The sequence below is a fragment of the Armatimonadota bacterium genome (assembly GCA_031459715.1).
Taxonomy (GTDB): Bacteria; Sysuimicrobiota; Sysuimicrobiia; order Sysuimicrobiales; family Humicultoraceae; genus Humicultor; species Humicultor tengchongensis.
Map to the genome: position 1 here is coordinate 1 of JAVKIA010000020.1, position 44,203 is coordinate 44,203.

39 protein-coding genes are annotated in these 44,203 nt (G+C 70.0%); 35 read left to right on the forward strand and 4 right to left on the reverse strand.

The annotated features are described in order from the left end of the window. Positions 1–413: 413 nt before the first annotated feature. The 30 genes from QN152_08585 (at position 414) to QN152_08730 (ending at position 34,004) form a co-directional block, all read left to right on the forward strand. On the forward strand, positions 414–1,106 hold the full coding sequence (locus QN152_08585; protein ID MDR7539566.1) for a hypothetical protein: 693 nt from the start codon (positions 414–416) through the stop codon (positions 1,104–1,106). Between the two features lie 315 nt (positions 1,107–1,421). Continuing rightward, a complete protein-coding gene (gene mraZ / locus QN152_08590) occupies positions 1,422–1,841 on the forward strand; it encodes a division/cell wall cluster transcriptional repressor MraZ (protein MDR7539567.1) in 420 nt (139 codons plus the stop codon). An 87-nt stretch (positions 1,842–1,928) separates the two neighbouring features. Further along, positions 1,929–2,885 (forward strand): 16S rRNA (cytosine(1402)-N(4))-methyltransferase RsmH, encoded by a 957-nt coding sequence (gene rsmH, locus QN152_08595; GenBank protein MDR7539568.1) that lies wholly within the window; start codon positions 1,929–1,931, stop codon positions 2,883–2,885. Positions 2,886–3,009: 124 nt separating this feature from the next. Continuing rightward, positions 3,010–3,471 carry a cell division protein FtsL gene (locus QN152_08600; GenBank protein MDR7539569.1) on the forward strand — a complete coding sequence of 154 codons (462 nt, stop codon included), beginning with the start codon at positions 3,010–3,012 and terminating at the stop codon, positions 3,469–3,471. Then, complete coding sequence (locus tag QN152_08605; protein ID MDR7539570.1) at positions 3,468–5,279, forward strand: penicillin-binding protein 2; 1,812 nt, start codon at positions 3,468–3,470, stop codon at positions 5,277–5,279. The genes QN152_08600 and QN152_08605 overlap by 4 nt, the downstream gene beginning before the upstream one ends. Next, positions 5,222–6,496 carry an MFS transporter gene (locus QN152_08610; protein MDR7539571.1) on the forward strand — a complete coding sequence of 425 codons (1,275 nt, stop codon included), beginning with the start codon at positions 5,222–5,224 and terminating at the stop codon, positions 6,494–6,496. Before QN152_08605 ends, QN152_08610 begins: the two co-directional genes overlap by 58 nt. A gap of 4 nt (positions 6,497–6,500) precedes the next feature. Beyond that, complete coding sequence (locus QN152_08615) at positions 6,501–7,451, forward strand: fumarylacetoacetate hydrolase family protein (protein ID MDR7539572.1); 951 nt, start codon at positions 6,501–6,503, stop codon at positions 7,449–7,451. Beyond that, on the forward strand, positions 7,448–8,965 hold the full coding sequence (locus QN152_08620; protein ID MDR7539573.1) for a UDP-N-acetylmuramoyl-L-alanyl-D-glutamate--2,6-diaminopimelate ligase: 1,518 nt from the start codon (positions 7,448–7,450) through the stop codon (positions 8,963–8,965). The genes QN152_08615 and QN152_08620 overlap by 4 nt, the downstream gene beginning before the upstream one ends. Further along, a complete protein-coding gene (gene murF / locus QN152_08625) occupies positions 8,962–10,377 on the forward strand; it encodes a UDP-N-acetylmuramoyl-tripeptide--D-alanyl-D-alanine ligase (protein MDR7539574.1) in 1,416 nt (471 codons plus the stop codon). The genes QN152_08620 and murF overlap by 4 nt, the downstream gene beginning before the upstream one ends. 5 nt (positions 10,378–10,382) lie before the next feature. Then, a complete protein-coding gene (mraY, locus tag QN152_08630) occupies positions 10,383–11,336 on the forward strand; it encodes a phospho-N-acetylmuramoyl-pentapeptide-transferase (protein ID MDR7539575.1) in 954 nt (317 codons plus the stop codon). 35 nt (positions 11,337–11,371) lie between these two features. Continuing rightward, on the forward strand, positions 11,372–12,835 hold the full coding sequence (murD, locus tag QN152_08635) for a UDP-N-acetylmuramoyl-L-alanine--D-glutamate ligase (GenBank protein ID MDR7539576.1): 1,464 nt from the start codon (positions 11,372–11,374) through the stop codon (positions 12,833–12,835). Between the two features lie 27 nt (positions 12,836–12,862). Beyond that, positions 12,863–14,008: a putative lipid II flippase FtsW gene (gene ftsW / locus QN152_08640; protein MDR7539577.1), complete on the forward strand. Its 1,146-nt coding sequence runs from the start codon at positions 12,863–12,865 to the stop codon at positions 14,006–14,008. Next, positions 14,009–15,211, forward strand: a complete 1,203-nt coding sequence (murG, locus tag QN152_08645) for an undecaprenyldiphospho-muramoylpentapeptide beta-N-acetylglucosaminyltransferase (protein ID MDR7539578.1) — start codon at positions 14,009–14,011, stop codon at positions 15,209–15,211. A gap of 37 nt (positions 15,212–15,248) precedes the next feature. Beyond that, positions 15,249–16,631, forward strand: coding sequence for a UDP-N-acetylmuramate--L-alanine ligase (gene murC / locus QN152_08650; GenBank protein MDR7539579.1), 1,383 nt, complete (start codon positions 15,249–15,251; stop codon positions 16,629–16,631). Further along, on the forward strand, positions 16,628–17,542 hold the full coding sequence (gene murB, locus QN152_08655; GenBank protein ID MDR7539580.1) for a UDP-N-acetylmuramate dehydrogenase: 915 nt from the start codon (positions 16,628–16,630) through the stop codon (positions 17,540–17,542). The genes murC and murB overlap by 4 nt, the downstream gene beginning before the upstream one ends. Before the next feature lie 19 nt (positions 17,543–17,561). Next, positions 17,562–18,245, forward strand: a complete 684-nt coding sequence (locus tag QN152_08660) for an FtsQ-type POTRA domain-containing protein (GenBank protein MDR7539581.1) — start codon at positions 17,562–17,564, stop codon at positions 18,243–18,245. 257 nt (positions 18,246–18,502) lie between these two features. Then, positions 18,503–19,744 carry a cell division protein FtsA gene (gene ftsA, locus QN152_08665; GenBank protein ID MDR7539582.1) on the forward strand — a complete coding sequence of 414 codons (1,242 nt, stop codon included), beginning with the start codon at positions 18,503–18,505 and terminating at the stop codon, positions 19,742–19,744. Between the two features lie 123 nt (positions 19,745–19,867). Beyond that, positions 19,868–20,923: a cell division protein FtsZ gene (ftsZ, locus tag QN152_08670; protein MDR7539583.1), complete on the forward strand. Its 1,056-nt coding sequence runs from the start codon at positions 19,868–19,870 to the stop codon at positions 20,921–20,923. Between the two features lie 101 nt (positions 20,924–21,024). Further along, complete coding sequence (locus tag QN152_08675) at positions 21,025–22,116, forward strand: site-2 protease family protein (GenBank protein MDR7539584.1); 1,092 nt, start codon at positions 21,025–21,027, stop codon at positions 22,114–22,116. Positions 22,117–22,144: 28 nt separating this feature from the next. Continuing rightward, positions 22,145–23,296: an ABC transporter permease subunit gene (locus tag QN152_08680; protein MDR7539585.1), complete on the forward strand. Its 1,152-nt coding sequence runs from the start codon at positions 22,145–22,147 to the stop codon at positions 23,294–23,296. 102 nt (positions 23,297–23,398) lie between these two features. Continuing rightward, positions 23,399–23,920: a transcriptional regulator NrdR gene (gene nrdR / locus QN152_08685; protein MDR7539586.1), complete on the forward strand. Its 522-nt coding sequence runs from the start codon at positions 23,399–23,401 to the stop codon at positions 23,918–23,920. A 23-nt stretch (positions 23,921–23,943) separates the two neighbouring features. Then, a complete protein-coding gene (locus QN152_08690; GenBank protein MDR7539587.1) occupies positions 23,944–26,406 on the forward strand; it encodes an adenosylcobalamin-dependent ribonucleoside-diphosphate reductase in 2,463 nt (820 codons plus the stop codon). 216 nt (positions 26,407–26,622) lie between these two features. Then, a complete protein-coding gene (locus tag QN152_08695) occupies positions 26,623–27,594 on the forward strand; it encodes a phosphate/phosphite/phosphonate ABC transporter substrate-binding protein (protein MDR7539588.1) in 972 nt (323 codons plus the stop codon). Between the two features lie 73 nt (positions 27,595–27,667). Then, positions 27,668–28,444 carry a phosphonate ABC transporter ATP-binding protein gene (phnC, locus tag QN152_08700; GenBank protein MDR7539589.1) on the forward strand — a complete coding sequence of 259 codons (777 nt, stop codon included), beginning with the start codon at positions 27,668–27,670 and terminating at the stop codon, positions 28,442–28,444. A 1-nt stretch (position 28,445) separates the two neighbouring features. Then, positions 28,446–29,609, forward strand: coding sequence for a phosphonate ABC transporter, permease protein PhnE (phnE, locus tag QN152_08705; GenBank protein ID MDR7539590.1), 1,164 nt, complete (start codon positions 28,446–28,448; stop codon positions 29,607–29,609). Next, entirely contained in the window at positions 29,599–30,396 is a 798-nt protein-coding gene (gene pgeF / locus QN152_08710; GenBank protein ID MDR7539591.1) for a peptidoglycan editing factor PgeF, read from the forward strand. Before phnE ends, pgeF begins: the two co-directional genes overlap by 11 nt. Before the next feature lie 33 nt (positions 30,397–30,429). Further along, positions 30,430–31,137, forward strand: a complete 708-nt coding sequence (locus QN152_08715; GenBank protein MDR7539592.1) for a YggS family pyridoxal phosphate-dependent enzyme — start codon at positions 30,430–30,432, stop codon at positions 31,135–31,137. A gap of 65 nt (positions 31,138–31,202) precedes the next feature. Further along, complete coding sequence (locus QN152_08720; protein ID MDR7539593.1) at positions 31,203–31,595, forward strand: cell division protein SepF; 393 nt, start codon at positions 31,203–31,205, stop codon at positions 31,593–31,595. Between the two features lie 14 nt (positions 31,596–31,609). Continuing rightward, the gene (gene mtnA / locus QN152_08725; GenBank protein MDR7539594.1) at positions 31,610–32,632 is read left to right on the forward strand and encodes an S-methyl-5-thioribose-1-phosphate isomerase; all 1,023 of its coding nucleotides are present in this window, start codon (positions 31,610–31,612) and stop codon (positions 32,630–32,632) included. A 13-nt stretch (positions 32,633–32,645) separates the two neighbouring features. Continuing rightward, the gene (locus tag QN152_08730) at positions 32,646–34,004 is read left to right on the forward strand and encodes a glycosyltransferase family 2 protein (protein MDR7539595.1); all 1,359 of its coding nucleotides are present in this window, start codon (positions 32,646–32,648) and stop codon (positions 34,002–34,004) included. Positions 34,005–34,023: 19 nt separating this feature from the next. On the opposite strand, the gene QN152_08735 is transcribed toward QN152_08730, so the two are convergent. Genes QN152_08735 through QN152_08745 form a run of 3 tightly spaced genes read right to left on the reverse strand, consistent with a single transcriptional unit; the run spans position 34,024 to position 37,503 of the window. Further along, positions 34,024–35,100: a glycosyltransferase gene (locus QN152_08735; protein ID MDR7539596.1), complete on the reverse strand. Its 1,077-nt coding sequence runs from the start codon at positions 35,098–35,100 to the stop codon at positions 34,024–34,026. 43 nt (positions 35,101–35,143) lie between these two features. After that, a complete protein-coding gene (gene thiI / locus QN152_08740) occupies positions 35,144–36,343 on the reverse strand; it encodes a tRNA uracil 4-sulfurtransferase ThiI (GenBank protein ID MDR7539597.1) in 1,200 nt (399 codons plus the stop codon). After that, positions 36,340–37,503 (reverse strand): cysteine desulfurase family protein, encoded by a 1,164-nt coding sequence (locus QN152_08745; GenBank protein ID MDR7539598.1) that lies wholly within the window; start codon positions 37,501–37,503, stop codon positions 36,340–36,342. Before QN152_08745 ends, thiI begins: the two co-directional genes overlap by 4 nt. A 170-nt stretch (positions 37,504–37,673) precedes the next feature. Between QN152_08745 and QN152_08750 the strand changes: the two genes are divergently transcribed. Next, entirely contained in the window at positions 37,674–38,783 is a 1,110-nt protein-coding gene (locus QN152_08750) for a hypothetical protein (GenBank protein ID MDR7539599.1), read from the forward strand. Between the two features lies 1 nt (position 38,784). Here QN152_08750 and QN152_08755 read toward each other — a convergent pair whose 3' ends face one another. Next, positions 38,785–40,089, reverse strand: coding sequence for a hypothetical protein (locus QN152_08755; GenBank protein MDR7539600.1), 1,305 nt, complete (start codon positions 40,087–40,089; stop codon positions 38,785–38,787). A gap of 435 nt (positions 40,090–40,524) precedes the next feature. Here QN152_08755 and QN152_08760 point away from each other — a divergent pair, with 435 nt between their 5' ends. The 4 genes from QN152_08760 to rfbD all read left to right on the forward strand — a co-directional run. Further along, on the forward strand, positions 40,525–41,859 hold the full coding sequence (locus QN152_08760; GenBank protein ID MDR7539601.1) for a hypothetical protein: 1,335 nt from the start codon (positions 40,525–40,527) through the stop codon (positions 41,857–41,859). Between the two features lie 20 nt (positions 41,860–41,879). Then, on the forward strand, positions 41,880–42,368 hold the full coding sequence (locus QN152_08765) for a dTDP-4-dehydrorhamnose 3,5-epimerase family protein (protein MDR7539602.1): 489 nt from the start codon (positions 41,880–41,882) through the stop codon (positions 42,366–42,368). After that, positions 42,365–43,393: an SDR family oxidoreductase gene (locus QN152_08770; protein MDR7539603.1), complete on the forward strand. Its 1,029-nt coding sequence runs from the start codon at positions 42,365–42,367 to the stop codon at positions 43,391–43,393. The genes QN152_08765 and QN152_08770 overlap by 4 nt, the downstream gene beginning before the upstream one ends. Before the next feature lie 21 nt (positions 43,394–43,414). Further along, positions 43,415–44,203, forward strand: a 789-nt coding sequence (rfbD, locus tag QN152_08775) for a dTDP-4-dehydrorhamnose reductase (protein MDR7539604.1), incomplete at its 3' end; no start/stop codon positions are given.

The following is a 44,203-nucleotide window of genomic DNA, read 5'->3' on the forward strand; positions in this document are numbered from 1 at the left end:
TTCTGGCTTCCTGCAGGCGCCGGGGGTACTGCGATGACAGAGCGGGCCTGCCATCTCTCGACTGGACGAGAGGGGGCCGAGCCTCTGCATCGCCCGTGGTAGGCCCCTCCGGATCCCTCAATACCATAACCGAACCCCGCTCCTTTGCCCCGCTGTTTCCTTCACCAGGCGTCGCGGTGAGAGGGTGCTGAGAGAGACGACGGTTATCCTTCCGGGCGACATCCTCAGGCAGAGAGGCTTCCACGCAGGTGCTCCGACGCCGGTCTGCAAGAGGGCAACAAGGCCCCCCGCGGGTGATTGCCGGTACGCTGTGGCTGCGCCAACCGCCTGCTCCCTCTGATGCCTGGGACCTGCTGGCCGTCCTTCGGTCGGCCGGTCCGGCCTATACCCCGATCTGGTTCAGGGCCACCGGGATGGCCACGGCCAGGGTAGTGGGGCGGCGGAGTGAGTCGCTGGTGGTGGAGTACCTGGCGCACGGCCATGAGATCGAGCTGCTGCGCCGGGCGGGCACCGTTCCCCGGCGCCTCCTCCACAGCGTCTTCGCGCACAGGCTGCCCTCCGTCCACCTCTACGGACCGGCACTGACCTCGCCGGCGGAGGCGCTGGCCTTTATCCACCTGGTGCGGGCGCTCAGCGATGTCCTGCACCCTCTGGCGGGCGTGTTCGATGAGCATGCCGGAGATGAGTGGAGTCACGCCAACGACAAAGGTGACGCGAACGTCGGAGGCCGCGCCAAGGCCAAAGACTACGGGAACGTTAGAGACCGCAAGAATAGCCCGGGTGCGCCCAGCCTCCCGGTGGACCGCAACTCTGCGGCCCACCCCGACCCGGGGGAGCGGCGGGTGCATGGCCTTCCCGCCTGGCTCACCCTGGTAGGAGGAGATCGGGTCACCGCGATCGGCGCCAGCCGCCTGCTCATGGCGCCGGTGTATCTGATTGACCCACTGGACGATGGGGGGCTCCTGATTGCCGCCACACCCTTGCCCCGGGAGGCGTGCGCAAACGCCGGCCGTCGGTCCGGGGCGCGGGCGCCGCTGCTCCCTGAGCAGGGGTGGTGGCCGGGGGCCCCCCTCCTCGGCGCGGAGGAGCTCCTCCCGGCCAGGTAGCGGCGTCCGGAGCCGCAGTCTGGGCGGCGGCCCCGGGGCCTGCTGCCGGTCGTCTCTCCTCGGTCGGACTCTTCTCCGCCGGCTCTCCGGTCCCTATTTTCCCCATTTTGTAGTCGCACGTGAGGTATCCCCCCACCGCTAGTGGTCAGCGCGTCGGCCGGTGGAGGGAGATGGCCGCCGGAGACCGGCGGGCGCAGATCCGCGCCGCATCGGGGTTTTCGCGCTCGATCCAAAAATTCGTGCGCCACCGGGAAGGACTTTGCGCCGAGGCGGAGAACGTGGGAGGTTAGTGGAGTAAAGTGGGGAATAGTGGGGATGCTCCGTGGCGAGTTCCGCTACACCCTGGACGAGAAGGGACGGGTCGTGCTCCCGCCTCCGTTCCGCCGCGAGCTGGGGGCGACGGTCATCGTCACGCGGGGGTTCGACCACTGCATCTGGGTGTACTCCAAGAAAGGGTGGGCGGGCGTAGAGAGGGTGCTGCGCGGGCTGCCACTGCGGGAGCGGGATTTTCAGCGCTTCCTCTTCGCCGCGGCGCGGGATGTGGAGGTGGACCGGCAGGGCCGGATCACCCTTCCGGAGACGCTGCGGGAGTATGCGGCGATCGACCGGGAAGTGGTGGTGACGGGCATGGGCACCCGCCTTGAGATCTGGAGCGAGGCGCGGTGGAAGGAGGTCGTGACCCGGATCCAGCGTCAGGCTGTGGAGATCGCGGAAAAGATCGACGTCAGCCTCTAGGCGCGGCCCGGGGCGGCACCCGGAGAGACGCGGTCCGGGGTGGGACCGCGGGGAATGCAGAAGGGCGGGGAGCAGGGGCAGAGGCGGATGGCCACGCACATCCCCGTCCTGCTGGAAGAGACGCTGGGCCTGCTGGCCCCCCGACCGGGCGGGACATATGTCGACGCCACGGTGGGGGCGGGCGGCCATGCCGAGGCCATCCTGGAGCGCATCGCTCCAGGAGGCCGGCTGATCGGGCTTGATCGCGACTCCGAGGCCCTGGCGGTGGCCCGGCAGCGGCTGGCGCGATTCGGCACTGCGGTGACGTTGGTGCACGCCAACTTCACCCGCCTACGTCAGGTCCTGGAGGAGCTGGGCTTGGAAGCGGTGGACGGAGTGGTCATGGACCTGGGGGTATCATCGCTGCAGCTCGGCGACCCGGCGCGGGGGTTCTCCTTCCAGGCGTCGGGTCCGCTGGACATGCGCATGGACCGCTCCGCAGGCGAGACGGCGGCGGAGCTGCTCAACCGGCTTCCGGAGGAGGAGGTGCGGCGGATCCTGCGGGAGTACGGAGAGGAACGGTGGGCGGGGCGTATCGCTCGGGCCATCGTCCGTGCCCGCCCGCTGCACACCACAACGGAGCTGGCGGACCTGGTGGCGCGGACCATCCCCCGCCGTCACCACCCGCGGAGGATTCACCCGGCCACGCGAACTTTCCTGGCGCTGCGCATCGCCGTAAATCACGAGCTGGACGACCTGAAGGACGCACTGCCAGACGTGGTGGAGGGCCTCAGGGAGGGAGGGCGACTCTGCGTAATCACCTTCCACTCCCTGGAAGACCGCACCGTAAAACACACCTTCCTGTGCCTCTCCCGTGAGTACCCCTCCGGACCTGGGCCCTCCACCCGCACGCTCTGCCGCAGGACGGTGGCGGCACCCCGGGTGCGCCTGCTGACGCGCCGCCCGGTGGTGCCCTCCGCGGAGGAAGTTGCACGCAATCCCCGCGCCCGGAGCGCCAAGCTGCGCGCCGTGGAGCGGGTCGGCCAGACGACGCACGGTTCATAGGTGAGGGCGGGTGCTCGGTCTTCGCGCCTCCATTCGCAGCATTGCATCAGACCTTCGGCCTGAGCACCTCCGGCAGCCGAGCGCCCGCCCGCTGTCCTCACACGCGTGCCCGGGCGGTGCAGCCATGATGGCTACGCAGCGCCGCGCCCGCGTCTACCCTGTGGTCGTGCCGGACCGGCGGCTGCGGGAGCGGCCCACCCCGCGCCGCCGGTTCCGGCGAAATCCGATGGCCGCAGCCATGGTGGTGGCGGCCCTGGCGATCCTTCCCGCGCTCCTCTACGTCTACCAGCGTACAGAGGCGGCGGCGACCGGTTACACCATCCTCCGACTCCAGCGCGAGCTCGCCCGTCTGGAGAGCGAGCACGCGCGCCTACAGGCCACCGTCTCCGTCCTGAGGTCGCCGCAGCGGATCGAGCGCATCGCCATGAGAGAGCTTGGCATGGTGCCGCCCCGCCAGCGCCAGCTCGCCGCCATCACCACGGCTCCGGCCGTCGTCGCCTCCCCGGCGCCGCCACGCTCCCTGGCTGAGCGCCTGGGAGCGTGGCTAGGGTTCGGCGAAGCCCAGGCACGCGAGCTGGAGCGATGACGCGACGCCCCACCGGGCGGTCGCGTCTGCGTCTGCAGCGCGCCCGGCCGCGTGCTGCCCCGTCCCCGCGACGTCCCCCTGTAACGGCCGCGCAGTTGCAGCAGGCCGTACGGCGTCGCATCCTGGTGCTCTTCGTCCTCCTCCTTTTCGCCCAGGGCCTGCTGCTTGGCCGCCTCATCTACATCCAGGGCACTCAGGCCGGGTACCTGCAGCGGCTGGCGCTCAACCAGCAGCTGGAAGCCTTTTCCCTGCCCAGCCAGCGTGGCCGGATCTTCGACCGTACCGGACGCCCCCTGGTGACCAACGTGGAAGCGGAGTCGGTCTTCGCCGTCCCCCGGGCCATCCCCGATGCGCGGGCCTTCGCCCGTCGTGTGGCGCCGCTGCTGCAGCTGGATCCGCAGGAGGTCGAGCGGAGGCTGGAACCCGGTCTGTACTTCGCGTGGCTGAGGCGCAAGGTCAGCCCCCAGATGGCAGCGGCGCTGCGCGCCCTGCGGCTGGAGGGACAGGTGGGGTTCCTGCGCGAGGAGCGGCGCGCCTATCCCAACGGTACGCTGGCCGCACACCTCCTGGGATTTGTCGGCGTGGACAATCAAGGGTTGGCCGGCGTGGAACTGGCCTACGATGCCACCCTGCGGGGACACCCGGGAAAGGTGGTGACGGGCCGGGATGCGGTGGGCCGACCTCTGGTGGAGACCCAGCGGCTGGCTGCACCCCCGATGGATGGGGCCGACCTGGTGCTGACCATTGACCAAGTGGTACAGCACATTGCCGAGCGGGAGCTGCAGAAGGGGGTGCAGGAAAGCGGCGCAGCGCGGGGCACGGTCCTGGCCATCGACCCGCGGACGGGGGAGGTGCTGGCGCTGGCGGCGGTGCCGTCCTTCGATCCGGGCGCCTTCCAGCGGGTCCCTCCCCAGCGCTGGGTCAACCGGCCTATCAGCGAGGTGTACGAGCCCGGGTCGACCTTCAAGGTGATCACGGTGGCCGCAGCCCTGGACGCGGGCCGGGTGACGCTGGCGGACCGGTTCGACTGTCCGCCCTTCCTGCAGGTGGGGGCGCACCGCATCCGTGACGTCCACCGGTCCTGCACCACGACCCAGACCCTGACCGACATCATCCGTCATTCATCCAACGTGGGGGCCGCTCAGGTGGCGGCCCGGCTGGGCAGGCAGACGTTTTACGACTACATCCGCCGCTTCGGCTTCGGCACGGCCACGGGCATTGACCTGCCCGGGGAAGCCCCCGGGATCATCCGCCCGCCCCAGGAGTGGCTGGGGCCGAGCCTGCAGACCATCGGCTTCGGGCAGGGGATCTCCGCCACGCCGCTGCAGCTGCTGGTGGCGGCCTCCGCGCTGGCCAACGGCGGCGTGCTGGTACGGCCGCACGTAGTACGCATGGTGCGTGACCGCGAGGGACGGTTGCTGCAGGCCGTAGGCACCCCTCCCGGACGTCGCGTCATCGCCGCGGAGGTGGCTGCGGCGGTGTTGAGAATGATGATCCGTGTGGTAGAGGACGGCACGGGGAAGCTGGCGGCCGTTCCGGGCTATGTGGTCGCGGGGAAGACGGGGACGGCGCAGATTCCGGCGCCGCAGGGCGGCTACTTCGCAGGCCGCTACATCAGCTCGTTCCTTGGGTTCGCTCCCGTTCCCCATCCCCGGCTGGCCGTCCTGGTGGTGCTGGAGGAGCCCCGGGGCGCCTACTTCGGGGGTGCCGTGGCCGCGCCGGTCTTCCGCGCCATCGTTGAGGCGGCGCTGTGGTACCTGCGCGTGCCGCCAAGCGCATCGGCGCCCCTCCCGCCGAGCGCGCCCTGACCGGGGCGTGCCGTGGTCGCGCGGCACCGGTCTATAATGGTCGGGTGAACCGGCCGCTGCTGGTCATCTTCCTGACCATCCTGGTCAACCTCATCGGCTTTGGCATCATCATCCCGCTGCTGCCCTTCTACAGCCAGGCGCTGGGCGCTTCGCCCCTGGTCATCGGGTTGCTGTTCGCCTCGTTCTCGCTGGCGCAACTGGTGGCCGGGCCCATCCTGGGGGACCTCTCCGACCGCTGGGGCCGCCGGCCGGTGCTGCTGCTCAGCCTGCTGGGGACAGCGGCCAGCTTCACCCTCCTGGCGGTGGCCCGCAGTGTCGCCGTGCTCTTCCTGGCGCGCATTGTCGACGGCCTCTCCGGGGGCAACATTTCCACCGCACGGGCCTATATCGGGGACATCACCCGAGAGGAGGACCGGGCGCGGGGGTTTGGGTTGATCGGCGCAGCCTTCGGGCTGGGGTTCATCCTGGGGCCGGCGCTGGCGGCAGGGCTGGGGCACATCGGTTACAGCGCCCCGGCGTGGGCTGCAGCGGCGCTGGCCCTTGGCGCGGCTGGCCTGGCCTGGCGCTGGCTTCCCGAGACGGTGCATCGGGTGGCGGCGGGTCGGGGCGCACCCTGGCGGGCCCTCCCCGGGCTGTTGCGCCATCCCCGCCTGGGTCCCCTCCTGTTCATCGATCTGACCTTCTGGTCCGCGCAGGCCATCTACCAGACGACTTTCGCCCTCTTCGGCGCCCGCCGGTTTGGCTTCGGCGTGCCCCAGACCGGAGCGCTGCTGGCCGGGGTGAGCGCACTCGGCGTGGTGGTGCAGGTGGGCTTCGTGGGTCCGGTGGTACGACTCCTGGGAGAGTGGCGGGCGCTGGCCCTGGGGCTCCTCCTGGCCGCTGTGGGCCTGGGTACCGCCGCGGCCAGTCACACGCTGGGAGTGCTCCTCCTGGGTCTGCTGCCCGCCGGAACGGGCATCGCTCTGGCGATCCCCTCGCTCACCAGCCTGCTCAGCCGCACCGCCGATCCCCAGACGCAGGGACGGGTGCAGGGGGTAGCCAGCGCGCTGGAGAGCCTGGGGCGCACCGTCGGTCCGGTCTGGGGTAACGGTACCCTGCAGGCGGCGGGGGAAGGGGCGGCTTTCGGCTCCGGTGCGGTGGTGATGGGCGCGCTCGCCGCCGCCGTCTGGGCCACCCAGCAGGCGGCGCGCCGCGAGCGGGCCCGGGCCTGGAGGTGAGTGCATGCTGTTCCTGACCTACGCCGGCGCCCAGGGGCCCCGCCTGGGCGTCCTGGTCGACGAGCTGGTCTACGATCTCCCGGCGCTGTACCGGCGCCTGGTGCGGCAAGAGGGGAAGACGCCGCAGGGGGCCATCCCCACCGACCTGGTGAGCTTCATCGAGCGCAGCTCGGTGGTGCTAGTACGGCGGCTGCTGGCGCTGGTCCGCGCATTGCCCCCAGCCAGCCGGCGCGCGCTGGCCCGCCCGCTGCGCGCGGTGACCCTGATGGCCCCCATCCCCCGGCCGCGCAAGAACATCTTCTGCGTCGGCCGCAATTACCCGGCGCACATCCGCGAAGCCGCAGTCCCTCCTCCCCAGCAGCCCGTGTGGTTCACCAAGCCGCCCACCGCTGTCATCGGGCCCTTCGCCCCCATCCTCTACCCTGCTGCCACCCGGGCCCTGGACTACGAGGTGGAGCTGGTAGTGGTGATAGGGCGGCGGGGGCGGAACATACCGCGGGAGCACGCGCTGGAGTACGTCTTCGGGTACACGGTGATGAACGACGTAACTGCCCGCGACCTGCAGCGTGAGCGCGGCCAGTGGTTCAAGGGCAAGAGCCTGGACACCTTCGCTCCCCTGGGCCCCTGGGTGGTGCACCGCTCGGCGCTGCCGCAACCGCAGCGGCTGATGGTGCGGGCGCGGGTCAACGGTGAGCTACGCCAGGAGGCCTCCACCGCCGAGATGATCTTTCCACTTGAGGCGCTGATTGCGGACCTCTCGCGGGGGATGACCCTGGAGCCCGGGGACCTGATCGCCACGGGCACACCGGGTGGCGTGGGGATGGGGTTTCAGCCGCCGCGCTACCTGCAGGTTGGCGACGTGGTAGAGGTTGAAGTGGAGGGTATCGGGGTTCTGCGCAACCCGGTGCAGGCGGCGCCGGGTCAGGCGGAGCGCATGGTGAGGGAGAAGCTGTGAAGAGTGTCCCCCTTTCCGCTCTCCTGGCCGCCCTCCCCGGGTGTACCGTCAGGGGGGATGTGCGGCGGACTATTACGGGGATCGCCTATCACTCCAACCGGGTGCAGCCCGGGTTTCTCTTTGCCGCCATCCACGGTACCCGCCACGACGGCCACGCATTCGTCCCGGAGGCCCTGCGCCGGGGTGCTGTTGCGTTGCTGGTGCAGCAGCCGGTGGCAGCGCCGCTTCAGGTTCCGCAGATACTGGTGGCCGACACCCGCGCCGCCCTGGGCGCGCTGGCCGCCGCCTTCTACGGCCACCCCGCGGAAGCGTTGACCGTCATTGGAGTCACCGGCACTAACGGCAAAGGGGTGACCACGTTCTTCATCGACGCGATCCTCAAGGGAGCCGGCTACCGCAGCGCCATCATCGGGACCATGGGAGCGTGGACCCCCGGGGGGTTCGTGGAGACCGACCGCACCACGCCGGAGGCGCCCGACCTGCAGCGCCTGCTGGCCGGCCTGCGCGACCAGGGGGTGACCCACGTGGCCATGGAGGTGGCCTCCCACGCGCTGGCGTTGCATCGGGTGCACGGGACCCGCTTCCGGGTCGCGGTCTTCACCAACCTGACACCCGACCACCTGGACTTCCACGGCACGTGGGAGGCCTACCTGGAGGCGAAGCGCCGGCTCTTTGCCCTGGTGGACCCCCGGGGGTGGAGCGTGATCAATGCCGACGATCCTGCGGGGGAGGAGATGGCCCGGGCCAGCCGGGCTCCGGTGCGCCGCTACGCCGGGCAACGCGGGTGGCTCTCTGCTCCTCCCGGGGTGGACCTGTGGGCGGAGGAAGTGGTGCTGGGCCTGGAGGGATGCACCTTCCGCGCCACCACATCGCAGGGCTCCTGTCCGGTCCGGCTGCCCATCGGCGGCGCCTTCAACGTGGCCAACGCCCTGGCCGCGCTGGCCACCGGGCTGGCCCTGGAGATCCCGCTGGAGGTCGGGGCGGCGGCGCTGGAGACGGTGCGCGGGGTCCCCGGTCGTTTCGAGCCGGTGCGGGAAGGGCAGGACTTCGCCGTCATCGTGGACTACGCCCACACGCCCGACGGCCTGGAGAACGTGCTGCGCACGGCGCGGCAGATCACGCGCGGAAGGGTCATTGTGGTGTTCGGCTGCGGCGGCGACCGCGACCGGGCCAAGCGGCCCCTGATGGGGCGGCTGGCCGCGGAGCTGGCGGACTTCGCCGTCGTCACCTCGGACAACCCGCGCAGCGAAGAGCCCCGGGCGATCATTGAGGAGATCCTCCAGGGCGTGCGGGCAACGGGAGAGGGGCTGCGCCGCGCCCGAGTGGCGGTTGAACCGGACCGCCGCGCGGCGATTCACTGCGCCGTCTCCACCGCCACCACGGGGGATGTGGTGATCATTGCGGGGAAGGGGCACGAAACCACCCAGGAGGTCCTGGGGGTGCGACACCCCTTCGACGACCGGGTCGTCGCCCGCGAGGCCCTGCGGGCCCGGCGGGGGTGCGCGGCGCCATGACCCGGCCGGTGACCCTCTCCCTGGCCGAGCTGGCGCGCGCTGTGGGGGCGCGTGTTTATCCTCCCGGGGTCGAGCGCGACCTGCAGGTCCGTACGGTGCGCGGGGTCTCCACCGACAGCCGCACCGTGCAGCCGGGCGACCTCTTTGTGGCCCTGCGCGGGCCCCGGACCGACGGCCACCGCTTCATCGGCGCTGCGGCGGCCCGCGGGGCGGTGGGGGTGGTGGCCGCAGTGCTCCCCGAGGAACCGAAGCCTGGGGTCCCGGTCCTGCTGGTCGGCGACACCCTGCGCGCCCTGGGGGCCATCGCCGCGCGCTACCGGCGGGAGCTGGCGGCACAGGTTGTCGGTGTCACCGGCAGCGTGGGCAAGACCACGGTGGTGGCGCTGGCGGCTGCGGTGCTGGCGCAGCGCTACCGGGTGGTATGCTCCCAGGAGACCTGGAACGCGGAGATCGGCGTCCCGCTTACCCTCCTGCGGGCCACGGGAGACACCGAGGTGGTGGTGGCGGAGATGGCGATGCGTGGCCTGGGGCAGATCCGCGAGCTCGTGGAGATGGCCAGACCGCGCATCGGCGTCGTCACCAACGTCGGGGAGACCCACCTGGGGCTGCTGGGATCCGTGGAGCGCATCGCCCGGGCCAAGGCCGAGCTGGTGGAAGGCCTGCCGCCGGAGGGCACCGCCGTCCTGAACGCCGACGATCCCTGGACTGGCTACCTGACCGCTCTGGCCCCCTGCCGCATCCTCCGGTTCGGACTGTCGCCGGAGGCAGAGGTGCGCGCGGAGCAGGTGGTGGCGGCCGGCCGGGGATGCACCTTCCGCCTGGTCGTGGGGACGGAGACCGCGGAGGTCCACCTGCCGCTGCCCGGGCGGCACAACGTGGGCAACGCTCTTGCGGCAGCAGCGGTCGGTACCGTCCTGGGTGTGCCCATCGATGCCCTGCGTGCTGGGCTGGAACGGGCCCCGCAGCCATCCCGGCGCCTGCAAGTGGAGGAGGTGGGGGATCTCCTCATCATCAACGATACCTACAACGCCAGCCCGCGCTCGGTGCGTGCCGCGCTGGAGGTTCTGGAAGGACTGGCGGGAGGGCGCCGCCGCGTGGCCATCCTGGGGGACATGCGGGAGCTGGGTGACGAATCGCCCCGCCTGCACCGGGAGATCGGTCTGGAGGCGGCTCGACGGGGAACGGCGCTGATCCTGACTGTCGGCCCCGAGGCCAGCGCGCTGGCGGAGGGCGCGCGGCAGGTGACGGGATCCGAGGTCTTCCACTTTCCCGACCGCGAGGCGGCGGTGGCACTCCTGCCTGCGCTGCTCCGCCCCGGTGACGTCATCCTGGTGAAGGGGTCGCGAGCGATGGCCCTGGAAGCGGTGGTGGAGGCGTTGCGCGACCTGGCGACCTCCCTGCTCCGAAGGTGACCGGCGTGGAGCGGGCGGCACTGGCCGCGGTCCTGGCCGCCGCGCTCGTCCTTCTGGGCGGACGCAGGGTGATCGCCGGGCTGGCCGCGTGGAACGTTCGCCAGGCCATCCGGGAAGACGCCCCGGCGCGTCACCGCGACAAGGCTGGGACGCCTACGCTCGGCGGGCTCCTGCTGGTGGGGGCGGCGGTCCTCGGCACGTTGGCGGCCGCCCCGCCCACGCCTGCGGTGGCGCTGGTGCTTCTGATGATGCTGGGATTCGGCGGTATCGGCCTGCTGGACGACGTCCTCAAGGTGCGCCGCGGACGCAACCTGGGCTTGCGCGCCCGGGAGCGCCTGGCCGCGCAGGGGCTGCTGGCCGCCGGGGCGGTCCTGTACGTGAGCCGCTTTGTGGCGGACGGGTCCACCCTGGCCCTCCCCTGGACGGGCAGGGTGGAGCTGGGGTGGATCTACGTGCCCTTCGGCATGGCCTTCATCCTGGGCTTCGTGAACGCGGTAAACCTGGCTGACGGGCTGGACGGGCTGGCGGCGGGCCTATGCGCCATCGCGGCTGGAGCCTACGCGGCCATCGCCTTTCACCTGAGGCAGCCCGGCCTGGGGCTGCTGGCGGCGGGCCTGGCCGGCGCGTGCATCGGGTTCCTCTGGTTCAACGCCCATCCCGCCCAGGTGTTCATGGGAGACGCGGGGAGCAACGCGCTGGGGGCGGGGCTGGCAGGACTGGCCATCCTGACGAAGACGGAGCTGGTGCTGGTCGTGGTCGGGGCGGTGTTTGTGGCCGAGGCGCTTTCCGTGCTGGCCCAGGTGGCCTACTTCAAGGCCACCGGCGGGCGGCGCATCTTCCGCATGAGCCCGCTGCACCACCATTTCGAGCTGGCCGGGTGGACGGAGCCTCAGACGGTGACCCGTTTCTGGCTGCTGGCCGTCCTGGCCGCGCTGGCGGGGCTGCTGGTAGTTTTCTGAGCGGTAGGCGGGACTGGTCGAGGAGGGAGAGGCAGGTGGACGCCCTTGGGCTGCGCGGGAAGGCCATCCACGTGATTGGGGCTGCGGGCACCGAGGGGTCTGCAGTGATCGACTTCCTGCTTTCCCACGGCGTCACCACCATCACCGGGCACGACCTCAGTGCGTCCTCCGAGCAATTTGCGGAGACCTTCTATCGGACGCACCAGTGGCTCCCTCCCGAGGGGCGGCAGGGGGCGCTGGCCCGATTTCTGGACTCCCCGGTGCGGATCCGCTACCGCGACGACTACCTGGCAGGGATCGAGGAGGCGGACCTGATAGTGGTACCACAGTCCTGGTTCCGCCATCCGGAGAATGCCCCCCTGCACGCGCTGCGGGCCCAGGGCGTGCCCTTCACCTCTATGACCCGCCTCTTCTTCCAGACCTGTCCCTGCCCCATCATCGGGGTTACCGGGACCAACGGCAAGTTCACCGTCGTCACCCTGATCTCTGAGATGTTGCGGGCGGCCGGGTGGACTGTCTTCTGCTCCGGCAACGACCGCAGCCACGTGCCCATGCTCTACTTCCTGGACCGGATCACCCCCCGGGCCTGGCTGGTGCTGGAGATCAGCAACCGGCAACTGGTGGACCTGGATCGCAGCCCGCACATCGGGGTCGTCACCAACGTGGTGCCCCATCACCTGGACGACCACGGGACCATGGAGGCGTACACGCAGGTGAAGGCCACGCTGATCCGCTACCAGGAGCACGGGGACCACGCCGTCCTGAACCGTGACAACCCGCTGACGGCGGCCATGGCCCAAGAGGCCCGCGGGCAGGTCTGGTGGTTCAGCGCCGGGGGAGCCGTGCCCCAGGGAGCGTACCTCGACGGAGAGGTGCTGCGGCTGGCCGGCGGGGGCGCGCCGGCGATCCTGCCGGCCGCCGAGCTTCTCCTCCCCGGGGGGGCCATGGTGGAGAACGCCCTGGCCGCCTGCGCCGCCGCGGCCATCATCGGCGTGCCCCCCGGGATCATGGCAGGCGTCCTGCGAGAGTTCCGCGGCCTCCCGTACCGGTTTCGCCGGGTGGGGGAGTACCGCGGGATCGCCTTCTACGAGGACTCGCTGGCGACCAACCCCACGGCTGCGGCTGCGGCCATCCGCAGCCTGGACCGGCCCTTCTTCCTCATCGCCGGGGGCTTCCGCCGGGGCGCCGTCCCCGAGGACTTCCGGCCCATGACCGATGCGCTCGTTGCCTCAGGGCGCTGCCGCGCGGTCTTCCTCATTGGCTCCACGGCCCGGGCGCTGGCCTACGCGGTGGAAGCGCTTCCTCCGCCGCGTCCGCCCGCGGTCATTGCCGGAACGCTGGAGGCGGCGATGGCGGAAGCGGCACGTCTGGCCCGGCCCGGGGAGGCGGTCCTGCTCTCTCCGGGGTGTGAGTCCTTCGACCAGTTCGCCGACTACCGCCAGCGGGGGGACCGCTTCCGCGCCCTGGCGGAGGAGTTTGCCACGGCCGGGGCCAAGTAAGCACCAACTGAATACCGCTGACCTCTCATGGACGCCGTACCGCGCCGTTTCCCGGACGTCTACCTCTTCTCCGCCACCGTCGCCCTGATCGGTATGGGTATCGTCATGATCTACAGCTCCAGTGCCATCGTCGCTCTGGAGTGGTTCGGGGACCCTGCTTTCTTTCTGAAGCGGCAGCTGCTGTGGGCTGCTCTGGGGCTGGGCGCCATGTACGTGACGCTGACCGTCCACTACCCGCGCCTGCGGCAGCTAACCCCGGGGCTGCTGCTTGTGGGGTTGCTGGCTCTGGCGGTGGTGTTGCTTCCGGGGGTGGGGCGGGAAGCGGGCGGAGCGCGGCGCTGGCTGGTGCTGGGGCCGGCGACCTTCCAGCCGGCGGAGGCGGCCAAGCTCATCCTCATCCTCTACCTGGCCAGCTATCTGGACACCCGGGGGGCCGCCATCCGTCAGTTCCGCGTCCTGCGCCCCCCGGTTCTGGTCACAGCCACGCTGTTCCTCCTTGTGGCTGCCCAGCCCGACATGGGGACAGCCCTGCTCCTGGTGGGGATCGCCGGTGCGATGCTCTTCGTAGGGGGCGCCAGCCTGTGGCACCTGGGAGGCGCATTTCTGGCCGGGCTCCCCGTCCTGGCGGCCGTGACCGTGCTGGAGCCCTACCGCGTGCGCCGGCTCATGGCCTTCCTCAATCCCTGGCGTGACCCCCGAGGGAGCGGCTTCCACGTCATCCAGTCGCTTCTGGCGTTGGGGTCGGGTGGGCTCCTGGGAGTGGGACTAGGTGCGAGCCGGCAGAAGTACTTCTACCTCCCGGAGCGGCACACCGACTTCGTCTTTGCCATCCTGGGGGAGGAGCTGGGACTAGTGGGGGCGGCGGCGGTGATTGGCCTGTTTGCTTTCATCGCCTACAGGGGGCTGCGCATCGCCCGCTCGGCACCGGACCGGTACGGGGCGCTGCTCGCCGCCGGGATTACCACCAGCATCGTAGGGCAGGCAGCGGCCAACATCGGGGTGACGGCGGGAATCCTCCCGGTCACTGGCGTCCCTCTGCCGTTTGTAAGCTTTGGCGGCTCCTCTCTGCTGATGACCTGCCTGGGGGCGGGGATCCTGTTGAACATCTCCCAGTACGGTGCCCGTCGCAGCCCGAAGGCGCTCCCATGGCATCCGGCCAGGGAGGTGGAGTGAGTGGGCACCGCGGGGGACCTGCGGCTGGTCATCGCTGGCGGGGGGACGGGAGGTCACCTCTACCCGGGGATCGCCGTGGCCGAGGTGGCACAGGCACGCCTTGCCGCCCGGATCCTGTTCATGGGCGGGGCGCGGCTGGAGGCGCGCGTGCTGGGCCCGGCCGGGTGGGCCTTCGTCCGGGTGGCCTCCCGCCCGCTGCCGCGGCGGGTGGGCCCCGCTGCTATCTGGTCGCTGGGGGTGAACGCTGCGGGGACGCTGCAGGCACTTGGCCGCCTGCGGCGCTTTTCGCCGGATGCGGTGCTGGCCACCGGCGGGTACGCCGCCGCTCCCGTAGGCCTGGCGGCGCTTCTCCTAGGCATCCCCCTGGTGCTGCAGGAGCAGAACATGCTCCCCGGCCTGGTCAACACCTGGCTTGCCCGCTGGGCCAGGGCAATTTCCGTCCCGGCCCAGGTGCCCGGATTCCCCGCGGGCCGCACCGTCGTCACCGGCGTGCCCGTGCGTCCCAGCGTCCTGCGTGGAGAGCGGGACCGCGCCCGGCGCAGGTTTGGCCTCGACTCCGGGCGCTTTACCGTCCTGGTGCTGGGTGGCAGTCAGGGGGCGGTGCGCCTCAACCGCGCGGTGGGCGAGGCCGCTACGCTGATGATGTACGAGCCGATCCAGATCCTGCACCAGACGGGCGGCGACCACCTGGAGTGGGTGCGACGGGAGATCGGGCACCGAGAGCACGTGGGCCCCCCGGTCATCCGGCAGATCCCCCTGGCGTTCATCGAGGAGATGGGCGACGCCTACGCCGCCGCTGACCTGGTGGTCTGCCGGGCGGGCGCCTCCACCCTGGCCGAGGTCACGGCCTGGGGGCTGCCCGCCATCGTGGTCCCTTATCCCCATGCAGCGGGCCGGCACCAGGACGCCAACGCCAGCCGGCTGGCCGCGGCAGGCGCGGCCGAGGTCATTCCTGATGCAGAGCTGACGGGGCTGCGCCTGCAGGAGCACATCCGTGGGCTGGTCCACGACAGGGTGCGCCTGCGGGCCATGGCGGAAGCCAGCCGTCGCCTGGGCCGTCCCGCCGCCGCGGCCCGCGTCCTCGACCTCCTGCTGGCCGCCACGGGACGGTCGCCGCTTGAGCCTGCCGCTTCCTCAGGGGCCCCGGGGTCCTCCGGCAGGCGCTCCGGGCGGGTGCTGCCAGCGACGCGGCTGCCCGGGTAACCCTGGTGGGTGCCGTGCGTCAGGTGGGCAAGACCGCATGATCGACGAGCAGCAGCACGTCCACTTCGTGGGCATCGGCGGTACGGGGATGAGCGCCCTGGCCGAGGTGTTGCTGGCACGCGGCGCCGCCGTCTCCGGATGTGACATCCGGGCCTCCGAGGCTACCCGGCGACTGCAGGCCCGTGGAGCGGTGGTGCGCATCGGCCACAGCCCCGCTCACCTGCAGGGGGTGGACCTGGTAGTGGCTTCGCGGGCGGTGCGGGCGGAGAGCGTGGAGCTCCTGGCGGCGCAGGGGCGCGGCCTCCCGGTCTGGCACCGCGCTGAGCTGCTCGGCCGCCTGATGCGTGACGCCCGCTCCATCGCGGTGGCCGGGACGCACGGCAAGACCACCACCACGGCCATGGCGGCGGCGGTGCTGGTCGCCGGCGGTCTGGACCCCACTGCGCTGATCGGCGCCGACGTGGTGACGCTTGGGGGCAACGCGCGGGTGGGCACCTCGCCCTGGATGGTGGCGGAGGTGGACGAGAGCGACGGCTCGCTGCTCCACGTGGCGCCGTGGGCGGCGGTGGTGACCAGCCTGGACCTCACCGACCACGCCGACTTCTACGGGTCGCCCGAGCACCTGGAGCGGACCTTCCGCCGGTTCCTGGAGGGGATCAAGGCGGACGGCTTCGCCGTGATCAGCGCCGACCACCCCATCGCCGCCCGCATGGCCTCGGTGCCGCGCGTCCCGGTGGTCACCTACGGGCTGGGAGGAGGAGCCGAGCTGGCGGCGGAGGTTGAGGAGCTGCGCGGCCCGGCCAGCCGCGCCGTGCTGCGGCGCCGGGGAAGACGGTTGGGCAGGCTGAGCCTGCAGGTCCCCGGGCGGTACAACGTGGCCAACGCCCTGGGGGCCGTGGCGGTGGGCCTGCAGGTGGGCGTTTCCTTCCACACCATCGCTGCGGCGCTGGCCGCCTTTCGCGGCGTGCACCGCCGCTTCGAGATCCGCGGGGAAGCGGACGGCGTCCTGGTCGTGGACGACTACGCCCACAACCCGGTGAAGGTGGCGGCCGTGCTGCGGGCGGCCCGGGAGTGCTGGCCGGGACGGCGGGTGGTGGCCCTCTTCCAGCCGCACCGCTACACGCGGACGCGGGCCACCTACGCGCAGTTCGCCGATGCCTTCCGCGACGCCGACCAGGTGGTGATCACGGAGATTTACCCCGCCGACGAGGAGCCCATCCCCGGAGTCAGCGCCGCCCTGATCGTGGACGCGGTGCGGCGGCACCGGCCCGTGGACTTCGTCCCGTCAGCGGAGGAGGCGGTCGAGCAGGTTGCGCGACGCGCCCGGCCCGGCGACCTGGTGCTGACGATGGGCGCGGGGGACATCGGGACGGCGGCGGACCGCCTTCTGGAGCGGCTGCGCGCCCGGGTGTGGCCGTGACGCGACCAGGCACGGTCACTCTCGAAGCGGAGCTGCGGCAGCGGGCGAGGGATGTGCGTCCCGGCGAGCCCCTGTGGAAGCATGTCTCCATGCGCATCGGTGGCCCGGCCGACCTCCTGGTGATCCCCCGTAGCCTGGAAGAGCTGCGGGAGGTGGCCACGTTCCTCTTCGCTCGCGGAGTCCCCTTCGTCACCCTGGGGCAGGGATCCAACGTCCTGGTGGCGGACGCGGGGGTGCGCGGGGTCGTCATCAAGGTGGGAAAGGGGGTCGACGGGGTCCGATTTGCCGGGGCGCAGGTGGAGGCTGAGGCCGGTCACGGGCTGCCGCACCTGGCGCAGGCGGCGGCGCGGCGCGGCCTCGCCGGCCTGGAGTTCGCCGCTGGCATTCCCGCCTCGGTGGGCGGAGCGGTAGTGATGAACGCCGGAGCCCACGGGCATGCCATGAGCGAGGTCGTGGAGCGGGTACGGGTGGTGAGCCCCCGGGGAGAGGAGATGCTGTCTGCTGCCGAGCTGGGGTACGCCTACCGGACCTCGGTGCTGCAGCATCGCCCGGCGGTGGTGCTGGAGGCGCAGCTGCGGCTGACCCCGGCTCCGGCCGCCGAGGTACAGCGGCGCATGGACGCCTGGCTGGCACAGCGCAGCGCCACCCAACCCATCGGCCCACCCAGTTCCGGGTGCGTCTTCCGTAACCCTGAGGGAGACCACGCCGGACGGCTGATCGACGCCGCCGGGGCGAAGGGTCTGGCCGTGGGCGACGCGGTGGTCTCACAGGTCCACGCCAACTACATCGTCAACCGTCACCGAGCCACCGCTGCTCAGGTGCTGGCGCTGATCGAGCAGGTGCGGGAGCGCGTACGCCGCTGCGCCGGCGTGGAGCTGGAGCTGGAGATCAGGTTGCTGGGGGAGTTCTAACCTGCGTTTCGTCCTGCTGATGATCGGCCTCCTGGTGGCGGCCAGCCTGCCCGGCTCGGCCCTGTTCACGCTGCGGCACATTGAGGTGGAAGGCGCGCAGCGGCTTTCCGCTGACGCGGTGCGCGCTGCCTCCGGGCTGGTGCCGGGTTCGCGCTCCATCTTCACCGTCGACGCCCAGGAGGTGGCGGAGCGGCTGGCGCGCCACCCCTGGATCGCCGCGGCGCGGGTCCGCGCCCGCCCGCCGCATGGGATCCTCATCCAGATCCGCGAACGGACCCCCGTCGCCGCCGTCCCCGCTGCATCCGGCTACGCCGTCGTGGATGCTGCCGGCGTGGTGCTGGAGGTGCGGGCGTCGCGTCCGGAGCTGCTGTTGGTCTCCGAGCGGGGCAGCACGCCTCCCTGGGTTGCCCCGGGAGAGGAGATCCCCTCGGCGGCGGTGCGCGCCGGGCTGCGCCTGCTTCCCCACCTGCCGCAGGGCCTGCGTGACCTGGTGGCACACCTGCAGGTGACGCGGAGGCAGGAGGTCTTCCTGTATACGGTGGACGGCCTGGAGGTCCGCGCCGGACCCCTGCGCGGGCTGCGGCAGCGCCTGGCCGACAGCCCAGAAATCCTGCGCACGCTTCGGGCGGGATGGCAAGACCTGGAGTACGTCGACCTGAGCCTGCCCGATCAGGCCTTCGTCAAGCCGCGCCGCGCGCCCTGAGGTGTGGGCGTACCTCCCGGAGGGGCACACCGGGCGCTTGCCCACTGGGTAGAGGACCAGTTTGCCTGGACGGCGTCGCGGCGGAGCCAGCCGGGGAGGAGGAGGCGCCGCAGGAGAGAGGAGGAGTCGCCGGAGGAAGCGTTGAAGTAAAATTTGATCGACGCCCCAGGGGCGTCGGGGCGACATCGTGCCCATCCGGGGCGGGGAGGGGCCCGGCCCGGAGACGACGGACCTGATACGGACCTGGAGTCGCACCTGTGCCGAAGAAGGGCCTGGTCGCTGGTCTCGATATTGGCACCACCAAGGTCTGCGCTCTTGCAGGCGAGGTGGATGAAGAGGGAGAGGTCCGCATCGTGGGGATGGGGACCTCTCCCTCTTTGGGCCTGCGCAAAGGCGTCGTCGTCGACCTGGACGCCACCATCAAGGCCATCGAGGAGGCGGTGGAGCGCGCGGAGCGCATGGCTGGTGCCCGCTTAAGCGCCGCCTTCGTCTCCGTCTCAGGGGAACATATCGCCTCGGCCAACTCCCGCGGCATTGTCGCCGTCGCCCGCAGCGACCACGAGATCGAGGCGGGAGACGTCACCCGGGTGGTGGAGGCGGCGCGGATGAACGCGCTGCCTCCCTCCGACCGCGACCTGATCCACCTGTTGCCGCGGGACTTCGTCGTGGACGGCCAGGACGGCGTGCGCAACCCCGTGGGCATGTTTGGTGCCCGGCTCGAGGTTGAGGCGCACATCGTCACGGGCCTGGCCACGATCTTGGCCAACGTGGCCAAGTGTGTGCAGGAAGCCAGCCTGGAGGTGGAGGCGCTGGTCCTGGAGCCGCTGGCCTCAGCGGAGGCGGTCCTCACCCCCGCCGAGCGGGAGCTGGGAACCGTGCTGGCGGACATCGGCGGGGGCACCACCAGCATCGGCGTCTTCGTTGGCGGGGGACTCTGTCACAGCGCCATCCTCCCGGTGGGGGGGACCCACCTGACCAACGACATTGCCGTCGGCCTGCGCACGCCCATCAGCGAGGCGGAGAAGCTGAAGGTCCGCACTGGCGCTGCCTCACCGCACATGGCGGCCGAGGGGGAGCTGATCGAGGTGGTGACCGTGGGAGACCGAACCCCGCGGATCCTGCCTCGGCGCCTGCTCTGCGAGATCATCGAGCCGCGGGTGGCGGAGATCATGGGCCTGCTGCGGGCGGAGCTGCGGCGCAGCGGCTACGCCCACCTGGTGCCGGGGGGCGTGGTGCTCACCGGCGGCACCGCGCTGCTGGCGGGGATCGCCCCGTATGCCGCCGAGGCTCTGGAGCTGCCAGCGCGGGTCGGCGCGCCGGAGCACGTCAGCGGGGTGACGGAGGCGGTGCACAGCCCCATATACAGCACGGCGGTGGGGCTGGTGCAGATCGGGGCGCGGGAGCGCAGCGGAATGCGTCTACTGCGGCAGGGCAACGGGAGCAGAGGGGCCATGGGGTGGCTGCGCGGCATCTTTCGCGCCGTCCTCCAGGGCGCCTAGGGCCAGAGACCGAGGAGTGCCCGGGGCCCCCGGACCCACCTCGCCCGCTCCCGAGGGGAGTGTGGCGGGGGACCACGGGCAGCGCGGTAGCCAATTCGCGGGGTGGGCTGGGGAGGAGAGGCTATGGGACACACCGAGCGCGATCTGCGCCGCTACGCGGCCATCAAGGTGGTAGGGGTAGGCGGCGGGGGGAGCAATGCCGTCAACCGCATGATTCATGCCGGCCTGCGCGGGGTGGAGTTTATCGCCGTCAACACCGACGCCCAGGCTCTGGCGCTCTCCAACGCCGACCGGAAGATCCACATCGGCGCCAAGACGACCAAGGGACTGGGGGCCGGCGGCGACCCCACCGTGGGCCGCCAGGCCGCGGAAGAGAGCAAGGAGGACCTTGCCGAGGCCCTGGAGGGTGCGGACATGGTCTTCATCACCGCGGGCATGGGCGGAGGGACCGGAACCGGGGGCGCGCCCGTTATCGCCGAGCTCGCCCGCGACCTGGGGGCGCTGACCATCGGCGTGGTGACCAAGCCCTTCTCCTTTGAGGGACGACGCCGCCAGACCACTGCGGAGGAAGGCGCGCGCAACCTCAAGCAGAAGGTGAACACGCTGATCACCATCCCCAATGACCGCCTCCTGCAGATCGTGGATCGCTCCGTCACCATCGTCGAGGCGTTCCGCGTCGCCGACGACGTGCTGCGGCAGGGGGTGCAGGGAATCGCCGACCTGATCACCGTCCCCGGCCTGATCAACCTGGACTTTGCTGACGTACGCGCGGTGATGGCGGAAGCCGGCTCGGCGCTCATCGGCATCGGTGTGGCCAGCGGCGAGGACCGCGCCCTGCGCGCGGCCCAGGCGGCGGTGAGCAGCCCGCTGCTGGAGACCTCCATGAACGGCGCCCGTGGCGTGCTCATCAACGTCACCGGCGGGCTGGACCTGGGATTGGTGGAGGTCTCGGAGGCGGCGCAGATCGTCAAGGATGCGGCCGACCCGGACGCCAACATCATCTTCGGGGCGGTCATCGACGACAAGGCCGACGGGGAGATCCGCATCACGGTCATCGCCACGGGCTTCGACGGGGCGCGTCCGGAGGGGAACGGGCAGCCGGAGGAGCCGCTCAGGCTGAAGGAGCCGGTGAAGGTGATCGACGACCTGGACATCCCTGCCTTCCTGCGCCGCCGCTAAGCACAACGCTGCCAGCTGGTCAGGGGGGCAGGCGGTTCGCATCACTCACCGGGCCGGACCGGTGACAATCCCCTGCCGCCCGTCTATGCTGGAATTCGTCCGTGAGCGCCACACTGCCCGAGGACCTTTCCCCCCAGGCCCAGGAGCTAGCCCGCCTGGTGGCGGCATCCTTCCCCGTGGAGGACATCCTCTTCGAGGGGGACCGGCCCGCCTTTGTCATCCGCCGGCCCCAGGACGTGCAGTTCGCCTTCGCCGCCCTGCGCCGCCGGCTGGAGCCACTGCGCCTGGTACCGGCGCTGCGACGCCGCCGCGGTCGAGATCTGGTCATCCTCCTGCCGGAGCCCCCGCCTCTGCGCACCCGCTGGGGCGTCAACCTGCTCCTCCTGCTGGCGACGCTGGGTACGACCTTCTACGCCGGCTACCAGCAGGCAGCCTTCCTGGTGCGGGAGGGGCTGATGGGTGACGCCACCAGGGCCGCCCTGGCGTTCTCCCTGCCCCTGATGGCCATCCTGTTCACCCACGAGATGGGGCATAAGGTGGCCTCCATGCTGCGGGGCATCCGGGCCAGCCTGCCCTACTTCATCCCCATGCCGCCACTGCCCACCGTGCTGCCCATCGGCACGCTTGGCGCCGTGATCCTGACGCGTTCCCCGGCGCCGGACCGCAACGGCCTGATGGACCTGGGCGCCTCTGGCCCGCTGGCGGGGTTCCTGGTGGCCATCCCGGTCCTCATCTACGGCATCAAGCACTCCTTCGTCCTGGAGGCGCTCTCCGGCCCGCTGGTGAGCATCCCCGACCCGCTGCTGGTGCGGTGGTTGAGCCGGGTGCTCCTCGACGCCCCGCAGGGGAGCATCATCCTGGGCCATCCCACCTACTGGGCCGGGTGGATCGGCCTGCTGGTAACCAGCCTCAACCTCCTGCCGGCCAGTATGCTGGACGGCGGCCACGCCGTGCGCGCGGCGCTGGGGCCGGAGCGCCACCGGATCGTCTCCTACGTGGCAGTGGCGGTGGCCCTGGCCCTGGGGTATGTCCCCATGGCCGTCCTCATCCTCTTCTTCAACGCACGCGGCCACCCCGGGCCTCTGGACGACCTGACACCGCTGGCCCCCTCGCGGATCCTGATGGGATGCCTGCTTGTCGGGATCTTCGCGGTGAGCGCGGTGCCGCTGTGGGCCGTCCGCCCCGTTCCCTGAGGCCAAGAACCCCCAGAGGGGCATCCCGGTGATCCGGGTGGCCTGGGCAGTGCTCCGCAAGGAGCTGCTGGAGACGGCCCGGGACCGGCGTACTCTGCTGCTCGCGGTGCTGCTGCCGGTGGTGGTCATGCCCGCCGTGGCCCTGGGGCTGCCCGCCCTGGCGGTGCGCGAAGAGACGCGGCTGCGTCATACCCCCTCCCGCGTGGCCGTGGTGGGAGGCGAGTCCCTGCGTGCCTGGCTGGAGACCGCGGCAGCCCGGGGTTGGATCGAGGTGGTGGCTGTCCCCGCGGCGGAGGCGGCGCTGCGCCGCGGGGCCGTGCACGCAGTGCTGGAGGCGACTCCGGGGCCCCCGGGGGAGCCGGTCCGCCTGCGGGTCCTCTACGACGAAGGCTCGGTGGCCTCGCTCCTGGCCAGGCAGAAGATCGACCGGGCGCTGGCCGAGTTCAGCCTGGCGTACGTAGAGGCGGAGCTAGTTCGCCGCGCAGTCCGCCCGGAACAACTGCTGCCCCTGCAGGTGGAGTACGCCAGCGTGACGCCGCCGGGCCGGGCGGGAGGGAGGCAGCTGGCCCTGGTCCTGCCGTTCTTCATGACCGTGTGGATGCTGCTGGGCGGCCAGTACGCGGCCCTTGACCTGGGGGCGGGGGAGCGGGAGCGGGGGACGCTCCCCGCGCTGCTGCTCGCCCCGCCGGACCGCCTGGCGCTCGTCCTGGGGAAGTTCGGCGCGGTCTTCGTCCTGGCTACGGCTTCGGTGGTGCTGGTGGTGGCCACCGTCCTGCTCTCCCTGCGCCTCACCTCCGCCGCTTCTGCCGCCCTCCCGGCCTCGGCCGCCGGGGCGCTCCTGGGTGCCGGGCTGGCCTTCGCCGCCTTCCTCAGCGCCCTGCAGCTCCTGCTCAGCCTGGCCGCCCGCAGCGTGCGCGAAGCCCAGCAGCTCTTCACCCCGGTCTACCTGCTGGCGGTGGGCAGCGTCCTGCTCGCCCAGATCCTGCCCGAGTGGGGCCAGCGGACCTGGGTCTACGCCCTGCCCGGCCTGAACGGGGCCTTCCTCCTCCGTGCCCTGCTGCTGGACGGTGCCGGCCTCCCGGAGCTGGTGCTGGGGGTTCTTGTTCTCCTCGCGGCCACCGGGGCCGTCCTGCTCCTCGGCGCCTGGGTGTACAGGCGGGAAAGGATGGTGGCGGGGTAACAATATCTGGTACAAAAAAGCCCTTGACCCACAATATCTTGAGATGTACTATGGCTCTTGCGTCACCGTCTGCCGCTAGCTTCGACCGCGGACCTGGCCAAAATGCGCTGTCCGTACTGCGAACACGAGGAGAGCAAGGTCCTGGACTCCCGGCCCGTAGAGGACGGGGTGGCCATCCGGCGTCGGCGAGAATGCCTGGGTTGCGGCCGCCGCTTCACCACCTACGAGCGGGTGGACCACGTCCCCCTGATGGTGGTCAAGCGCGACGGTCGGCGTGAGCCGTTCAACCGCGACAAGATCCTGGCCGGGCTGGTGAAGGCGGCGGGGAAGCGGCCCATCTCCATGGAGGCGCTGGAGACGCTGGTCCAGACCGTCGAGCGGGAGATCCGCAACCGCGGTGACCGCGAGGTCCCCAGCGTGCAGATCGGGGAGATGGTGATGGAGCGGCTGCGTCACCTGGACGACGTGGCCTATGTGCGATTCGCCTCGGAGCACCGACGCTTCCAGGACGTGGACACCCTGGTGGAGGAGATCGAAACGCTCAAGGCCCGCAAGGCGCGCGAGGCCGCTGGCCGCGCGCAGGTTCCCCTGATCCCACTGCCCAACGGCACCGAACAGCGGTAATCACGCCCAGGGGGGTGAATGCCATGGAGGCCGCTCTTTCTACCCGTCACGCCGCTGCCACCGACCTGCCGCCGGAGACCCTGGCTTACTTTGGGGGCGACGAGCTGCGCGCGCGCGTCTTCCACGACAAGTACGCCCTGCGCGACCCCGAAGGGCGGCTACTGGAGAAGACGCCTCCGGAGATGTGGCGGCGCATCGCCCGGGAGCTGGCCTCGGTGGAGCCCCCGGAGAAGCGGGCGGAGTGGGAGGAGAAGTTCTACTGGCTGCTGGAGGACTTCCGCTTCATCCCCGGCGGGAGGATCATGCACGGTGCGGGAAATCCCAAGCGGGTCACCCTCAGCAACTGCTATGTCCTGCCGTTCCGTGAAGACTCCCTTGAGGCCATCTTCGACTGGCTCAGGGAGGCCGCGCGGACGTACTCGTTCGGCGGAGGCGTAGGAGGGGATATTTCCATCCTGCGCCCCAGAGGGTCTCCTGTGAACAACGCCGCACGGTCGTCCACCGGAGCGGTGTCATTCATGGAACTCATGTCCTTGACCACGGGCACCATTGGTCAGAGCGGTCGACGTGGTGCGCTGATGATTACCATTGCTGACAATCATCCGGATGTGCTGGACTTCGTCAGAATCAAGCGTAACCTGGACAAAGTGCGCTACGCAAATATCAGCGTGCGTGTCTCCGATGCGTTCATGCGGGCGGTGCAGGAAGATGCCACGTGGGATCTGGTCTTCGAGAATGAACGCGTGCAGGTGAGACGGACCATTCGCGCCCGCGACCTGTGGCATGAGCTGATCAAAGGCGCACGGGATCATGCGGAGCCCGGTGTGATCTTCTGGGACACGGTGAAGCGGTGGTCTACCAGTGAGTACAACGGCATGGGCGTGATTACCACCAATCCCTGCTCGGAGATACCGCTTGAACCCTATGGCAACTGTGATCTGGGGAACCTTTCGCTGGCGCAGTTTGTTGCCGATGCGTTCACACCTCAGGCGCGGATTGATTGGGATGCGCTGGAACGTGCTCTGCGTCTGGCAACGCGGTTTCTGGACAACGTGCTGGACTACAATGCCGACCGTCACCCGCTCCCCCAGCAGCGGGAGGCCAGCCTGAGGTCGCGCCGCATCGGCGTGGGCTTCACCGGCCTGGGGGACATGCTGATCAAGCTGGGGTTGAAGTATGACACCGAGGAGGCCATCGACTTCGTCGACCGGCTCTTTGACCGGATTAAGAATGTCGTGTACGATGAGAGCGTCAACCTGGCCGTGGAGAAGGGACCCTTCCCCGCCTACGACCTGCTACAGCACTTCCAGTCCCCCTTCCTGCGGACGCTGGCACCGGAGGTGCTGGAGCGCATCCAGGCCCACGGCCTGCGCAACGTGGCCCTGCTGACGGTACCGCCGGTGGGTAGCGGGGCGGCCCTGGCCGGGGTGACCAGCGGCATCGAACCCATCTTCGACCTCTCCTACGTCCGTCGTTCCGAGTCGCTCTCGCAAGAGGTGTTCAGGGTCTACCACCCTCTCGTCCGCGAGTACATGGCTCGCTTCGGGATCGAGCGGGAAGAGGACCTGCCTCCCTTCTTCGTGACGGCCCATCAGATCGCGCCCGACATGCGGGTGAAGATGCAGGCCACGATCCAGAAGCACATCGACCACTCCATCAGCAGCACGGTCAACCTGCCGCATGATGTGCCCGTGGAAGAGGTGGAGCGCATCTACTTCCTGGCCTGGAAGCTGGGGACCAAGGGCATCACGGTGTACCGGGAGTCCAGCCGCGAGGGGATCCTGATTACCGAGGAGCAGGCCAGAGCGTCGGGGATGACAGCCACACCTGCCACCTTCCAGGCCCCCGCGGGCCAGCCGCCCGCGCCCGTCCGCCCCTCCCCGCGCCCCCGCCCCAAGGTGACCAGCGGCCGCACGGAGCGCATCGAGACGCCCCGCGGCCGAATCTACGTGGTGGTCAACGAGGACGACCTGGGGGTGTGTGAGGTCTTCGTCCACTCCTTTGACGTGGAGGCGGAGGCCATCGGGCGCCTCGCCTCCCTGGCCCTGCGCGCCGGGGTGGACCCGCGCGAGGTGATTGAACAGCTCTGGCGGGTGCAGAGCAAGGAGGTGGCGCTGGACCGCAGCAGCGACGGCACCGTGGTCCGCGTGACCACCATCGCCCAGGCGGTGGCCCTGGGGCTGGGGCGAGCACTCTACGGCGAGGGCTTCCGGCCGGACAAGGAATTCCCCCGCGCCGACGCCCTCCCCGACCCGATGAGCCGGGCGCGGCAGGAGCGCCTGCCCTTCGACCGCGGCAGCCGCCCGGCAGGGGAACCGGGCGGTGGCGGCGTCTCCACCTCTGAGCGCAACGGCGAGGAGCCCACGCCCATCGCCGGCGCCGCGTTTCCCCTGGAGTTTGTGGGCATCTGTCCCGACTGCGGGGCGACCCTGGTCCACGAGAACGGCTGCGCCACCTGCCGCTCCTGTGGCTACTCCCGGTGTTGATGGCGGCGTAGCGGCATCGAGGAGGATGGGCCTGCGGCCCCGGGGACGGCCGCAGGGTTATAGTGCGTCCCATGGTGCCCGCCTGCTGCTACACTAAGAACCAGACCTCCGCAACAGACTGTCCATCCGCTGCGGAGGCGTGTCGCGGAGGAGGTGGTTTTCCGGAGCCCGAAGGAGGGAGGCAGTCACGTAGCCCATACGAGTGGGAGGGACGCCGTGAAGAGATATCGTGGTTTGCTGGGAAGAGCCGCGGCGCTTCTGGTCGCCACCGTATTGCTGGTTCTGCCGTCGGCTCCGGCGATGGGCCAGGTGAGTCTTGTCATGGCTTTCGTGCCCTCGCTGGACGCAGAGAGAGTCCTGGCCAGCGGGTCCGTGGTGGCCCGCATGCTGGAGGTGGCCACGGGCTACAGGATCACCGCCACCGTCCCCACCAGCTACGCGGCCACCATTGAGGCCCTGTGTGCGGGGCGGGTCCACATCGCCTGGTTCGCCCCGACCTCTTACGTGCTGGCCAACGCCCGCTGCGGGGCCGAGGTGGGGCTCATTGCCATCCGGTTCGACCGGCCCTACTACGGCGCGCAACTGCTGGTGCGGGCCGACCTGGGGGCTAAGACCCTGGCCGACCTGAAGGGCAAGCGCTTTGCCATGGTGGATCCGGCCTCCACTTCGGGATACATCTGGCCGATGGTCTACATCAAGCGCAAAGGATTTGACCCCTTCACGTTCTTCAGCCAGGTGGTTCAGACCGGTGGCCACGACAAAGTGGTCATCGCCCTCTACCAGGGGAGCGCCGATGCAGGGTCGACCTTCGGCGACCAGTTCGGCAGCGATGCCCGCGACCGCGTGGCCAGACAGTTCCCCGATGTCAAACAGAAGGTGGCCATCCTGGAGTACGTGGGGCCCCCGACGATTTCCTACATCCCCAATGACACCATCAGCTTCCGCAAGGAGCTGCCGGCCGAGGTGAAGCAGAAGATCACCAAGGCCATGTTCCGAATCGCTCAGACGGCGCCGGGCAGGGAAGCGGTGGACGCGCTGTACCAGCACCAGGGGTATGCGGACTACGAGCTCCTGGTGACCAAGTACGGGGTCGATCGGCGGTTGGTGCCCAGCCTGGACGCGTTCTTCAACCCCATTCGGGATGCGGTCAAGTTGCTTGGTCTCGATTTGACCAAGATAGTGCGCTAGCGTACGGTATGCAGGGCAGAGGCAGCGGGGAGGGAACCCGATGCGGCTCCCTCCCCGGTGTGCGTATGGAGGGATGATGGTGAAGGGGGCAGCCGTCCGTGTTGAACACCTGACGAAGGTCTACCCTGACGGGACGCGGGCGCTGGACGATGTCAGCTTTGTGGTCAACCCTGGAGACTTCATGGTGGTCATCGGCCTGTCAGGGTCGGGCAAGTCGACGCTGATGCGCTGCATCAACCGTCTGATCGAGCCGACTTCGGGCCGGATCTACATCGACGACATCGAGGTCACGGCCTTGAAGCCGGATGACCTGCGGGCCGTGCGGCGACAGATCGGCATGATCTTCCAGCAGTTCAACCTGGTGAAGCGCTCCTCGGTGCTGACCAATGTCCTGTCCGGCCGACTGGGCTACCTGCCACCCAGCTGGGCGCTGACCAACTACTTCCCCCGCGACCTGAAGCAGCGGGCCATGGAAAACCTGGAGCGGGTGGGCATCCCGGAGAAAGCTTTCACCCGGGCGGACCAGTTGAGCGGCGGACAGCAGCAGCGGGTGGGGATTGCCCGGGCCCTGATGCAGGAGCCGCGGCTGATCCTGGCCGACGAGCCCGTGGCCAGCCTCGACCCCGCCACCTCTCACTCTGTGCTCAAGTACATCGAGGAGCTGAACAAAAAGGACGGGATTACCGTCCTATGCGCCCTGCACTTTCTCAGCCTGGCCCGCCGCTACGGCACGCGGCTGATTGCCCTGAAGGCCGGACGCGTGGTGTTCACCGGATACCCCCAGGACGTCGACGAGGTTCGCTTCCGGGAAATCTACGGGGAGGAGGCCGTGGAGGTGGAGATCGCCTAGGATGGTTCACGAAACCGTCACCCGGCCCGTTCCCCCGGCCATCCCCCGACCGCAGACACGACCCTGGACGCTGGCGCTGCTGGTGCTGGCGCTGGGGCTGGTCTACGCTTACGGGTGGCGAGTCACGCAGATCGATATCGGGCAGCTGGTGACCAATGCGCACCTGATCCGGCCGCTGGTGCGGGACCTGATTCGACCGGACGTGCTGGCCTGGGTCCCGCGCACGCAGGTCGCCACGGCGCCTTTCAGTTACTCGGCGGAGGGTGCTCCGGCACAGGCGCCACCGGCCAGTGGCCCCAGGCTGGCGCTCTCCTCCCCGGTGGCCCAGCCGGGGAAAACCCTGGAGATCCGCGGCCAAGGGTTTGCCCCGAACCGTCCCGGCCGCCTGATCTGGATCGATCAGGCGGGCGCCACGGCTCAGGGGCCCCAATTCCACACCGACGCCCAGGGGCGCTTTACCCTCAGCCTGCCCGTACCCCAGATGATCGGGACGCACCACCGCGTGACGGCGGAGGTCACGCTGGAAGGGCGGCAACTCCGCCCTAGCCCGGCGGCGAGACTGGTCTTCGGCCGCCTGGTGGAGACCGTCTTCCTGGCCCTGATGGGGACCACCCTGGCGGTGATCTTCGCCGTCCCCGTCAGCTTCCTGGGGGCCCGGAACCTGATGGCGCGCAGCCCCATAGGGACGGGCATCTACTACGTGGTGCGCACCGTCCTGAACATCGCCCGTTCTATCGAGCCGCTGATCATGGCCACAGTCTTCGCGGTGTGGGTGGGGATCGGGCCGTTCGCCGGGGTGCTGGCCCTGGCCCTGCACTCCATCGCCTCCCTGGGCAAGCTCTACTCCGAGCAGATCGAGTCCATCGACCCCGGGCCCATCGAGGCCATCACCGCCACCGGCGCCAGCGCCCTGCAGGTGATCCGCTATGCGGTGGTCCCGCAGATCGTCCCGCCGTTCATCGCCTTCACCATCTACCGCTGGGACATCAACGTGCGCATGTCCACCGTCATCGGCATGGTGGGCGGCGGGGGAGTGGGCTTCCTGCTCCTGCAGTTCATCAACCTGCTGCAGTGGCAGCAGGCGGCCACCGCCGTGTGGGGGATCACCATTGTGGTGGCGGTGATGGACTACATCAGCGCCGTGGTGCGGGAACGTGTGGTCTGAGCCGGCCGCTGCGGTCCCAGCCGCGAACGGCCTGCCGCTGCTGCGGGCCCCCACGCTGGAGGAAGACGGCGTCCTCCACGGCTTCACCACCCGGCAGGGCGGGGTCAGCCCGCCGCCCTACGCCACCCTCAACCTGGGCCGCGCGGTGGGGGACGCGCCTGCGCGCGTGGCAGCCAACCGGCGGCGCGCCCTGGAGGCGCTGGGCGCTGACCCCGACAGCCAGGTGGAGGCCTCTCAGGTGCACGGGCTGACGGTGGCGGTGGTGGGGCGCAGGGAGCGGGGAGCCAAGGTTCCCGGCGCCGACATCCTAGTCTCTGCCCAGCCCGGCGTGACCCTGGCCATCCATACCGCGGACTGCGTGGCTATTCTGCTCTGGGACCCGCGGAGGCGGGCGGTGGGCGCAGCGCATGCCGGATGGCGGGGGACCGCGGCGGGCGTGGCCGCAGCCGCGGTCCAGGCCATGGCCCGTGCCTTCGGCAGCGCCGCTGCCGACCTGCGCGTCGCCCTTGGCCCGGCCATCGGCCCCTGCCACTACGAGGTGGACGAACCTGTGGCCGCAGCGTTCGCCCCGTGGCGATGGGCCGGGGAGGTACTGCGTCCCGGGCGCCCCGGGCACTGGTGGCTGGACCTGGTCCGGGCCAACCGCCTGATGCTGTTGGAAGCCGGCGTGCCGGGGGAGCAGGTCTGGACCAGCGGACTGTGTACCGCCTGCCGGGTGGACCTGTGCTTCTCCCACCGCCGCGACGGGGTCACCGGGCGGATGGGGGCGATGATCGGCCTGGCGTAGGGCCAGGAATCCGCGGCACCCTGTAGAAATACCTTGCAGCAGTCGCACGAGGACCTGGCGCAGCGTCTGGCCGCGGTCCGACAGCGGATGCAGGCGGCCGCGCAGCGGAGTGGCCGGAGGGCGGATTCGGTTCGTCTCGTCGCCGTGACCAAGGGTGTCGCCGCGGCGCGTATCCGTGAAGCCATGGCCCTGGGCGTCCTCGACTTCGGCGAGAACCGCGTCCAGGAGGCGCTGCCCAAGATCGCCGCCCTGGGCCCCGGGCCCCGCTGGCACCTGGTGGGGCACCTGCAGCGGAACAAGGTCCGCCGGGCCGTCGAGGCGTTCGCCCTGATCCACTCGCTGGACTCTCTGCCGCTGGCGGAGGCCATCTCCCGGCGGGCGGAGGCCGCCGGGAGATGGGTTGAGGTGCTCCTGCAGGTCAACGTGGCAGGCGAGCCGCGCAAGCACGGGTTCGCCCCGGCGGAGGTGCCGCAGGCAGTGCGCCACATCGCCGGGCTGCCCGCCCTGATCCTGCGCGGGCTGATGACGATTGCGCCGCTTGAGGCCGACCCCCAGCGCGTCAGGCCGGTCTTCCGCCGGCTGCGGGAGCTGCGGGATGCCCTGCGGGTGCAGTGGCCGGGGCTGGAAGAGCTGTCTATGGGCATGAGCGATGACTTCGAGGTGGCCATCGAGGAGGGCGCGACCCTGGTCCGGGTGGGCCGGGCGATCTTCAGGGAGCGGCCCCTGCCACCCTCGACCTGAGCGAGAAGCGGGAGAGCACGCAGCCAGGGGGGAGGGGAAAGCAGGAGGGATGCCTGGTGGGGGCCATGGAGAAGTTCATGACGTTCCTCGGTCTGTCCGAGGAGGTTGACGACGAAGATGCCCAGGGCGCTCAGGCGGCGCCGGCGCGGCGGTCGCCGGTCTTCAGCCTGCATGCCCAGCGGCAGTGGGAGATCGTGGTGATCGACCCCCGGTCACTGGACGACGCCCGGCGGGGAGCGGATTTCGTCAAGGCCCGGCGTCCGGTCTTCGTCAACCTGCAGGGGGTGGAAGCGGAGGTGGCCCGGCGAATCGTCGACTTCCTCAGCGGTGCCACCTACGCGCTGGACGGTCACCTGCAGCGGGTGGGGGAGGAGATGTTTCTCTTCACGCCCAGCAACGTGCTCATCACGACGGAGTTGACCCCGCCCGAGCGCGCGGCCCTCTTTCCGATCGAGTAGCGCAAGGGGTGTCCATGAGGACGGTCTGGTGGGAGGAGGGAACGGTCCGCCTGCTGGACCAGACCCGCCTGCCCGGCGAGGTTACCGTTCGCACCTGCCGCACCTGGGAAGAGGTGGCCGAGGCCATCCGCACCCTGGCCATCCGCGGGGCGCCGGCCATCGGTGCGGCCGCCGCCTACGCGGTGGTGCTGGCGGTGCAGGACGCGCCCGCTCAGGCCGCTCCCGTGGCGCTGCAGCGGGCCGTGGAGGGGCTGGCGGCGACCCGGCCCACCGCCGTCAATCTGCGCTGGGCCCTGGAGCGCATGCAGGCGGCAGCATCCCGCGGGAACGGGCCCCTGGCGGAGGTGCTGCTGGGGGAGGCGGAGGCCATCGCCGCCCAGGACATCCGCGCCAACCGGGCCATCGCCGAGGCCGGCGCGGCCCTCATCCGGCCGGGGGAGCGCATCCTCACCTACTGCAACACCGGAAGCCTGGCCACCGTTGAAGGCGGCACCGCCTACGGGATCCTCCGCCGCGCCCACGAGCAGGGCAAGGGGATCGAGGTCATCGTCTGCGAGACGCGTCCCGTCCTGCAGGGGGCGCGCCTGACCACCTGGGAGCTGCAGCGGGACGGCATTCCGGCCACGCTCATCACCGACAATGCTGCGGGGAGCCTGATGGCCCGCGGCGAGATTGACCGGGTCGTTGTGGGCGCCGACCGCGTGGCCCGCAACGGAGACGTGGCCAACAAGATCGGCACCTACACCCTGGCGGTGCTGGCGCGGACCCACCAGATCCCCTTCCTGGTGGCCGCGCCCCTCTCTTCGGTCGACCCGCTGGTGGACGACGGCGCCGCCATCCCTCTGGAGGAGCGGCCTGCCCAGGAGATCGTTCGCTGGTGCGGCCGGCAGGTGGCGGCGGAAGGGGTGCGTGTGCGCAATCCAGCCTTCGACCTCACCCCACACCACCTGATCACGGCCATCGTGACCGACGGCGGCGTGGCCACACCCCCCTACACGCACTCGCTGGCCCGCCTCCTGGCTGCGGTGGAAGGCTAGAGGGCTCCCGCCGGTGCGCACCCGCGCCACCAGCCACCTGGTCCTCCTGCTCATCGTCGTCCTCTGGACGGCACAGGCCGTGCACAGTATGGAGTACCTGGGACGGTTCATGTTCCATACCTACATGGTCAGCGTGCGCTGGCTGCAGGTCCTCTTCATCGCCCTCAGCGTCTCCATGGGGACTATGTTCATACTCAGCCTGGGCCGCCGCCCCACCTCGCCGCAGGATCGGCGGCTGCGTCCCTTTGTCTCGGTGCTGGTGCCGGCGCGGGACGAGGAGCGGGTCATCGAGGAGACCGTGCGGTGCCTGGCGCGGCTGGACTACCACGCCGGACGGCGCCGCCGCTATGAGATCATCGTCATCGACGATGGCTCGCGCGACAGAACGCCGCGCATCCTGCGGGGGCTGGCGCGGGAGCTGGGGATCCGCGTGGTGCGTACGGCGGTGGGCGGGCGGGGGAAGGCCGCGGCGCTCAACGCCGGGACGCGCCAGGCCCGCGGGCGGCTCCTGGCGGTCTTCGACGCGGACGCCCGCGTGGCCCCGGACTACCTGCAGCGGCTGGTGGCCGCCCTGGACGATCCCCGGGTGGGCGGAGTGCAGGGGCGGCGGCTGTTCTACAACGCCGGGGGGAACCTGCTCACCCGGATGCAGGACGACGAGTTCGCCGTGACCTACACCGCACTGCAGCGGGCGCGCCAGGCCGCGGGTGCCTTCGTCACCTTCGCCGGCAACGGGATGCTGGTGAGGCGGGAGGCGCTGCAGGCGGTGGGGGGGTGGAACGAGCAGGCCCTCACCGAGGATATCGACCTCTCCGTCCGCCTCTACCTGGCCGGCTGGCGAATTCGCTACTGCGATGACGCCGTGGTCTGGGAGGAGGCGGTGGAGGGAATAGGCGCCCTGCTCCGCCAGCGCACCCGCTGGTTCGAGGGGGCGCTGCGCTGCCTGGGCGAGCAGCTTCCGGCGATGCTGGTGGCCCGCGTGCCGCTGCGGGTGCGGCTGGACATGTTCTTCTTCCTGGCCGGGCTGCTGCTGGCGACGCTGGCGCTGCTCACCACCTACGCCTACGCCCTGGTCGGGCTGGCCGGCGCCGTGGTCCTCTTCCTGGGCATCGCCCGGGAGGTGATGGTGGCCATCTCCGCCTTCTTCACCCTGGCCCTGGTGGCTACCGTGGTGCGGGAGCGGGGATGGTCGCCGCTTGCGGTGAGCTGGGTGCTGCTGCGCTCCTCCGTCTTCGCCCTGCACCGGGTGATCGTGGTGCCGCTGGCCATCGCCCGCTACGTGCGCGGAGCGGTCACCGGCCGGGTGGAGTGGGCCAAGACCTCCCACCTGGGCACCGCCTCCAGGGAAAGTGCGGGAGAGTACCCGGCCTGAGGCCGGCCGGCGGCGTCTCCTACATCAGGCGCGTATAGATCTCCCGCAGGCGGCGGCCGACCTGCTCCAGGGAGTGCCGCGCGGCGAAGGCTCGGGAGGCCGTGCCGAGCCGGTCGCGCAATGCCCCGTCGGCCGCCAGACGGCGCAGCTGGATGGCAAATTCCTGGGGGGTGGAGCCCATCAGGCAGTTCTCCCCGTGGATGAAGCGGCCGGCGAAGCATTCGGCGTCACGCAGCACCAGCGGTCGTCCCGCTGCTGCCGCCTCCAGGATAGCGATCCCTTCGTTCTCCACCAGGCTGGGGAAGAAGAAGAGGTCTCCGGCGGCGTAGGCATCCGACACGTCGTCCACGTAGCCGGGGAAGAGGACGTTGGGCGGCGCCTGGGCGATAACGTCCAGCGTCTCCGCCTTCACCATCTTGGAGATGCGGCCAAACCAGACGAAGGAGAGCTCGGGCACCCGGCGGGCGACCTCACAGAACATATCCACGCCCTTGCGCAGCAGGACCAGCCCCACGGCGAAGACGACAGTGCCGGAGAGGCCGTAGCGGCGGCGGGCGGCCAGGCGGCGGCGCTCCGAGGGCTGGAAGCGGCGCAGGTCCACCCCGTTGCTCACCACCTCGATGGGGCGGGTTACCTCGTAGCGCCGCAGCACCTCCCGGGTGTAGGGCGAGGGGGCGATGAGCAGGTCCGCCTTGTTGTAGTAGTAGCGCAGGAAACGCCCCAGGTAGGGCGCCACGGTATCGCTCATGACAAAGGAGTTGGCGTAGTCCTCCGCCGTGGTGTGGCTGTGCATCACCACCGGTCGGCGACCGGCGTACTTCTCCGCCAAGTAGACGGAACGCGGACCGATGGTGTGGATGTGCAGGAGGTCGAAGTCGTCCCGCGGATCGCAGGTGAAGTCCACGCCCGCGGCCTGCAGAGCCTTGATCTGGTTCTCGTACGCGCGATGGATCCCGCTGCTCCAGACGCGCCGCTTGCTGCGCTCCAGATACACGCAGACTCTCAATCGCAGCCCCTGCGCGGCCGTGGTGTCCCGCGGCGGAATTGGCCCGACACGTACCCCACGCGTTGCCGAATCGGGCCCGACAGGAAACACTTATGCGTGCTCGCCGTCTCTTCCTGCTGCGCGGCCGCCGCGGTCAGGCCAGGCGGGCAGGCAGAAGTTCCGGGGATTCGCGCGGGGAGACCTCCTGCAGAGTGCTGCGTTCCACCGCTTCGGCCAGCAGGGGCTCCACCGCCAGGTCCCGCTCCTGGTCTTCCACCTCGGCCAGGGTGGGCTGGGTACGTGGGTGAGCCGGGACGAACAGCGAGCAGCAGTCCTCGTAGGGAAGGATGGAAATCTCGTAGGTCCCGATCTCGCGGGCACGGGCGGTGATCTCAGTCTTGTCCATGCCCACCAGGGGGCGGAGAACGGGGAGCGTGGTAGCGGCGTCAATCACAGCCATGGAGGGAAGGGTCTGGCTGGCCACCTGTCCCAGGCTCTCCCCGGTCACCAGGGCCAGGGCGCCCTCGCGCCGGGCGATCCGCTCCGCCAGGCGCATCATCATCCGCCGCAGCACCGTCACCCGCAGGTCCACCCGCACCACCAGCTGCACCGCCCGCTGGATCTCCGTGAAGTGGGCCACCCACAGGCGCAGCGGCCCGGCGTATCCGGCGAGGACCCGGCAGAGGTCTACGACCTTCAGCTTCGACCGCTCGTTGACAAAGGGAAAGGCGTAGCAGTGCACGGGGGTGACCACCAGGCCGCGACGTGCGGCCATCCAGGCGGCCACGGGACTGTCAATGCCGCCGGAGAGTAGGGCCACCACGCGGCCTCCCGTGCCCACGGGCAGGCCGCCGGGACCGGGCAGAACCTTCGTGTACACGTAGGCCAGATCGCGCACCTCCACGGATATGGTCAGGTCCGGCGCGGTCAGGTCCACACGCAGGCCGAAGCGCTCCTGCAGGTGCCTGCCCACGGCAGCGTTCACCTCCACCGAGGAGAGGGGGAACCGTTTGTCCGCGCGGCGGGCGTCCACCTTGAACGTGACCGCCGCCCGCCGCCCCAGCGCCCGGGCGACGAGGGCCGCCGCGGCCTCGGTGATGGCGTCCAGGCGCGGGGGGACCTGCAGCGCGGGGCTGATCGAGACCACGCCGAAGGTGCGCCGCAGGCGGTCGATCAGCGAGTCGTCCTCCTCCCAGTCCAGGTGGACGAGCACGCGGCCGAAGTGGTAACGGATCTGCAGCGGCCGTCCGGCCTGCGCCGCCAGGTTGCGGGTAAGGGCCTGAAGGAAGAAGGGACGGTTGCGGCCCTTCAGGGCGATCTCTCCGTAGCGGACCAGCAGAATGCGCTCCGTCACACCAGCACCCGCAGCTCCGCTGCCGCGCGCGCCAGGGCCTCTGCAGCGGCATCCACCTCCTCGGCGGTGGTGGTACGGGCCAGGCTGATGCGGATGCTGGAGAGCGCATCGTCGGGCGACAGCCCCATAGCCAGCAGGACGTGGCTGGGCCGCGGGTCGCGGGAGTGGCAGGCAGAACCCGTGGAGACGTAGATCCCCTCGACCTCCAGGTGGTGCACCAGCGTCTCACCGCGCACGCCACGGAGGCGCACGCTGAGGATGTGCGGCGCAGCGCCGGTGTCGGGGGTGTTGCAGACGAGCCCGGGGATGGTGCAAAGGCGCTCCCGCAGACGGTCACGCAGCCGCTCCAGGTGACTCACCGCCGCTTCCCCCTCCTGGCGCAGACGGGCGACGGCGGCGCCGAAGCCGACGATCCCGGGTACGTTCTCGGTCCCCGGGCGTAGCGCCCGCTGCTGGTCGCCGCCGTGCAGCAGCGGGTCCAGCCTGACCCCCGCATCCACCACCAGCGCGCCCACCCCTTTGGGTCCGTGCACCTTGTGCGCGGAGACGGTAAGCAGGTCCACGTCAGAGGCGGGGAGAGGGATGCGGCCGAAGGCCTGCACCGCATCCACGTGGAGCAGCGGGGTGCGCCCCCGGCCGCGGGCCTCCCGGACGATGCGGGCGATCTCCGCCACCGGCTGGACGGTACCGACCTCGTTGTTCACTGCCATGACCGAGACCAGCACCGTCTCCGGCCGCAGGGCGCGGCGCAGGGCGCCGGGATCCACCCGCCCGGCGCCGTCCACCGGGAGCACGGTGAGGGTGAAGCCTTCCGCCTCCAGACTGCGCAGCGCCTCCAGCACCGAGGAGTGCTCCACCGCGGTGGTGACCATGTGGCGGCCCCGATGCCGGTAGGCGCGGGCGGCTCCCTTCAGGGCCAGGTTGTTGGCTTCGGTCCCCCCCGAGGTGAAGACGACCGTCGCCGGAGAGACCCCGAGCAGTGCGGCCACTTCGGCGCGGGCCCAGGCGACGCGGCGTTCCGCCCGCACCCCCAGACCGTGGATCGAGGAGGGGTTTCCGTAATCCTCGGTGAGCACGGCCGTCATGGCCGCCACCACCGCCGGATCGGGCCGCGTGGTGGCCGCGTTGTCCAGGTAAATCACGCGCGGGGCAGACATCATGGCTAATCGTACCGCCGCCTCCCGGGTGCCGCAACACGAACTCCCGCGGGTTGGGCGGCACCGCGCGGCGGTGTAGGATAGGGACGAGATGCACTGGGCTACAGCCACGCCGCTCCTGCGGACCCTCCGCGCGCTGACCGCCCTCGCAACCTACTGGCGGGTGCGCTGACATGCGCACCTATCTCGCGGTGGTTATCAGCGCCTTCCTCGGTGCGGTCATCGGCGGATTGATCCTACTGGTGGGCGTGAGCCAGTGGGAGACGCTTCGCTCCAGTCTGCCGCGCCTGGAGCGCGGGCCGGGAGGAGTCGGTACCCTGCCGGCGCCGATCCCGCCCACGCTGCCTCCGGGGGACCTGGGCCTCCCCGGCCTTCCGCCTGCGGCTCCGACCACAGGCCCAGACCCGCTGTACGCTGAGGCGAAAAGACTCCTGAACGCCGGCCGTCTGCAGGAGGCGCAGGAGACCTACCTGGCACTGCTGCTGGTCGACCCGCTCGATCAGGAGGCCATGCGGGGTCTGGTGACCGTACGGCGGCGGATGGCCCGCGACGACCCGGAGCTGCTGCGCCGCCAGGCCGCCACCTACCAGGACGCCGTGACCAGGGGCGTGGAGACCGAGGAGCACTACACCATCCCCACCATGGAGCTGCTGGCCAAGGCCTCCCTGCTGGCTGCAGCCGAAGTGGAACAGGAGCGGGGCGTGCCTCCTCCGGCGGCGCAGCGCCCGCCCGCTCAACCGAGCCCGCCTCCTCCTCCGCCGGCCGTGCAGCCCACCTCACCGCCGCAGGCCGCCCCGCCCGCGCCCCCCACGGCCAGAGCCCGGCCTACCCCCGCGTCCCGGCCCAGAGTCACCCCGCGCCCGACCCGACGAGCTGTGGCCACGCCGCGGCCGGTGCTCTCACCCACACCCCGGCCCGCGCCGCCGGCCCCGGCTACACCACCGTCCGCACCGGTGTCCCCTCCGCCTGCCAGGGCTACACCACCGTCCACACCGGTGGTGCCCCCTCCGCCCGCCCCGGTCACGCCACAGCCTCCGCTCGACGTCAACGAGCCGTTCGTCCTGATCCAGATCGGGCCCCTTACCGAGGCCGCTACCGCTTCGGAGATCGCTGCGGAGCTGACGGTGGCGGGCTACGGCGCGCGGGTGAGCCGGCCCGGGGGAGGTAGCGCGTACTACATCACGCTGGGGCCCTACCGGCGGTCGGTGGCGGAGGAGATCGTCAGGACGGTCAGAGCGCGGTTCGGGGCGGGCCTTCGGATTGTGCTGGCTCCCGCGCCCTGAGCTACGGCCCCGCCTGCGCCACCTCCTGGACCGCGGGAGGGGACCTGCGGCCGGTCGGGTCGAAAGCGACCACGGTGGCAACGATCCGGGCACCCTGCGGAGCGACCAGAGACCCCAGCGCGACCTGCCAGCCCCCGTCGGCGCCGGCGATGGTGGTGAACTCTCCCAGCGTTCCCTGCTGGTCGCCGTCTGTGGAGCGGGCCACGAAGGTCAGGCGGCCCAGAATGCGGAACCCCGGCCGGGAGCGCCCGCGCAGGACGATCCGGGCCAGGGGCTCCTCACCCAGAACGATGGCCCGGCCCGGCGCGGTGACCACCGGGGCCGGCGGAGGCGCGCCCACGATGGTGACGCCGGCTGAGGCGGCCAGGGTGCTGCGGCGACCACCCTTCTCCAGTGTCACCGCCAGCGGCGCGTCGACCAGGGAGATCCCTGTGGCCGCCGCCAGGGTCCCGAAGTAGACCCCCGCCGTGCGTGACTCCCGCATGGCCACCGCCCCAGGAAGACCCTGGATGGAAAATGTCGCCCTGCCGCCGGGAGCACCTGAGGCCACCACGGTGAGCAGGTCGCCCGGGGCGAGGGGCGTGGCGGGGTTGATGGTCACCGACTTGAGCAGGTCGCCGGGCGGAGCGACCGTGAACGACCACTCCACACGTTCGCTGTTGCCGGCCCGGTCGCCCGCCGCCACCTGAACCTGCACCGGACCGGGACGGAAGGGGCTTTCGGGGTTGTAGGCAACCTCGGTCTCCGAGATGGAGGCGCGGGCGGTGACGTTCTGCCCGTTGACGGCCAGCCTGACGGTTCCCGGATGCACCCCGGAGATGCCGTCGAAGTACTGCACTACGATGTTTGGCCGGATGTTAGCCAGGTTCACCCCGGGCTTGGGCTGGCGGGAGACGACCACCGGGCCGCGGGTGTCGATAGTCAAAGGCCGGTTGCCTACCCCCATAACCTCGTGGCCGCCCACGCTGAGCGAGGCCAGCACGGCGGCGTTCAGCGCCGCGTCTCCAGGGCGGACGATATACGTCCCCGTGTAGAGCGCGGGCTGCGCCTGGTAGACGCCCGTGCGGATCTCCCGCATCCCCACGTTGGCCACCACGCCGAAGATGTGGAACGTCGCCGACCCGCCGGCGCTGCCCCGCAGCGTCACCGTTATCCGATCTCCCGGCCGCAACGGCCGCCGGGCGTCGTGAGTGAGCAGCTCGATGCGCACCCCGCCGACTGGCGGGAGCGGGACCGGAGCCGCCCAGAGGGGATTAGCGCCCAGCAACAGGGCGGTCAGCAAGACCGCGCAAGCGAATCGGATCACCGAAGCCCCCACCCTCGACAGACCTGCGCCGTCAATTTGTCCCGGACGATACGCATATGCTTTCGCGGCACAGGGGGATTTCCCTCTGCCAAGGACGCCGCGAGCGCTTTTTAGTCGCCCCGAGGAGGGGAGAGTTCTTTCAGACTTCACGTGATGTTGCGCGGTGATTCCGCAGAGGTGCCCCCGGGATTTCCGGCTTCCGCAGTACGCGTGGGGCGTGAAGGCGGAGGAAAGGATTCGCCCGCACTCTAGAGAATAAATTGCCTACCTCACGTCTAGAGCAGGGTGATGGCCGGGCGCCTCCGCCGTGAGCAGGGCGGAGGCATGCCCCAATGGAGGACGCGGACCCGGTTTCCCAGGGCGTCTTCGGTGCTCGGTGTTTCCGATTAGGGGTTCGCGGAGCTGATGGTGGCGCGACGGCGCGCAGGTGTGCGGATGGACCGGTTGGCGCGGGAGGGGATGGCCCTGGCGATGGGCATGGCGGGCATGAACGGCGCCAACTGGGTCTACCACATGGTCATGAGCCGGACGCTGGCCCCTGCCGGCTACGGGGGTCTCAGTGCCCTGCTGGGGGCGCTGTTCATCCTCACCGTCCCGGTGACGGCGATCCAGATGGGGGTATCGGCCTCCGTGGCCCGCGGAGGGCGCAGCGCGACCACATCCTCTTCGCACCCCGGGACCATATCGTCTTCGGTCGCCGGGGCCGCGCCGTTTTCTCCGGACATGCTCTCGGGCTGGCTGAGGGCCTTCCTGCTGCTGGGCCTGGCGGCTTCCGCCCTGGTGATGGCGTTCAGCTCCCCGCTGGCCGGTTTGTTGCGGCTGGGATCACCCGCCCCGGTGATGGTGCTGGGCACCGCTCTCGTTTCCTGGGTGCCCCTGCCGCTGGTCCGGGGGATGCTGCAGGGGAGTCGTCGTTTCTGGACCCTGGGACGAAGCTTCTTGTTGGAGGGGATGCTCCGGCTTGGTCTGGGGGTCCTCCTGGTCTCCCTGGGTCTTGGGCTGAATGGGGCCGTGGCTGCCATCAGCCTGGCCTCTCTGGGGGCACTGGTGGTGACCCTGCGCAGCGCACGGGTGCTCTCGCCCTCAGGCTCCCCGAGCTCTGCCGCGGTAGCCCCCTCGGCTCCCGCCGTGCAGAGTGGTGAGGCCCTGCGATGGCTGGTGCCGTACCTGCTGGCCGCGGCCGGGATGACGGTGCTCACATACGCCGACGTGGTCTTCGTGAAGACGCGCTTTCCCCCGGCGGACGCCGGGATTTACGCCGCCGCCTCCACCGGGGGCAAGATCATCCTATACGCCACAGCGCCCCTGGCCATGGTCATGCTGCCGGAGGTGGTGCGGCGAAACGCGCGGGACGGCAGAAGCCGGGGCGTCCTGCTGCGCACCGCCCTCTACGCCGTCGGCGCGGGGGGGACGTTGCTGGCAGTCTATGCGCTGGCGCCTGGGACCGTCATGCGAGTCCTCTTCGGCGGCGCCTACGTGGCGGGGGCCCCGCTGCTGCCGCTGGTTGGCCTGGGGATGCTGGCCACGGAGCTGGCGCTGCTTGGGATCTACTATCACCTCGGTGCGGGCCGGACGGGGATCCTGCGCTGGATCGTCCTGCAGGCGGCAGCCTTCCCCGTGGCCCTGGTCGCGCTGGCCCGCAGCGTGCAGGCCACTGCTGCGCTGGTGGTGGTCGCGGGCCTGATGGCGCTCGGTGTGGTCTGGTCGTCCCTGCTGCTGCGGTCCGGACCGGTAAGGTCTCCCCAGGCGGCGGGGGCGGTGGAGTCTTAAAGAACGGGAGCGGTGGGACGATGAAGCTGGACATCATGCTGGCAAAGCAAAATGTGGCCACGATCCGGGACGTGAGTTTTGTGCCACTGGTGGCCCACGTGGACGACCGCGGCTACCTCATCGAGATCCTGCGCCAGGTTGACCCGCACTTTGCCAAGTTCGGCCAGGTCTACCTGGTGGGCAATTTCGCCCGGGGGACGATCCGCGCCTTTCACAAGCATGAAGCGCAGTGGGACTGGTTTTTCATCAGCCGGGGCGCGGCCAAGGTGGTGCTGGTGGACGACCGTCGCGACTCCCCTACCTACGGGCAGATGAATGTATTTGTCACCTCCGCCCAAAACCCCAGCCTCATCGCCATTCCCCCCGGCGTCTACCACGGCTGGATGTCGCTGGCAGACGACACTCAGCTGGTCAGCGTCGCCAGTGAGGTCTACAACCGGGAGAAGCCCGACGAAGTACGCATCTCCCCCGATAGCTTCGGAGATGTGTGGACGGTGAGGGGTCGATGAAGATCCTCGTCACGGGTGCAGCCGGTTACGTGGGGTCGGTCCTGACCCCGCTGCTGGCGTCTCATGGGCACGAGGTCGTGGCCATCGACTGCAACGAGGATCGCCTTCGTCGCCTTGAAGCAGCGCTGCCGTTCGGCTCGCACGTTGAATTGTATCCGTATTCACTGGACGATCTGGCAAGGAAGCCTGCTCTCTTCAAGGGGGTTGAAGGCGTAGTCCACCTGGCGGGGGTTTCCGGTGATGCCGCCGCTGAAACGGACCCGGCGCAGACCTGGCATGTGAATGTGGAATCAGCTTTTGCGGTTGGCCGCGCAGCTAAGAAGGCTGGGGTGCGACGTTTCCTGTTTGCCTCCACGGCTGCAATCTATCAGGTTCCCACCGGTCATCGGCTGCAGCATGCCATCCTTGAGGAAGATGATCAGCCGCCCGCCGAGTCGTCCCTGGGTGTTTACGCCCGATCTAAGTTAGCTGCGGAGCGAGCGCTTGCCGAGCTCGCCGACGCCAGCTTCCTGGTGATCCTGGTGCGCAAGGGCTCTCTTTATGGCTACAGCCCTGTGATGAGGTGGGATCTCGCGCTCAACCGGGTTGTACTTGATGCTTGGCGGGGCAGCTCTTTCGTCCTGCACGATCACGGTATCGTCTGGCGCCCCATCGCGCACGTTTTTGATGCTGCGAGTGCATATGTCTGCCTTCTGACCATCCCGCTCGCCGAAATGAATGGCGGTCTGTTCAGTGTCGTGGAGAGAAACGCCCGACTCGTGGACCTCACCGCCGAGGTTGACGAGGTAGTCCGGAGAGTGCTTGGGCGAGGCCTCGTCCTGCGTCATGGCACGAGTCTAGTTCCCCAGCGCACGGGTCGGATCAGCGGCGATGGCCTGAGACGAGTCGGCTGGCGTCCCCGGCGTTCGCTTGCCGATGGTGTCTCCGAACTCCTGGGAAGACTTGTGTGGCGGACAGCTGACACGCTCGGCGAAGCAGTGACTGCCAGTACGAACTCCCATCTGGCGGCGCGGGTCTTGAAATGATCAACATCAATGGCCGGATCAATGCGGATAGCCATTGTCGGAGCTAACGGAAGGTTGGGACAGGCTCTGTTACGCGCTTTCGACGGCCATCACACCATCCCATGGACGCGCCAGGATTTCGACATTCAGGATCACCGCCGAGCTGCTGGTGCCATAATCTCAATGCGCCCCCATGTGGTCATCAATACTGCGGCTTTTCACCATACTGATGCTTGTGAAGACGATCCTGAAAAAGCGTTCTCGGTCAATGCGGTTGCCGTTCGGAATATCGCTCAAGCCTGTCACGCATGCGGCGCGGTGCTCGTTCAAGTAAGCACTGACTATGTGTTTGACGGTCAGAAGGGCGAGCCGTACGAGGAAACGGATCCCCCGAATCCTATCAATGTGTACGGGGTGTCAAAGCTTGCTGGCGAGTGCTTTGTGAGGTCTGTTTGCGAGCGGTACTACATCATAAGGACAGCTAGTCTATTCGGACATGCTGAAGGGACAAGAAAGCGAAGTTTTGTGGAGATGGTCTTGGACAGGGCTCAGCGTAACGAACCTATCGTCGTAGTTAGCGACGTAGTTATGTCCCCCACGTACACCGAGGATGCTGCATCGATGATCCGTCGTCTAATTGAGGGTGGAGCGCCTTACGGGGTCTATCACCTTACGAATACAGGGAGCTGCAGCTGGTACGCCTTCGCTAAGGCAATCCTGGAGCTCGCGAAGGCGCAGGCGAGTCTTACGCCGACCAATATTCAGGCCCTTGCGCCGAAGGCTGCTCGCCCAGCATTTAGTGCCCTCATCTCGCGAGCTATCCTGTCAGCT

What these genes read in the sequence shown, in the direction of transcription:
- mraZ (MDR7539567.1), top strand. Translation starts at nt 1,422, where the DNA reads ATGCTCCGTGGCGAGTTCCGCTACACCCTGGACGAGAAGGGACGGGTC.
- QN152_08600 (MDR7539569.1), top strand. Translation starts at nt 3,010, where the DNA reads ATGATGGCTACGCAGCGCCGCGCCCGCGTCTACCCTGTGGTCGTGCCG.
- mtnA (MDR7539594.1), top strand. Translation starts at nt 31,610, where the DNA reads ATGAGGACGGTCTGGTGGGAGGAGGGAACGGTCCGCCTGCTGGACCAG.
- QN152_08770 (MDR7539603.1), top strand. Translation starts at nt 42,365, where the DNA reads ATGAAGATCCTCGTCACGGGTGCAGCCGGTTACGTGGGGTCGGTCCTG.
- QN152_08765 (MDR7539602.1), top strand. Translation starts at nt 41,880, where the DNA reads ATGAAGCTGGACATCATGCTGGCAAAGCAAAATGTGGCCACGATCCGG.
- ftsZ (MDR7539583.1), top strand. Translation starts at nt 19,868, where the DNA reads ATGGGACACACCGAGCGCGATCTGCGCCGCTACGCGGCCATCAAGGTG.
- QN152_08690 (MDR7539587.1), top strand. Translation starts at nt 23,944, where the DNA reads ATGGAGGCCGCTCTTTCTACCCGTCACGCCGCTGCCACCGACCTGCCG.
- QN152_08760 (MDR7539601.1), top strand. Translation starts at nt 40,525, where the DNA reads ATGGACCGGTTGGCGCGGGAGGGGATGGCCCTGGCGATGGGCATGGCG.
- phnC (MDR7539589.1), top strand. Translation starts at nt 27,668, where the DNA reads ATGATGGTGAAGGGGGCAGCCGTCCGTGTTGAACACCTGACGAAGGTC.
- QN152_08720 (MDR7539593.1), top strand. Translation starts at nt 31,203, where the DNA reads ATGGAGAAGTTCATGACGTTCCTCGGTCTGTCCGAGGAGGTTGACGAC.
- phnE (MDR7539590.1), top strand. Translation starts at nt 28,446, where the DNA reads ATGGTTCACGAAACCGTCACCCGGCCCGTTCCCCCGGCCATCCCCCGA.
- QN152_08615 (MDR7539572.1), top strand. Translation starts at nt 6,501, where the DNA reads ATGCTGTTCCTGACCTACGCCGGCGCCCAGGGGCCCCGCCTGGGCGTC.
- ftsW (MDR7539577.1), top strand. Translation starts at nt 12,863, where the DNA reads ATGGACGCCGTACCGCGCCGTTTCCCGGACGTCTACCTCTTCTCCGCC.
- QN152_08750 (MDR7539599.1), top strand. Translation starts at nt 37,674, where the DNA reads ATGCGCACCTATCTCGCGGTGGTTATCAGCGCCTTCCTCGGTGCGGTC.
- murF (MDR7539574.1), top strand. Translation starts at nt 8,962, where the DNA reads ATGACCCGGCCGGTGACCCTCTCCCTGGCCGAGCTGGCGCGCGCTGTG.
- QN152_08745 (MDR7539598.1), bottom strand. Translation starts at nt 37,503, where the DNA reads ATGATGTCTGCCCCGCGCGTGATTTACCTGGACAACGCGGCCACCACG.
- QN152_08660 (MDR7539581.1), top strand. Translation starts at nt 17,562, where the DNA reads ATGATCGGCCTCCTGGTGGCGGCCAGCCTGCCCGGCTCGGCCCTGTTC.
- nrdR (MDR7539586.1), top strand. Translation starts at nt 23,399, where the DNA reads ATGCGCTGTCCGTACTGCGAACACGAGGAGAGCAAGGTCCTGGACTCC.
- rsmH (MDR7539568.1), top strand. Translation starts at nt 1,929, where the DNA reads ATGGCCACGCACATCCCCGTCCTGCTGGAAGAGACGCTGGGCCTGCTG.
- murC (MDR7539579.1), top strand. Translation starts at nt 15,249, where the DNA reads ATGATCGACGAGCAGCAGCACGTCCACTTCGTGGGCATCGGCGGTACG.
- QN152_08605 (MDR7539570.1), top strand. Translation starts at nt 3,468, where the DNA reads ATGACGCGACGCCCCACCGGGCGGTCGCGTCTGCGTCTGCAGCGCGCC.
- QN152_08585 (MDR7539566.1), top strand. Translation starts at nt 414, where the DNA reads ATGGCCACGGCCAGGGTAGTGGGGCGGCGGAGTGAGTCGCTGGTGGTG.